At 41.3% G+C, this 57671-nt stretch carries 51 protein-coding genes and 2 tRNA genes (1 of these 53 running past the window's edge); 31 read left to right on the forward strand and 22 right to left on the reverse strand.

Annotated elements, in window-relative coordinates; all coding sequences use genetic code 11:
- Positions 1-29 precede the first annotated feature (29 nt).
- Positions 30-716 carry a fibrobacter succinogenes major paralogous domain-containing protein gene (locus Q0058_RS00355; protein ID WP_298220536.1) on the forward strand — a complete coding sequence of 229 codons (687 nt, stop codon included), beginning with the start codon at positions 30-32 and terminating at the stop codon, positions 714-716.
- Between the two features lie 161 nt (positions 717-877).
- On the opposite strand, the gene Q0058_RS00360 is transcribed toward Q0058_RS00355, so the two are convergent.
- The 9 genes from Q0058_RS00360 to porU all read right to left on the reverse strand — a co-directional run bounded on the left by Q0058_RS00360 (position 878) and on the right by porU (position 13283).
- Positions 878-1771 carry a helix-turn-helix domain-containing protein gene (locus tag Q0058_RS00360; RefSeq protein WP_298220538.1) on the reverse strand — a complete coding sequence of 298 codons (894 nt, stop codon included), beginning with the start codon at positions 1769-1771 and terminating at the stop codon, positions 878-880.
- Complete coding sequence (locus tag Q0058_RS00365) at positions 1768-2181, reverse strand: nuclear transport factor 2 family protein (protein ID WP_298220540.1); 414 nt, start codon at positions 2179-2181, stop codon at positions 1768-1770. Before Q0058_RS00365 ends, Q0058_RS00360 begins: the two co-directional genes overlap by 4 nt.
- A gap of 62 nt (positions 2182-2243) precedes the next feature.
- A complete protein-coding gene (locus tag Q0058_RS00370; RefSeq protein ID WP_298220542.1) occupies positions 2244-2783 on the reverse strand; it encodes a carboxymuconolactone decarboxylase family protein in 540 nt (179 codons plus the stop codon).
- A gap of 109 nt (positions 2784-2892) precedes the next feature.
- Positions 2893-4746 carry a hydrolase/aminopeptidase gene (locus Q0058_RS00375; RefSeq protein WP_298220544.1) on the reverse strand — a complete coding sequence of 618 codons (1854 nt, stop codon included), beginning with the start codon at positions 4744-4746 and terminating at the stop codon, positions 2893-2895.
- Positions 4747-4875: 129 nt separating this feature from the next.
- Positions 4876-6543, reverse strand: coding sequence for a pyruvate dehydrogenase complex dihydrolipoamide acetyltransferase (locus tag Q0058_RS00380; RefSeq protein ID WP_298220546.1), 1668 nt, complete (start codon positions 6541-6543; stop codon positions 4876-4878).
- Between the two features lie 5 nt (positions 6544-6548).
- Complete coding sequence (pdhA, locus tag Q0058_RS00385) at positions 6549-7547, reverse strand: pyruvate dehydrogenase (acetyl-transferring) E1 component subunit alpha (protein ID WP_298220548.1); 999 nt, start codon at positions 7545-7547, stop codon at positions 6549-6551.
- 138 nt (positions 7548-7685) lie between these two features.
- Positions 7686-8168, reverse strand: coding sequence for a cytidine deaminase (gene cdd, locus Q0058_RS00390; RefSeq protein WP_298220550.1), 483 nt, complete (start codon positions 8166-8168; stop codon positions 7686-7688).
- Positions 8169-8240: 72 nt separating this feature from the next.
- On the reverse strand, positions 8241-9425 hold the full coding sequence (porV, locus tag Q0058_RS00395) for a type IX secretion system outer membrane channel protein PorV (RefSeq protein WP_298220552.1): 1185 nt from the start codon (positions 9423-9425) through the stop codon (positions 8241-8243).
- A 36-nt stretch (positions 9426-9461) separates the two neighbouring features.
- On the reverse strand, positions 9462-13283 hold the full coding sequence (porU, locus tag Q0058_RS00400; RefSeq protein WP_298220554.1) for a type IX secretion system sortase PorU: 3822 nt from the start codon (positions 13281-13283) through the stop codon (positions 9462-9464).
- Between the two features lie 200 nt (positions 13284-13483).
- On the opposite strand from porU, the gene gldJ reads away from it, so the two are divergent.
- Both gldJ and murF read left to right on the forward strand, forming a co-directional pair.
- Entirely contained in the window at positions 13484-15202 is a 1719-nt protein-coding gene (gldJ, locus tag Q0058_RS00405; protein WP_298220556.1) for a gliding motility lipoprotein GldJ, read from the forward strand.
- 61 nt (positions 15203-15263) lie between these two features.
- Positions 15264-16547, forward strand: a complete 1284-nt coding sequence (gene murF / locus Q0058_RS00410) for a UDP-N-acetylmuramoyl-tripeptide--D-alanyl-D-alanine ligase (protein WP_298220558.1) — start codon at positions 15264-15266, stop codon at positions 16545-16547.
- Positions 16548-16558: 11 nt separating this feature from the next.
- Here the strand turns inward: murF and Q0058_RS00415 are convergent, their stop codons facing one another.
- Positions 16559-17323: a CHAP domain-containing protein gene (locus Q0058_RS00415; protein ID WP_298220560.1), complete on the reverse strand. Its 765-nt coding sequence runs from the start codon at positions 17321-17323 to the stop codon at positions 16559-16561.
- Between the two features lie 430 nt (positions 17324-17753).
- Between Q0058_RS00415 and Q0058_RS00420 the strand changes: the two genes are divergently transcribed.
- The 6 genes from Q0058_RS00420 to Q0058_RS00445 all read left to right on the forward strand — a co-directional run bounded on the left by Q0058_RS00420 (position 17754) and on the right by Q0058_RS00445 (position 21494).
- Positions 17754-18068: a hypothetical protein gene (locus Q0058_RS00420; RefSeq protein WP_298220562.1), complete on the forward strand. Its 315-nt coding sequence runs from the start codon at positions 17754-17756 to the stop codon at positions 18066-18068.
- Positions 18069-18087: 19 nt separating this feature from the next.
- Positions 18088-18723 carry a hypothetical protein gene (locus Q0058_RS00425; protein ID WP_298220564.1) on the forward strand — a complete coding sequence of 212 codons (636 nt, stop codon included), beginning with the start codon at positions 18088-18090 and terminating at the stop codon, positions 18721-18723.
- Complete coding sequence (locus Q0058_RS00430) at positions 18702-19463, forward strand: histidine kinase (protein ID WP_298220566.1); 762 nt, start codon at positions 18702-18704, stop codon at positions 19461-19463. Before Q0058_RS00425 ends, Q0058_RS00430 begins: the two co-directional genes overlap by 22 nt.
- Before the next feature lie 2 nt (positions 19464-19465).
- On the forward strand, positions 19466-20125 hold the full coding sequence (locus Q0058_RS00435; protein ID WP_298220568.1) for a response regulator transcription factor: 660 nt from the start codon (positions 19466-19468) through the stop codon (positions 20123-20125).
- A 278-nt stretch (positions 20126-20403) separates the two neighbouring features.
- Positions 20404-20772 (forward strand): hypothetical protein, encoded by a 369-nt coding sequence (locus tag Q0058_RS00440; protein ID WP_298220569.1) that lies wholly within the window; start codon positions 20404-20406, stop codon positions 20770-20772.
- Positions 20773-20819: 47 nt separating this feature from the next.
- Positions 20820-21494 (forward strand): hypothetical protein, encoded by a 675-nt coding sequence (locus Q0058_RS00445; protein ID WP_298220571.1) that lies wholly within the window; start codon positions 20820-20822, stop codon positions 21492-21494.
- 24 nt (positions 21495-21518) lie between these two features.
- Here Q0058_RS00445 and Q0058_RS00450 read toward each other — a convergent pair whose 3' ends face one another.
- A complete protein-coding gene (locus Q0058_RS00450) occupies positions 21519-22418 on the reverse strand; it encodes a phospholipase A (protein WP_298220573.1) in 900 nt (299 codons plus the stop codon).
- A 167-nt stretch (positions 22419-22585) separates the two neighbouring features.
- Between Q0058_RS00450 and Q0058_RS00455 the strand changes: the two genes are divergently transcribed.
- The 3 genes from Q0058_RS00455 to Q0058_RS00465 are packed head-to-tail and all read left to right on the forward strand — an operon-like array spanning position 22586 to position 25612.
- A complete protein-coding gene (locus tag Q0058_RS00455) occupies positions 22586-23674 on the forward strand; it encodes an efflux RND transporter periplasmic adaptor subunit (RefSeq protein ID WP_298220575.1) in 1089 nt (362 codons plus the stop codon).
- A complete protein-coding gene (locus Q0058_RS00460; RefSeq protein WP_298220577.1) occupies positions 23671-24930 on the forward strand; it encodes an FtsX-like permease family protein in 1260 nt (419 codons plus the stop codon). The genes Q0058_RS00455 and Q0058_RS00460 overlap by 4 nt, the downstream gene beginning before the upstream one ends.
- 1 nt (position 24931) lies before the next feature.
- A complete protein-coding gene (locus Q0058_RS00465) occupies positions 24932-25612 on the forward strand; it encodes an ABC transporter ATP-binding protein (protein WP_298220579.1) in 681 nt (226 codons plus the stop codon).
- An 8-nt stretch (positions 25613-25620) separates the two neighbouring features.
- Here the strand turns inward: Q0058_RS00465 and Q0058_RS00470 are convergent.
- From Q0058_RS00470 to Q0058_RS00480, 3 genes are all read right to left on the reverse strand, one after another.
- Positions 25621-25697: transfer RNA gene (locus tag Q0058_RS00470), tRNA-Val, on the reverse strand.
- 42 nt (positions 25698-25739) lie between these two features.
- Positions 25740-25814: transfer RNA gene (locus Q0058_RS00475), tRNA-Val, on the reverse strand.
- A gap of 58 nt (positions 25815-25872) precedes the next feature.
- Entirely contained in the window at positions 25873-27093 is a 1221-nt protein-coding gene (locus tag Q0058_RS00480) for a Mur ligase family protein (RefSeq protein WP_298220581.1), read from the reverse strand.
- 129 nt (positions 27094-27222) lie between these two features.
- Here Q0058_RS00480 and Q0058_RS00485 point away from each other — a divergent pair, with 129 nt between their 5' ends.
- Both Q0058_RS00485 and Q0058_RS00490 read left to right on the forward strand, forming a co-directional pair.
- Positions 27223-27936, forward strand: a complete 714-nt coding sequence (locus tag Q0058_RS00485; protein WP_298220731.1) for a MotA/TolQ/ExbB proton channel family protein — start codon at positions 27223-27225, stop codon at positions 27934-27936.
- On the forward strand, positions 27917-28312 hold the full coding sequence (locus Q0058_RS00490; protein WP_298220582.1) for a biopolymer transporter ExbD: 396 nt from the start codon (positions 27917-27919) through the stop codon (positions 28310-28312). The genes Q0058_RS00485 and Q0058_RS00490 overlap by 20 nt, the downstream gene beginning before the upstream one ends.
- A 107-nt stretch (positions 28313-28419) precedes the next feature.
- Here Q0058_RS00490 and Q0058_RS00495 read toward each other — a convergent pair whose 3' ends face one another.
- The 3 genes from Q0058_RS00495 to Q0058_RS00505 all read right to left on the reverse strand — a co-directional run bounded on the left by Q0058_RS00495 (position 28420) and on the right by Q0058_RS00505 (position 31747).
- The gene (locus Q0058_RS00495) at positions 28420-29313 is read right to left on the reverse strand and encodes an energy transducer TonB (protein WP_298220584.1); all 894 of its coding nucleotides are present in this window, start codon (positions 29311-29313) and stop codon (positions 28420-28422) included.
- An 84-nt stretch (positions 29314-29397) separates the two neighbouring features.
- Positions 29398-30624: a Glu/Leu/Phe/Val dehydrogenase dimerization domain-containing protein gene (locus Q0058_RS00500; RefSeq protein ID WP_298220586.1), complete on the reverse strand. Its 1227-nt coding sequence runs from the start codon at positions 30622-30624 to the stop codon at positions 29398-29400.
- 58 nt (positions 30625-30682) lie between these two features.
- Complete coding sequence (locus tag Q0058_RS00505; protein ID WP_298220588.1) at positions 30683-31747, reverse strand: anhydro-N-acetylmuramic acid kinase; 1065 nt, start codon at positions 31745-31747, stop codon at positions 30683-30685.
- Positions 31748-31939: 192 nt separating this feature from the next.
- On the opposite strand from Q0058_RS00505, the gene Q0058_RS00510 reads away from it, so the two are divergent.
- From Q0058_RS00510 to Q0058_RS00550, 9 genes are all read left to right on the forward strand, one after another.
- A complete protein-coding gene (locus Q0058_RS00510; protein WP_298220589.1) occupies positions 31940-32866 on the forward strand; it encodes a T9SS type A sorting domain-containing protein in 927 nt (308 codons plus the stop codon).
- A 176-nt stretch (positions 32867-33042) separates the two neighbouring features.
- On the forward strand, positions 33043-34182 hold the full coding sequence (locus tag Q0058_RS00515) for an acyl-CoA dehydrogenase family protein (protein ID WP_298220592.1): 1140 nt from the start codon (positions 33043-33045) through the stop codon (positions 34180-34182).
- A 96-nt stretch (positions 34183-34278) separates the two neighbouring features.
- Complete coding sequence (locus tag Q0058_RS00520; RefSeq protein WP_298220594.1) at positions 34279-34956, forward strand: Crp/Fnr family transcriptional regulator; 678 nt, start codon at positions 34279-34281, stop codon at positions 34954-34956.
- Positions 34957-35044: 88 nt separating this feature from the next.
- Complete coding sequence (locus tag Q0058_RS00525; protein ID WP_298220596.1) at positions 35045-35506, forward strand: YHS domain-containing (seleno)protein; 462 nt, start codon at positions 35045-35047, stop codon at positions 35504-35506.
- A gap of 34 nt (positions 35507-35540) precedes the next feature.
- Entirely contained in the window at positions 35541-35930 is a 390-nt protein-coding gene (locus Q0058_RS00530; RefSeq protein ID WP_298220598.1) for a DoxX family protein, read from the forward strand.
- A 67-nt stretch (positions 35931-35997) separates the two neighbouring features.
- Positions 35998-36486, forward strand: coding sequence for a DinB family protein (locus tag Q0058_RS00535; RefSeq protein WP_298220600.1), 489 nt, complete (start codon positions 35998-36000; stop codon positions 36484-36486).
- Positions 36474-37181 (forward strand): NRDE family protein, encoded by a 708-nt coding sequence (locus Q0058_RS00540; RefSeq protein ID WP_298220602.1) that lies wholly within the window; start codon positions 36474-36476, stop codon positions 37179-37181. The genes Q0058_RS00535 and Q0058_RS00540 overlap by 13 nt, the downstream gene beginning before the upstream one ends.
- 133 nt (positions 37182-37314) lie before the next feature.
- The gene (locus Q0058_RS00545) at positions 37315-38349 is read left to right on the forward strand and encodes a D-alanine--D-alanine ligase (protein WP_298220604.1); all 1035 of its coding nucleotides are present in this window, start codon (positions 37315-37317) and stop codon (positions 38347-38349) included.
- A complete protein-coding gene (locus Q0058_RS00550; protein ID WP_298220606.1) occupies positions 38350-39015 on the forward strand; it encodes a hypothetical protein in 666 nt (221 codons plus the stop codon).
- Here the strand turns inward: Q0058_RS00550 and Q0058_RS00555 are convergent.
- Both Q0058_RS00555 and Q0058_RS00560 read right to left on the reverse strand, forming a co-directional pair.
- Positions 38990-39736 carry a LytTR family DNA-binding domain-containing protein gene (locus Q0058_RS00555; RefSeq protein ID WP_298220608.1) on the reverse strand — a complete coding sequence of 249 codons (747 nt, stop codon included), beginning with the start codon at positions 39734-39736 and terminating at the stop codon, positions 38990-38992. The two genes, Q0058_RS00550 and Q0058_RS00555, sit on opposite strands and share 26 nt — an antisense overlap.
- Positions 39736-42627 (reverse strand): sensor histidine kinase, encoded by a 2892-nt coding sequence (locus Q0058_RS00560; protein ID WP_298220610.1) that lies wholly within the window; start codon positions 42625-42627, stop codon positions 39736-39738. The genes Q0058_RS00555 and Q0058_RS00560 overlap by 1 nt, the downstream gene beginning before the upstream one ends.
- Before the next feature lie 179 nt (positions 42628-42806).
- On the opposite strand from Q0058_RS00560, the gene Q0058_RS14505 reads away from it, so the two are divergent.
- From Q0058_RS14505 to Q0058_RS00595, 8 genes are all read left to right on the forward strand, one after another.
- Positions 42807-42896 (forward strand): T9SS type A sorting domain-containing protein, encoded by a 90-nt coding sequence (locus tag Q0058_RS14505; protein ID WP_366869538.1) that lies wholly within the window; start codon positions 42807-42809, stop codon positions 42894-42896.
- 260 nt (positions 42897-43156) lie between these two features.
- The gene (locus tag Q0058_RS00565) at positions 43157-43474 is read left to right on the forward strand and encodes a hypothetical protein (RefSeq protein ID WP_298220612.1); all 318 of its coding nucleotides are present in this window, start codon (positions 43157-43159) and stop codon (positions 43472-43474) included.
- Positions 43475-43850: 376 nt separating this feature from the next.
- Complete coding sequence (locus Q0058_RS00570; protein WP_298220614.1) at positions 43851-44549, forward strand: LipL32 family surface lipoprotein; 699 nt, start codon at positions 43851-43853, stop codon at positions 44547-44549.
- 128 nt (positions 44550-44677) lie between these two features.
- The gene (locus tag Q0058_RS00575) at positions 44678-45355 is read left to right on the forward strand and encodes an SDR family NAD(P)-dependent oxidoreductase (protein ID WP_298220616.1); all 678 of its coding nucleotides are present in this window, start codon (positions 44678-44680) and stop codon (positions 45353-45355) included.
- 51 nt (positions 45356-45406) lie between these two features.
- Complete coding sequence (locus tag Q0058_RS00580) at positions 45407-46003, forward strand: SprT-like domain-containing protein (protein WP_298220618.1); 597 nt, start codon at positions 45407-45409, stop codon at positions 46001-46003.
- A 63-nt stretch (positions 46004-46066) separates the two neighbouring features.
- Positions 46067-47125, forward strand: coding sequence for a mannose-1-phosphate guanylyltransferase (locus Q0058_RS00585; protein ID WP_298220620.1), 1059 nt, complete (start codon positions 46067-46069; stop codon positions 47123-47125).
- A 201-nt stretch (positions 47126-47326) separates the two neighbouring features.
- Positions 47327-51130 (forward strand): gliding motility-associated C-terminal domain-containing protein, encoded by a 3804-nt coding sequence (locus Q0058_RS00590; RefSeq protein WP_298220622.1) that lies wholly within the window; start codon positions 47327-47329, stop codon positions 51128-51130.
- 158 nt (positions 51131-51288) lie between these two features.
- Positions 51289-55143, forward strand: coding sequence for a gliding motility-associated C-terminal domain-containing protein (locus Q0058_RS00595; protein WP_298220624.1), 3855 nt, complete (start codon positions 51289-51291; stop codon positions 55141-55143).
- 6 nt (positions 55144-55149) lie between these two features.
- Here Q0058_RS00595 and Q0058_RS00600 read toward each other — a convergent pair whose 3' ends face one another.
- The 3 genes from Q0058_RS00600 to Q0058_RS00610 form a co-directional block, all read right to left on the reverse strand.
- A complete protein-coding gene (locus tag Q0058_RS00600; RefSeq protein WP_298220626.1) occupies positions 55150-55911 on the reverse strand; it encodes an ATP-binding cassette domain-containing protein in 762 nt (253 codons plus the stop codon).
- On the reverse strand, positions 55908-56657 hold the full coding sequence (locus Q0058_RS00605) for an ABC transporter permease (protein ID WP_298220628.1): 750 nt from the start codon (positions 56655-56657) through the stop codon (positions 55908-55910). The genes Q0058_RS00600 and Q0058_RS00605 overlap by 4 nt, the downstream gene beginning before the upstream one ends.
- A gap of 182 nt (positions 56658-56839) precedes the next feature.
- A protein-coding gene (locus tag Q0058_RS00610; protein WP_298220630.1) for a glycosyltransferase family 2 protein crosses the window boundary here: on the reverse strand, positions 56840-57671 show its 3' portion. Its footprint extends 20 nt past the window's final position; the window shows 832 of its 852 coding nt (coding positions 21-852); its start codon lies off the right edge, out of view — the gene reads right to left on this strand; it ends in the stop codon at positions 56840-56842.

Below are 57671 nucleotides of genomic sequence, written 5' to 3' on the forward strand. Positions count from 1 at the left end.
TACTTTTATAAAACCATAAAAACACTGCCATGAAAAAATACTACTTCACCATAGCGTCAATCTTAGTTTTAGCCAGTGGGATAACTTCATGTTCTAACGAAGAAACCAAAACCCAAAACCAAGTAGCATCACGACCATCAGTGCCGATTTTGGATACTGAAGTACGAATAGGAAACCAAATCTGGATGACCAGAAACTTAAACGTGAGTCGTTACAGAAATGGCGATCCGATTCCTCAAGTAACAAGTATAATTCAATGGAAAAACTTAACTACCGGAGCATGGTGTTATTACAATAATGACCCTGCCAATGGAGCCAAATATGGCAGGCTTTACAATTGGTATGCCGTGAATGACCCACGAGGATTGGCACCCATTGGATGGCATGTTGCAAGTGATAGTGAATGGACAACCTTAACAGCCTTTTTAGGAGGAGAAGCTGTAGCCGGCGAGAAAATGAAAACCACCGAAGGATGGTCCGTTCCAAATCTTGCAACCAATAGTAGTGGTCTATCAAGCCTTCCCGCTGGTGGGCGTAACTTTGAAGGGATCTTTTATAATTTAGGTAATTATTGCGATTATTGGAGCACAACAAACGAAACAGATGCCAGTTCCGAATGGGCATGGATCCGGTTTTTGATCTTCAATAATACACAAGCATATAGAAGCGCTTCTCCAAAGAAAGGTGGATTGTCTGTCCGTTGCATCAAAGATTAAAAGTTACCCGGAGATTATCCGCGTGAGGGATAGAGCATTTGTCTGAGCTCTTTTTAGCGCTGTGCAACGGCGATAAAAAAGCGAGTGCGAAAGCCCGACGGTGCCCATCAACTTCATTAATAGCTTTAACGTCAATGCGCCGGCACGCCCAAACTAAAATATTAAATCCCAGTAACCGAAGTAGCTTTAGCAAATCCGACAGTTTCTCGATACCCTTGTGGCGAAATATCAGCGTTGGTTTTGAAAAACCTACTGAAGTAATGTTCGTCATCGTATCCCAATTCGTATGCAATTTCCTTTACGGCTTTGTTGGTCAGGTAGAGTTCGCGCTTGGCTTCGATGATGATGCGCTCTGAAATCAAATCGGTGAGGGTTTTGTTGAAATGCGCCTTAGAAATTTTTGCGAGTGCTTTAGCAGAAATATTGAGCAATTCGGCATAATGACTCGGCGCGTGTTTGGTTTTGAAATGGAGCTCAATCGCATCTTTGAGGTTTTGAAGCATGAAAGGTTCTTTGGTGTTTGTTACGTCGGTTGTAGCTTCCTGCAATTGCTCTTTTTTAAGTCTGGATGCGGTAATCAGGAATATTTTGAGATATGAAATCAATAACTCGTATTGGGCCAATCCGGCGTTTTGCATTTCGGTTTTCATTTGATCGATTACCATATTGAAAGTAGTTTCGGCACTTGCGTGAATCGCGGTGAATGGCGGCTGGTAGATGTTGTTGAACAAAACGCCATTGCAAGACACTTCCTGTTGGTGCATGTGGATGCAGTAGAAATCAGGGTGAAAGTGAATCGCAACACCTTCTATCGTTTCTTGCGTACAAATCATAAAAGGCTGATAAGGAGAAAAGGCCAACAACGAATTTTCTTCAAAAACATGCTCAGCAAAATCAGCTTTGACCTTTCCTTTTCCTTTCTTGACCCAAATCAGCGAGTAGTAATTGTTGCGTTGCAAATGGTCGTAATGGTTGTTGTCGGCAAAATGAAAAAGCTTAAAAGCCAAGTTTCCATTTTGTGGATTCGTAATGGTGAAAGCGTTCGAATGATTCATAGGATTCTGCCTTTTTCTTCAATTTTCATGTCGTTGATGCTCGCAAATCGTTTTTGCATGTAGCCGTTCGGATCGAATTCCCAGAGCTCGTTGCCATAACTGCGAAACCATTGTCCGGAATCATCCTGCCATTCGTATTGAAATTGCACCGCCATCCGGTTCTCGCGAAAACCCCACAATTCTTTTTTGAGTTTGTAATGGTGTTCTTTTTTCCATTTTCGGGTTAAGAATGCTTTGACGGCTTCACGGCCATTGATGAATTCAGTTCGGTTGCGCCATTCGGTGTCAATGGTGTAAGCCAGTGCGACTTTTTCAGGATCTTTCGTGTTCCATGCGTCTTCTGCAAGCTGTACTTTTTGCTTTGCGGTTTCCAACGTAAACGGAGGCAACGGCAATCTTTGATTTTCCATAATTTGGATATAAAAGTATAAAGGTAGTTATGAAAACTGACATAACTACCTTAGTTTTTTAGTTATAGCGCTGCGACTTGAGGAAAATCAATCTCAGTATTCGCTGTGTTGTTGAAGTAATTCGTCAGAATATTGAGCGCGACATGAGCGACGGTTTCGGCTATTTCGGCTTCTGAAAGCCCTGATGCTTTTGCGGCATTAACGTCTTGATCGTTTACTAAACCGCTTTTGTTGACCAACGTTTTAGCGAATTGAAGAATCGCATTGGTTTTGCTATCATGGGCATTTCCCAAACGTGCGGCGTGGATGCTTTCGCTGTCTATTTTTACCAATTTCTCCCCGATAAAACTATGGGCGGCCAAACAGTAATCGCAAGCGTTGTTTTGGGCGACGGTCAGGGCAATCAATTCGCCAGTTTTGCCTCCTAATATTCCGTGGCTTAAGGCGCCGCTTAAGTTAAGATAGCCTTCCAATACTGCTGGTGCGTTTCCCATGGTACGCATCATGTTCGGAACCGAACCCAATTTGCTTTCTACAGCGTTGAACAATTCTTTAGTTTTTCCTGTAGCGTCTGCTGGATTTAATGCTTTTAAACGTGTCATCTTTGAATGTTTTTAAGTGATGTCTTATTGACAAGGCAAAGATGCGACGCTTGTGTTTCCAATGAAATGGAGGATTTACGCTATGTGATGGACAATTTTCCCTAACCGTTTAGTTAATTGTTTTTTGAAGATCCTGAACCGTCGTCAAATGATAACCTGATTTCGCCTTTTCGAAGATTTGTCTCGCCCAGGTTTTTCCTTCAGGCGTTTTGACCATTTCTTTGTAAAGGGTCTGCAAGGAACCTGTTCGGCTCGTAGCAATCATAAATTGTTCTATCGCAGGATAAGCAGGTTTGTATTTTTGGCGGATTGCGATCACAAACCATTGGCGCTTGATGACGAAGTTGCCACCTTGGGTGAAGTGGAATTCCTTATCGATTTCGTCCATTTCTTTTTCCGTAATCTCTTTTGGTAAATAATCAATGAAATGTTGTTTCTCATTCGTCGATTTGATTTTCTGGCTCAACCCTTTGATGCCGGTTTGTCTCCAGGTTTTCTGAATGTCATCAATCGCATTGAAATCTTCCGAAACCGGTACGATAATATTCGATGGAATTTTCGGAGTGTAAACCCATTCGTCCAATTTGATTTTTTCCGCGAGCGTTTTGTCACCTTTAATTAGGTTTTCCTTGAAATACTCCACGAAGTCTTCGGTAGTGATTGATTGAAAAGCATGGCTATTGAAGTATGCTTTGAGGAACGCATCAAACTTATCGCGACCTACGGCATATTCTACGGTTTGTAAAAAAGCATAGCCTTTTTCATAAGGAATGTCGCTAAGCCCTTCGTCAGGATTCCGGTCTTTGGTGTCTACTTTCAACTTGGTGTCGGGATTGCTATCTCCATATTCAGTCATATTATCAGCCAATAATTTCCGGCTTAAAACGTCCTGCATTTTCGCTTCTTTCAAACCAAAAACGGCTTCGCCAATTCTATGTTCTACATAAGTGGTAAATCCTTCATTGAGCCAAATGTCATCCCAGGTGGCGTTCGTAACAAGGTTTCCACTCCAGCTGTGTCCAAGTTCATGGGCCAACAAACTGGTTAATGATTTGTCGCCAGCCAATACGCCTGGAGTGAGGAAAGTCAGGTTAGGATTTTCCATACCGCCATACGGAAAACTCGGCGGCAATACCAAAACATCATATCTTCCCCAACGGTAAGGACCGAAAAGTTTTTCCGCTGCGTTCACCATTTTTCCGAGTTCGCTGAATTCGAAAGCGGCTTTATCTAAAACAGATTGCTCAGCATAAACTCCGGTGCGGTTGTCTATTGATTTGAATCCGATATCGCCCACAGCAATCGCCATCAAATACGAAGGAATCGCTTTGTCTTGTTTGAAAGTGTATATTCCGGTATCGTTTTTCTGTTGCGGATTGACCGCGCTCATCACCGCCATCAAGTCTTTAGGAACCGTAACTTTAGCGTTATAAGTGAAGCGAATGCCCGGAGAATCCTGACACGGAATCCAGGTTCTGGACCAAATGCTTTCGCCTTGGGAGAATAGAAAGGGTTGCTTCTTGTCGGCGGTTTGTTGCGGATTTAACCATTGTAAAGCCACGGCATCTTTGGTGGTGCTGTAATAAATATTGACTTTGGTCGTGTTGGCGTCGATCGTAATTTGTAATGGTTTTCCGTGAAATTTCACTTCTTCGCCAAGTTTGAATTTTGTTTCTTTTTCATCATCGCCTAAAGTCACTTTGGAGATGTTGAGCGTATTTTCGTCGAAGATGATTTCATTTCCTTTGCTGATGTTGTCAATCGTCCACGAAGCTTTTCCGGAAATGGTCTGCGTGTCAAAATCAATCTTGATGTCAAGATCAAGGTGTTTTGCAACGGCTTCCTGAGGTTTTGAAAACGAATGTTCGTCTTTGACGGTTGTAGTTTTTTCGACGGTTGCGGTTTCTTTTTTCTGGCAGCTTATCGCCATGAACAAAACTAAAAGGAAGAAGGTGTTTTTCATTTCTGTGGTTCGTTTAACAAGGTAAATTAAAACAAAATTATTTTATGAATGACGGCTTGAAGTTGAATTAACAAAAAAAATCCCGTCCTGATAGTTTCAAAACGGGATTGTTATTTTAAGATTTGAAATTTACGCCAACATCGTTACCGGATTTTCCAGATATTGTCTTAATGTTTGCAGGAATTGCGCGCCTGTAGCACCATCAACGGTTCTGTGATCGCAGGCTAAAGTCACTTTCATCGTGTTGCCTACAACAATCTGTCCGTTTCTTACGACTGGTTTTTCAACAATCGCACCTACAGATAGAATCGCTGAATTCGGTTGGTTGATGATTGAAGTGAATTCCGTGATGCCGAACATTCCAAGATTGGAAACCGTAAAAGTACTGCCTTCCATTTCGTTAGGTTGTAATTTTTTTGTTTTGGCTCTTCCGGCTACATCTTTGACGTTGTTTCCGATTTGAGTCAAACTCATTTGGTCCGCGAATCGCAACACTGGAACAACCAATCCGTCTTCAACCGCTACAGCGACGCCAATATTGACGTGGTGGTTGATGATGATCGCTTCTTCTTTCCATTGCGAATTGACTTTCGGGTGTTTTTTCAACGCCATCGCGCACGCTTTAATCACCATATCGTTGAACGAAACTTTGGTGTCGGGAATGTTGTTGATTGTTGCTCTTGATTTCATTGCCTCGTCCATTGCCACTTCAATGGTTAAGTAGAAATGCGGTGCGGTGAATATGGATTCCGACAAACGTTTCGCAATGATTTTACGCATTTGCGAATTTTTGATTTCTTCTGTATCAGTTTCGCCAGCCGGAACAAAAGGCCTTACCGCCGGAGCAGTTGCTTCTTGTGTCGGAGCCGATGAAGTTTGCGGAGCACTTGCAGTTGCAGGCGTGAAGTTTTCGATGTCGCTTTTCACGATGCGTCCGTTTTCGCCCGAGCCTTTCACTTGCGCGATATTGATGCCTTTCTCTTCAGCAATTTTCTTAGCCAAAGGAGAAATAAAAATTCTTCTTCCATCAGAAACCACTTGAATCGGTTCTTCTGATTTTTCTGTAACAGCTTCCGGTTTCGCTTCTGAAGTTTTTGAGGCTTCAGTTGCCGGAGCAGCGCCGCCTTTTTTATAGTTTTCAGCAATGCCAGTGATGTCTGTTCCTGCAGGTCCGATGATGGCTAAAACGCTATCAACAGGGGCAGTTTCTCCTTCTTTGACGCCAATCGATAATAAGGTTCCGGCTTGGAATGATTCAAATTCCATCGTGGCTTTGTCGGTTTCGATTTCCGCTAAGATATCGCCTTCTGCTACTGTATCACCGACTTTTTTGAGCCAAGTGGCTACAGTTCCGTCCGTCATCGTATCGCTCAAACGAGGCATTGTTACTACGACAACACCTTTAGGCAAACCTACAGCCGGAGCAGGAGCGGCCTCAGTTTTTTTATCTTCAGTTGGCGCTTCTGTTTTTGCTTCTTCTGTTTTTGTTTCAGCAACAGGAGCAGTTTCTGCTTTGTTGGTTGATTTCCCTAAGTGAAGTAAAGGTGTGATGTCTTCTCCTTCGCTTCCGATAATGGCCAAAAGAGAATCCACAGGAGCCGATTCGCCTTCCTGAATTCCGATATGCAATAAGGTTCCGGAATTGAAAGATTCGAATTCCATCGTGGCTTTGTCGGTTTCGATTTCTGCCAAAATATCGCCTTCGTTTATTTTGTCGCCCACTTTCTTAAGCCATTTCGCTACAACGCCTTCGGTCATAGTATCACTCAAGCGCGGCATCGTGATAATTTTTGCCATAATGATTATAGTTTGTGGGGAATAAATGGATAGTTTTCTTGTTCGTAAACCACATCGTACAATTGCTGTACTTCTGGGAATGCCGATTCTTCAGCGAAAGTGGCGCATTCCTCAACGAGATTTTTTACGCGTTCGTCAATGGCTTCGATTTCCGCATCGGTGGCATATTTCTGGTCTTTGATCACATCAAGAACTTGCGTAATCGGATCGATTTTTCTGTATTCATCAACTTCTTCCTTAGAACGATACAATTGTGCATCAGACATCGAGTGACCTCTGTAACGATACGTTTTCATTTCCAGGAATGTTGGTCCGTCACCGCGTCTTGCTCTGTCAATCGCTTCATGCATCGCTTCGGCAACTTTCACGGGATTCATTCCGTCAACGGGTCCGCAAGGCATTTCATAACCCAAACCTAGTTTCCAGATATCGGTGTGATTTGCGGTCCTTTCTACAGAAGTTCCCATCGCATAACCGTTGTTTTCTACGATGAATACTACCGGAAGTTTCCATAACATCGCCATGTTGAATGCTTCGTGAAGCGAACCCTGACGCGCTGCACCATCCCCGAAATAGGTCAAAGTAACGCCATCGCGGCCAAAGTATTTATCAGCAAACGCGATTCCGGCGCCTACTGGGATTTGCGCCCCAACGATTCCGTGACCGCCGTAAAATCCTTTTTCTTTAGAGAAGATGTGCATCGATCCGCCCATTCCTTTGGAAGTTCCGGTTACCTTTCCTAAAAGTTCCGCCATGACGGCTTTAGGGTCAACGCCCATTCCAATCGGCTGAACGTGGTTTCGGTAAGCGGTAATCATTTTGTCTTTAGACAGGTCCATAGCATGCAAAGCGCCTGCTAATACGGCTTCCTGTCCGTTGTATAAGTGAAGAAATCCTCTGACTTTCTGTTGGATGTAAAGTGCGGCTAATTTGTCTTCAAATTTTCTCCAAAGCAGCATGTCTTCATACCACTTCAAATAAACTTCTTTCGTAACTTCTTTCATCTGTTTTTGCTAACTTGAGTGTTGATGTATAATTGTTTTTTGAAAACGCAAAAGAGTAGCCTCACACAAATTTGCGAAAGGCAAAAGTAAAACATTCCCTGTAAGAAGTAAAATTTAAAAGCGTAATTTTTACGTTATCTACAAGAAGTTTTTGTCGAAGGTAAACGGTAATAAATTTTTGAGCGAATCCGATTTGTAGATGGCTCCGATTTCTCCCATAAAATAAATTTCGATAGGCTGGTCTTGCTTGAATTCATACTCGGCAATCGACTGTCGGCAAGCACCACAGGGCGGAATCGGGGATTGCGTTTGATTTGAGTCTGAAGCTGCGGTAATGGCCATTTTTACGATTCTGGCTTCGGGATAAACGGCGCCGGCCTGAAAAATAGCCACACGTTCCGCACACAAGCCCGAAGGATAAGCGGCATTTTCCTGATTGGAACCCAAAACTACCTTTCCGTTGTCTAAAAGTAGCGCCGCCCCAACCCTGAATTTAGAGTAAGGAGCATAAGCTTTCTTGCGAATCGCAACGGCTTGTTCCATTAGATTCTGGATCTCTTGCGGCAATTCCTGTAAAGTATCGAAGACGGAGAGTTGGGTGTTGATCGTAATGTTTTTCATAAGGTATCAGGGAAAAAAAATCCAAATTTCATAAAGTTGAAATTTGGATTCTTATTAATTATTATTGATTGACTAAAATTCATCATATTTATCTCCGAAGGCAAAACTAAGCGAGAAGCGTAAGGTATTTTCCAGCGGGTTCTTTTGTTTTGCTGCTGAAAACAAATAAGAGACATCGACTTTGATAATGTTGTATTTGAATCCTGCGCCTAAAGAGAAAAATCTTCTGGCTCCTTTATCGGGGCTTTCATTGAAATAACCCAAACGAAACGCAAACGAATCTTGATATAAATATTCTGCGCCGACCGAGTAAGTGAATTCTTTTAATTCTTCACTCATACCGCCAGGAGCGTCATTAAACGATTTAAAAATTCCCGAAACCCAGCCGATTTTGTCATATTCTTCGTTGGCTTGTCTTTGGGTTTTATCTCCTGGATCATTAAAATTGCCATTCCCATTCAAATCTACTGGATCAATAGGAGTTGGGACTAACAATTTATTGACTTCCACACCTACAGAAACTTTATTGTAATCGTCTAGGATGAAATCGAAGCCGGAACCCAATTTCATATTGGAAGGCAGAAAGTTTGATCCTTCGTCACCGGCCGCTTTATCGTAATTGATTTTCGGCCCTAGGTTCTGGAAATTGAATCCCCATCGCAATTTCCCGTTAAAGCTGTTGAAAGCCATTTCTTCGGATTGGTGAAAACCCGAAACATCAAAAGCAAACGAACTTGCAGGAGCGGCTGAACTGGTTCCTTCGGTAGGAATCCTTAAATTGGAACGGATGTAACGTGCGCCTACAGACATCGAAAAGTAGTCGCTAAGTTTTAGGGCGTAAGATAAGTCTAGTGCATATTCTGCAGGTTTTACTACCGTTGGTTGGTCTTCGGCGTTTTGTCTTAATTCGATTTCTCCCAAACTGAAATAACGAATGCTACCCGCAAAAGCGGCACGCTCGCTGTACTTGTTGAAATAAGTGACCTGTGATAGTGAAATATCATTAACCAATTCTACCAGATATGGCGTATATCCTACTGAAAACCCTTGTTTGTCTGACGAAAAAGCATATTTCGAAGGATTCCATTGCTGGGAAAAAACATCGGGTGAAGTAGCTACACCATTGTCAGCCATACCTGCCGCGCGGGCATCTCCGGCTACCAGAAGAAAAGGAACTCCTGTAGTAATGACTCGGGTTTGTGCTTTAGTAAATGGGACAATAAATATAAGGGCAATAACAGCAATAATCTTTTTCATTCTGATTTTTTAAAAGTTTACAAATATAGTATTTTATTAAAGTATAACAAGTTTCTCGTACTTTTCTGTTTTGGAATTGGTCAGCACTGATTTAACGGTGAGTTTGTATATATAAACCCCTTTCCCGATACGGTCGCCAAAATCATCTTTGCCGTCCCAGGTGATTTCCCTGCAGGTCGACTCAGCTGTAGTGACGGTTTGGTTTTTGGTCCAGACAATTTTTCCGGTAATCGTAAGCACTTGCACCTGAACTTCTAATGGCTCGAATGGTTTGTTGTGCGTAAACCAGAATTGGGTATAATTGACAAACGGGTTCGGGTAATTCAAAACATTGGTGATGGTAATTGATTCGTCGCCGACCACCACAAATTGGATTTCGGAAGTGACCAGATTATTATAGACATCCCAAGCTTTGAAAGTAATGGTATGCAATCCTTTGGCTAAATTTCTGAATGGAAATTTCACTTTGCCGCTTTTATAATTGTCCAGTGCCGTTTCGTAATAATCGTTTAGTTTGTATGGATTGCTTTCGTCTCCATCCAATATAGCTACGATATCATGACCGATGCCACTCGCGGTATTGATCCCGTTTTCGTCTTCAAGAAAAGCCAGAAACAAAGGCGACTGATTGGTGATACCGCCGTTGATAAAAGTTTGGTCATTCATGTATAACTTCACTTTTGGAGGGATATTATCCGCGGCAGCATTCAGATTGACACCTCCGATTTTGATGTTCGTATTAACGCCTGTTTTGTCAAAAAGCGTCTGGCCTCTTTTGGCATATAAACTAATTCTTCCGTTATCGAGCGGGATGGCGATATCTCTTGGAACTACAAAGCCAAATTCAAACTGTCCGTTGGTTACGGTGGCGTTGCCTCTGAAAATGGTTTCCCCCAAAACATTAAAATTGATCGGCGTGCTGTTGCCATCATTATTTAAGGTCGTACGGGTGATTTTTTTGTCGAATATCTGAACGGATAATTCTCCGTTGTAGGCAGGAAGCGGATTGTTGTTTTCGTCGGTTACATCGCCTGAAAGCTTAACGTAGGCTAGCGATTTGAAATCATCGATGGGCCCGGTTATAGGATTGTCATTCACTTTCGTGAGATTGATTCGCGGCTGCGGGATAGCCAATTTCAAAGCCGGATCTCCTAAATAGAACACCACATCGGTACGCGGATTGTACTCGTTTTTGGCCAGTCTCAAGGCTTCGGCTATCGAAACATATTCATTCGAACCATAGGAGAAAAGGTATTTTGCGAGCACGTCGTTAAAATCTTCTCCTGTACTTTGGTAAATTTCGCGAATCGTAGTGATCATTGAAATCGCACCGCCTTTCGGATTCCAATAAGTATATTCTCCTGCGGTGGGTCTGAACGGATTGTCGAATCTTGAAAATTCGCAAGTGATCGTAATGAACAACGGATATTTATAGCGGTTGCTTAGGTTTTGTCCGTCAGATTTTTCCCAGATGCGCTCCTGCGACAAACCATCCTCACCACCATGGCCGAGATAGTTGAACACCAAGGCTCCTTTTTCAAAATAATTGAATAAGTCTTTGCGCGCTTTTGGATAACGGGCGCCACCGGCTGTGGTTTCCTGCACGTAGGAATCCAGGAGTATTTTTTCGTAATTCAAAAAGGGTTTTTGGGCTACGATGGTCTCTGCCATACTGTTGATGTTGGATTGCAGGCTGCGGTCACTGGTGCGGTCGGCATCGTCGGCTACGACCACGATATTATTGCGCCAACTTCCGTAGGATTGGATGTCATAATAGTCAATCACCTTATTAACCAATTCGTCGGCCTGTGCGGTAGTATTGCCAATCATTCTGCCCACGGCAATATCGATAGTTCCGATACTACCAGGAGTGTCGAGGTCGCCTTCATTGTCATCCATCAAGCCGAAATAATCATCCGAAGCGAAAGAACTCGGATCGACCGAATAACTGTTTAATGCGTGAAAAATAGGGACAATATTCCCTGCGATTGAAATCCTGTTCTTGAAATCAAAAGAAGCATCGCCGAAAAGGTTGAGATATTTTACATGTTTATCAGGAGCAGAAGCATTGAAATAGACATATTTTACAAAATTCCTAATGGCGCCAATATCTTGTTTTCCTGAGCCAAACTCTTGATAGATCAGGTCGAGTGTTACCACTTTGACATTCAATTGGGAATTGTTCCTGTGGAAATTAGCCAGTTTTTCGGCTTGGTTTTTTAAAAATACCGGGCATACAATAAGATAATCGATGTCCTGAAACTGATTTTGCGCATTGAGAAAAATCGTGCCTTTAAGATTCTGGTTGGCCACTCTGGTTCTTGATTCTGTTGCAGGCGTATAATAATCTGCCGGATCCAGAGCGACATACTTCGCAACAGTTCCGAAATTGGTCTTGAACGAGAAAGTACTTTGATTGTTGTTTGTCACTTTGGTTACGTTATAAATATCGCTAACGTTCCAGACCTGTTTGATTGCTGAGGCATTGTTAATTTGAAATTCCCCAATTTGCGTGCTAGAAGCCGCCAGATCGTATTGGAAAGCAAACTGTTTTCCATAACCTATGAGATTTCTCTTCGATTTCAACCTGATGTAATCGAGGTATCCTTTTGAGTCAGGAACGCCGTTGTTGTTATACTTTATGTTGATGCTGATATTTTCAACGGCAGGAATGTCAGCGCTCAAGGTAGAAAAGTCTGCTTTTAAGGCCGCACTGACGGGAGTGAAGCTCATGTTTCCGATAGATACGCCATTGGCTTTTAAATCCATTGAAGTGCTGGTTGATGAAACAGCTGCAGCATATATGTAAGCTTTAATCGGAGTTGATGTGTTGATGTTGGGGATGTTAAAATCGAAATCCTGCTCGTCATCAAAATCAAACTGTTCTCCAAACCAACGCCTTCCGAGTCTGGCGATGTTCACTTTGTCTAATTCGTGGTATTGATAATCATCAAAAGTCGTTAGAACCACATCGCTTGCCGCTGAAGGTTGTGACATTTCCTGAATTCTCTTCCCGTCGTTGCCCTGAACATTTACATAATAATAGGACTTAGAATCGTAGAGGTTGTTGGTGGTCTCACTTTCCTTATTCCACTGGTCGACGCCTTCTGCGTAAAAAAGGACATAGTCAGAGCCGTCAAAAACACCGTCATCTTCGCCCACTACCTGTATTGCATTTTCAGCCAAATCTGCGGGATAATAAACGCTGTTTCTATGCGGAATCATGCGCCCACCGTTGCCATAAATCTTGATTTTTCTCGGATCGAGGCCGTCTACATTAACGCCTAATCCGCTGAGGAAACTTCTCGATAGGATGTATACACCTGATTTGACTACGTAAAACCTAAACCAATCACCAGTGTTTAAAACAGAATTGGAAAGCACGTTGAATTCATTGTTGCCTGAGGAAAGCCGGTTTTCATTGGATGTAAAGGAATACGAAAATGATTTTATTTTTTTGAAGCCATCGCCTTCCTTAATAATAGGAGATAAGGAGATGAAAGCAAACAAGGTTTCTACGGATTTTAAGTTTTTTGCCGTAATATTGGGTGTGCTCGGGGTTGATGCTGCGGACAAATCGCCCATTTCGGCACGTGAAATACTTTCGTAAACAATGTTGGAGATTTGTATCGAATTCTCGTTGATTTCTTGGGTTATGGGTATTTTAAAATTGAAAAATAGTTGTCTGTTGTAGTTGTCAAATTCAAAATTCGATGGGTTGAATTGAGGTAATGTGACTTTTTCCTCACCCATATTCACGGAAGTTTTTTCAGACCAATTGATAGTCATTTCGCCTTTCTGTTGTGCGAAAGTCAAGGCCGAAAACAAAAGCGTAATTAAGTAAACAATTTTTTTCATTGATGTAAGAAACGTATTTTAAAAGCAAATATTACAAAAAAGTAAAAATAAATCTTTTGGATAGCATCACGGCAATAAAAAAAATAAATTTGCGTTTCCGATTATAGACTCGTCATTAAGAGATGAAAATTTTTTAAAAAAGTGTTGCTATATAAAGGTTAATTCTTATATTGCGCCGAATTTATTACCTACTAAAAAGTATGAAAGTAAACAAAATTATGACTACCAAACTCTTACTATCTCTATTAATAGTGTTTAGTATTACTACTGGTTGTAGTAAAAAGTCAAGCTCGAAAAATTCATCAACGGCCACAGGTTGGAAGATTAATGATAAAAAAGGAGGCTTTCAGTATGCTTCCAATTTTAAAAAGCAAGAAACCGGACCTGGTTTAGTGATGGTGGAAGGCGGAACTTTTACAATGGGTAAAGTTCAGGATGATGTGATGCATGATTGGAACAATACGCCAAATCAGCAACACGTTCAGTCATTCTACATGGATGAGACGGAAGTAACCAACATGATGTATATGGAATACTTAGATTGGTTGAAACGCGTTTTTCCACCAGATCAGGAGAATTATAAAAACATTTACGAAGGAGCTTCTCCTGATACTTTGGTATGGAGAAACCGTTTGGGCTATAATGAGACCATGACCAACAACTATTTGAGACACCCGGCTTATGCGAGTTATCCTGTAGTTGGTGTTAACTGGATTCAAGCCGTGGAGTTCAGCAAATGGAGAACAGAACGTGTTAACGAAAACGTACTTGAGAGAGAAGGTTTCTTGAAAAAAGATGCTAAAGTTTTAGATGCTAAAGCGGATGCAACATTCAGTACTGAAACTTATTTAAATGCACCGACTAAAGCTTTTGGCGGAGATGAGAAAATTGTTTTGAAAGGAAGAAAAAATTCAAAAGCAAAACCTGCTAAAACAGGCGGGACCAAAGATCAGCCGGCAACGGAATCGGCGCAGAAAAATGTTTACGCTCAAAGATCTTCAGGATTGATTCTTCCGGAATACAGATTGCCAACTGAAGCAGAATGGGAATATGCCGCTGCTGCTGATGTAGGTCAAAGAGAGTACAACATCTATAAAGGTCAAAAGAAATATCCTTGGTCCGGAACATACACAAGATCAGGAAAAAGAAAAGTTAGAGGCGATCAATTGGCCAACTTTAAACAAGGAAAAGGAGATTACGGTGGTATTGCAGGATGGTCTGATGATGGTGCAGATATTACCAACGTTGTGAAATCTTACCCGCCAAACGATTTCGGATTGTATGATATGGCTGGAAACGTTGCCGAATGGGTTGCAGATGTTTACAGACCAATTGTTGATGATGAGGCTAGTGATTTCAACTACTTCAGAGGAAACGTTTACACTAAAAACAAAATTGGTGAAGACGGAAAAGCAGAATTAGTGACCACTGAGACACAAGTTTTCGATACTTTGTCTAATGGTAGAATTATGGCGCGTAACCTTCCAGGTCAATTGGCGCAAGTTCCTGTGGATGAAAAGGAAACTTACTTAAGACAAAATTTTGACAAAAGTGACGAAAGAAATTACAGAGATGGTGACAAACAATCTACACGTTATTTTGATTTCGGATCTGCTGAAGAAGAAGATGCTAAGAACAAGGAGAAACACAAGATGTATGATTCTCCAGTGCACAATGTTACCACGGATAGTTTGGGTAACATGATCAGAAAATATGATAAATCCAACAAGAGAACAACATTGGTTAATGACAATGTAAGGGTTTATAAAGGGGGTTCATGGAGAGACCGCGCTTATTGGCTGGATCCGGCTCAAAGAAGATACTTCCCACAAGATATGGCTACTGACTACATCGGATTCAGATGCGCCATGTCGAGAGTGGGTCCAAAAGCCGACAAAAAGAAAAGACCAAGAAATTAATTTCTTATGCGATAATTTAACAAAAGCCCTTTCATAGGGCTTTTGTTTTTTAAATTTCATTATGGATATTCAAGACCTTCATCAATTATTTCTGCAATGTCATTCCGTTTCGATTGATACCCGGAAAATACAGCCTCAATGTATGTTTGTGGCCATCAAAGGCGATCGTTTCGACGCCAACACTTTTGCTAAAGAAGCTATAGAGAAAGGTGCTCAGTATGTAATCATCGACAATTCGGATTACTATATAGACCAAAGGACAATATTGGTGGAGGACAGCTTGAAGGCGCTACAGCAATTGGCACGATTTCACAGGGTTTATTTAAAACTACCAATCATTGCACTTACAGGTAGTAATGGTAAGACGACTACAAAAGAATTAATCCAAGTCGTTCTCTCTCAAAAATTTAATACAAAAGCAACCATAGGCAATCTTAATAACCATATCGGTGTGCCCTTGACGTTGCTTTCCTTTAACAGTAAGACCGAAATCGGGATAGTAGAAATGGGCGCCAACCATCAAAAGGAAATTGAATTTTTATGCGATATCGCTCAGCCGGATTATGGTTACATCACCAATTTTGGCAAAGCGCATCTCGAGGGTTTTGGTGGTGTGGAAGGCGTCATTAAAGGGAAAAGTGAAATGTATACACATCTGTTGAATAGCCATAAAAAGGTTTTTGTCAATTTGGATGATGCGATTCAGGTTGAAAAAAGCCAAGGCATAGATGCTATTACTTTCGGCGTGAGAAATCCAAAGGCAGATACCAGTATCAGCGAGGTGCAAGCCAATCCTTTTGTGGAAATCGGTTTTTCAAATATTAGAGTCCATTCCCATTTGATTGGATTGTATAATGCTAATAATATCAATGCTGCGATTGCGATGGGACAATATTTCGGGGTTGATAACCATAACATCAAACAGGCTATAGAAAATTACATTCCTGAGAACAACCGTTCTCAATTGGTGAATCAAAATTCCAACGAAATTATACTCGATGCCTACAATGCCAATCCGAGTAGTATGGCGGTTGCCATTGCAAACTTTAGTCAACTCGTTAAGAAAAATAAAGTGGCGATTCTTGGCGATATGTTTGAGTTGGGAAGCGAAAGTATTGAGGAGCATAAAGCTATTGTCGATTTGCTTTTGAATGAAAATACGATTGATTGTCACTTTATAGGGAAAGACTTCTATCAAAATAAAGTCGATCATGAGCATTTCTACTTTTACGATTCCTTCGAATCCTTTGTTGCAGCTCTAAAGCAAAGTTCTTTTCACGAAAAAACAATCCTGATTAAAGGCTCACGCGGTATGGCCTTGGAACGGATTTTAGAGTTTATCTAAAGTAAATAATGTTATCCATAGATGATAAACCCTTTTTTAATGGAGTTTATTTTTCTGTTGGTGAGCTTGAATACACCATAACCTTCTCTGCTATTGTCATTGTTTGTGTTGCCTTCGATGGTAGTGATGTAGCCATTGCCGATACTCTCCACGATGCCGGTGTGGCCTTGACCTTTCCCAAAATCCATGATGAATATTGCCCCAGGTTTGATTTTTCCGGGGTTGGCTGTAGCTTCCGCAACAGGAATTTTAGTGCCCTTGGTACGGTTCCAGTGGTCTAACACACCAGCCGTTTTTATAGCCGGATTTGTCTCTCCGATTTCTTTCGCAGCCTTGTCAAAACACCAATACACAAAAGCAGCACACCACGGATAATTTCCGGCGCTCGGATTTAACCCAACTGATTTTAAGTAAGCATCCACTTCCGGACCTCTGTTGCTGTGTGGTGGTTTTTCAACAACTCCGATTTGCGAGTTTGCTATTTCTAAAACTTTTTTTAATAGTGTAGTTTGCGGAACCAAAACAACTGGTTTGGCTATTGAAAATAATATATCCCAGGTAACAGGGCCAATTCTGCCATCAGTAACCAATGGATTCCCCTTGTTGTCTGAATGTCTCGACTGAAACAACTTTACCGCCCGTAAAGTAATGTAGCCAAAATCACCATCTACTTCTATGGGGCCACATCCCTTGAAATTGAGTTGGTCTTGAATCGCTTTTACAATGTCCTTGTCGGCTTCCCCTCTTTCTATGATTCTTTTTGGATAGTTCATCATCTAAATATTTAGTATTTATAAATTATTTTGAAAACAATAAGCTCAGTATAAATGTATTAGATTCTGATGGTGTTGGCAATACCAATAAATACTAATTTAAGTTTTAAACTTTATAAGCGTAAATACTTATCTGCACAATCAAATTGAGTTTCAAAAATGGTTCAATACACCGGTTAACGGTTCGATTTAAACAAGATTATAATAGATTTATTGGATTTACCGCTTCATTTTAATCAATAAGAGCGGAATAGTATTACGTATTTCTACAGAACAAGTAATTTTTACCACTATTACGTAAGATTAATTTTAATAAATTTAGGAATGAACCGTCAGATTAAGTATTTTTACTTAACTAATGAAGTATAAATGCGTATTTTTTAATAACAGTAACCATGTTACATTTGAGTATAACTATAAAAAAATATACATTATGGCTTTAGATCAAAACACAGGTGGTGAAATTACACTCGCAGAAGCTCAGGAATATGTCAATGCCTTTAGAGCAAAATATCCGCAGGAAGTGAAAGCTTTTTTTATTGGTGCTGTTAATATTACAAAAATACTCAATCAGGAAAACTGTATTGGCATCAGAATTTACAACGGCTATAATGATAAAGAAAACCGAATGAATCAGATTATGGTGGGCGTAGATAAAGATGAGAAAGATATGACCAAAGGGGTTATTATGAATCGGATGGTCTCTTGCCCTTATAATTGTGATAATCAAAGTCCTTTAATGACTTAACAATAAATATGAATAGGTTATGTTTAAAGCGTTATTTTATTTTGCAACATTGCTAGGGGTTTTTCCAATAGTAATATTGAAAAGCAAAGCAAATAGTAATAAGCATCATCCTATTGCCCCTTTTTTGTGGTTGGTTTTGTTTGCTAGTTTTTATGAGCTGATAGGTTCAACTTGGCTTCAAATACCTACTACAATATGGTTTAAAACATATTTGTTGTTAGAGTTCTTTACTTTTGGATATTATTTTGACAATTTATTGAAGAAAAAATTTAAAAGGCTTTTTTTGGCTTTTTCGATAATCTTCGTTGTGTTGTTTTTGGCAATAATACTTTTTTGGTATGATATCAACAACCTAAGAACCGATGCTTATCTCTCCATAGTTGAAATTGTCATGGTTTACTTTTTTACAATCCTATGGTTAAGAAATATTTTTTCAAACCAGAATGAAGAAGATGCCGTTCAAACCTCAGATTTTTATTTTGTTACCGGTATTGTCATCTATTTATCAGGAACTTTTTTTCTGTCACTATTAGGAGATTTGATACTCATAAATAAAGAATTGAATTTAGAGCAATACTGGATTTTAAACATTGTTTGCAATATCATTATAAGGTCATTATTAATAGTAGGCGTTTGGAAAATACAACAGAAATAAAATTAATCTATTGGATTGGTACTTCAGTCATGTTGTGCATTGCGCTCGGAATTTTTTTTCTCGTGCTTTCCTACCGCAGCCATCTTTTTAAAATAAAGCAAAAAGAAGCGGACCTGTTGCTCAAAGCTTCGCTGGAAGGCGAACGTATGGAAAGAAACCGCATTGCTGCCGATCTTCACGACAGTGTTTCCGGAGATTTGAACGCCATTAAAAACTACCTGCTTATTATCGAAAAAACGAATTCACTCCAAGGGAATCAGGAAATTCTGGATGAAATCAAGAACAGCGTTACCGTCGCTCTTGAAAACACGAGGTTGATTTCATACAAGCTGATGCCGCCATTGCTGGAGAATCTCGGATTAATACCTACTATAGAAGATTATCTGGAGAAGTTAAGCAAAAACACCCAATTGTCATTTACTTTATCATGCATGAGTGATGACTTGGTTTTTTCAACAGCGGACGCCTACGAAATTTTTAGAATCATTCAGGAGTTTACCACGAACATGATCAAGTACGGAAGTATAAGCAATTGTAGGATCATTTTCAAAGCAAATGAGCTTGCGACATCGATCGAAATCATTGAAGATGGTACGGCATATGATTTTAATCGTTTGCTGAAAACCTCTACAGGAACCGGATTGAAGAACATCAATTCAAGAATTAAAAGTATTGAAGGAAGCATCGTACAGAAAGAAGCGGTTGTCGGAAATCATTTTCTAATCACCTTAAAAAAATAGTTATGCTGCGAATAGGAATTGTTGATGATCATAAACTTTTTAGGAAAAGTCTGGCGCTTTTGATAACTACATTTGATGGCGTGAGCGTAGTAATAGAGGCTAAAAATGGCAAAGAATTTATCGATACCTTAGAAGAAACACCTATCGATTTAGTATTGCTAGACATACAAATGCCCGAAATGGATGGTTACGAAACTTGCAAAGTGCTGCATGAGTTATATCCCAACATCAAAATACTGATCGTATCACAACTGACCACAAGAGAAAGTATCCATAAAATCATGGATTTGGGTGCGCACGGCTATTTCACCAAAAATTCAGATCCGGATCAGCTCGAATTTGCCATCAAAAGCCTTAATGATAAAGGGTTCTATTTCGGAATGGAACTCGGTGAAGTGTTGCGTGAAGCCATTTTATGGGAGAAAAAAACCACTAAAAAACCACTGGATTCTTCAGTGTCGCTGAGCAAACGCGAACTTGAAATTATAGTCATGGCTAGTAAAGAATTAAGCAGTGCCGAAATTGCCGACAAGCTTTGCATCAACATCCGAACGGTTGAAACCCATCGCAAACGCATTATGGAGAAAACCAAAGCAAAAAACTTTATCGGAGTAGTCTTATTCGCCTTAAAGCATCAATATATTGCTCTCGATGATTTATAGGTAACGTTCATTTTGTTAATGCGTATAATATTTCTAAAAAAGCTGTCTTAAGGGATGGCTTTTTTTATGAACCGAATTTTGCATTCCACCCTAAACAATGCTTAAAATTTGTATTTACCACTAATGAATTACGTATTTCCGGGTATTGCCCAATTGGGTGATATGAGTGAAATTTGAATGTAAATTCTGATAATTGATTTAGATTCGAAGGAATACGATTTAGTCAAAAGAATTTTACAAAGATTGTACAGCACAAAAATCATTAAAACGTAATCTATATGGCAACTATTTATCATGATGCACAAGACATCTACATGTTGAAATCTGAGTTGAATTCGCTCACCATTTCCGTGGAAAATGAAAATGAAAACGAAAACGAGCACAGCGGTTATTTTATATTTAATGATGCCAAATTGGTTGGGCCTAACAAACCCGGAGAAATATACAAAGGCGCCGATTGTGTCGACAACTGGATTACGGTCGTTGCTGTAATCAAAGACAGATTGGCAGAAACCAATTGGACCAGCCTGTCCATTTTTTTTAAAGAAGAAGGCGAACGATCCGTAACCTTTGGGCCTTATAGAAGGGAAGTTGAGCAACACCTCGATACCATTGTCTATACGATAAAAATCAAAATAAAAGAATAACTGAAGACCATGAAGATACCCCAGAATGTAAACGAAATACTAGCAAGATGAATGATAACAACAAGCCATTAACAATTATTGCCTGGGGATTTTCAATAGGTTTTGGGTTGATAGGATTGGGCTTTCTACTCAAATGGACACTACCGGCTTTAGGCGCCATGATAGGAATTGCCTCAGCTATAAGTTCTGGTGATATGGCGGCGAATAATTCAAATTCCTGGATACCTCTGGCCGCTGTTGGGTTAGCAGTGGCAGGAGGTTCTGGAGGCATCATGCTGCTGGCAAAGGTGGTCAAAGAAGCCGAAAAAAACCTCTATGAATGGACCTTACCCATTCTGGCCATCATTTCAGGACTTGTAATCGATACTTGCAAAGAACTCTATCAGGGAAACCAATCCGCTCAAAATGATCCTGTTGTAAGGTTGGGATATGCCGCCTCCGTTACAGGCCTTTTTTTGTTAGCGGGCATATTATGGAAACAGGAAAAAATAAAATTCAAATGGATTGATACCAAAATGATTTCCGCCTTTGTTTTTTTGATTCCTCCTTTTATGATTTATTTGAAATATTGTGAGCATGTCAGGAAAACATTGTGGAGCGGTTATCAGAATATTCCGTCACACATCTTGGGCGCGATTAGTATTCTCATGGTTTTCTCCTTACTGATTGGTTTTCTTTCCTGGGTGTTCAAGCACGACCATAAGGAAAGCAATATCAGATAAGACAAATCACTTCAAATTAAAAGATTATAGCCATTCCGTCAGTGAAATCCCTACGCCAACAGTAGTTTGCGAATGGTTGTAATCAATCAGCGTTTCCCCGTAACCTTGTGAAACCTGCAAATACGCTTTTAAGTTTCCTTTGATGGGATAAGACCATGAAAACGTCAGGTTGCCTTTGAGGTTGTTTCCGAAATTAAGGTTGTGGCTGCCCAAAAGCGAATACACTTGACCATTGTGGGTGTAAATCACATTGAAATCATAACGCCCAAGCTTATCCACAATATCAGGATTGTCATCCTCAGTATCTTTGAGTTTCAACCAAGGCCGCAGATAAATACTCCAGGAACCTTTTTCGAATCCTGCATGAAAAATGATGCGGTTCCAACTGCGTGAAAAAGGAAGACTTTTCCCATTCGACTGATGGTTGAAAGCGACGCCGGCCATGCGCGCATGAAATCCTAAAATCTTAAATTGAAGTGGGAAATTAAGGATCAGTTCTGGCTCATAATTGATTTCACGAAAAGGCCGCGACATGGAAGATTTATAAAGTTGCCAATCAGAAACCTGCGTATAAGCACCCCATAAATCGCCTTTCCCCCAGAAGATGCTTTGAAACAATTTCGTCTTAAAACTGATTTGAAATTTCGCTTCAATGTTGCTGTAATCACTGCCTTCAGGAACTATGTATTGCATTTCATCGTTGCCGGAATGCGGAGTTTCATTCGGACTGTTGGACCAACGCACAGGCAAAAGGTATATCGGTTTGTAGGGTGTAATCAAAAAAGTACCGCGGGTAGCCGTCGAGTCGAGTTCCCATCTTTGTGACATGCTTCTGGGTTTTTTGCTGTCGTGTTGCAGTGCGTCAATTTGTGAGAAAGTCGTGCATGTTGCCAAAAGCATAAGAATCACTAATATTTTTTTCATAAAAAGCGGAATGATAGGCTGTAATTTCACAATGTAGCGAATTTTGCGCACGAATATCCATTGTCCAAGCAATCCTGTAAATCTTTAATGGAATTTTATAAAACGCTATTCTTTAACTAATGATGAATATCATCCTTTGAAAGCTTTTCCCTGATTATCTTTGTGTTATGAAGCATATAAAAAAAATAATATACCCGCTCGTTGTTATTTCCTTTTTGGCCTGCAAGGATAAAGAGCAATCCGTAAAACCAGTCTGGCAGGCGGTTTCCGAATCGGTTTATGCGTCGGGCCTTGTAAAAAGCAAAAACCAATACGAAGCTTTTGCTCCGGCCAACGGAATTGTTGATTCGATTTACGTTACAGAAGGAGATATCGTAAAAAAAGGCAGTCTAATCCTTTCCATAGCCTCTAAAGTGCAACAGCTCAATCAGGAAAATGCTGAACTCACTGCGGCTTTTCAGGATTTACACGCCAATGAAGGCAAATTGAAGGAAGCCAAAATATTGATTGATGTTTCCCGCAACAAAATGCGCAATGATTCGCTGATGTATTCCAGACAGAAAAACCTTTGGCAGCAACAGATCGGCTCAAAAGTGGAAATGGAACAGAAAGAGCTGGCTTATCAAAACTCGAAGGCCAATTATTTTTCCGCAGTTGTACGCTACAACGATCTCAAACGGCAATTAAATTTTAACGCCTCGCAGTCTAAGAAAAACGTATCGATATCGAGCCATCTTGCTGACGATTTCATATTGAGAAGCGAAATGGACGGCATGGTGTACAGCCTCAACAAAGAAAAAGGAGAGATTGTCAGCGCGCAGACTCCATTGGCGGTTATTGGCGATGCCAAAAATTTTATTCTCGAAATGCAGGTCGATGAGTACGATATCATCAAGGTTCGCAAAGGACAAACAGTGTTGGTGACTTTAGACAGTTATCAGGGAAAAGTTTTCGAGGCGGTCGTCACCAAAATCAATCCGCTGATGAACCCACAAAGCAGGACTTTTCTGGTCGAAGCCACCTTTATAAAAACGCCGGCGCAGCTCTATCCGAACATTTCTTTTGAGGCCAACATCGTATTGGCATCCAAAAAGAAAGCGCTGCTGGTTCCGAGGAATTATGTGCTCAACGATTCGGTCGTTTTCAAAAGCAACGGCGACAAGGTTTTGGTGAAAACCGGACTTAAAGATTACCAAAAAATAGAAATTTTATCAGGGATTACCGAAGCCGACGAATTGATCCTACCGACACCATGAAATATAAACTGTTAGCCAGCATTTCCATTTCATTAGTGATGGCGCGATGGAAACAAACCCTCGTTGCGGCTATAGGCGTTACGTTTAGCATCACCATGTTTATAGCATTACTAAGTTTCATGTCGGGGTTAAACGATATGCTTGATGGGCTCATTCTCAACCGCACGGCGCACATCCGTTTGTATAAGGAAATCAAGCCTTCGCCAATCCAACCGATTGACCAATCAGCCCAATTTAAAGACCACCACAACTTCATCAATTCGGTCAAACCCAAAGAGGAACGTCCGGAATTGTATGATGCAGCTGGGATGATGGCTGCTTTAAAAAAGGATTCAAATGTCTTAGGTGTGGCACCAAAAATAACGGCTCAGGTGTTTTATAATGTGGGCATGCTCGACATCAACGGCGTCATTAATGGCATTGATGTCGAAGCGGAAAACCAGTTGTTTCAATTTAAAGATTACGTAGTCGCCGGCCATGATATTGATCTTAAGAATACCCCAAACAGCATCATTCTCGGCACAGGTATCGCAGCGAAAATGCTCGTGCAGCTTGGCGATGTGATTCAGGTCACGACTTCCAAAGGCGAACGCGTTTCGTTAAAAGTCGTTGGTTATTTTCAATCGGGAATCCGCGATCTCGACGATGTGCAGAGTTATTGCTCGATCAATACCACACGACGGTTGTTGGGCGTATCATCCAATTACATCACCGATTTACAGATCAAACTTAAAGATATTTCGCTCGCGCCAGCCAAGTCAAAGGAATATGCGAAGTTATTTAAGGTTGATGCGATTGATATTCAGACGGCGAATGCGCAATTTGAAACCGGCAGTTTCGTCAGAACGCTCATCTCGTATTCGGTTGGAATTACGTTGCTGATCGTGGCCGGATTCGGGATTTACAACATCCTGAACATGATGATTTATGAAAAAATGGATTCGATTGCGATACTGAAAGCCACCGGATTTTCAGGAAATGATGTCAAGGCTATTTTTATCATCATCGCTTCCACTATTGGCATTGTTGGCGGTCTGTTCGGTTTGCTTTTCGGTTTGGGTCTTTCGGTCATTATCGATCATATACCGTTCAATACCGCGTCGTTGCCGTCAATCAAAACCTATCCGATCAATTATAATCCGAGAATCTATTTCATCGGCCTCTCGTTTTCGATAGCAACTACTTATCTGGCCGGCTACTTTCCTTCCAGAAAAGCAAGCAAAATAGATCCGGTCATCATCATCAGAGGAAAATAAAATGGACAGCACGATACTTAAGGCCGATAAAATCTCAAAATACTTTCACGATCCGGTTTCTGTTCAGGTGCTGAAGGAAATCTCTTTTGAAATCCATAAAGGCGAATTTGTTTCGGTCATTGGTAAGTCTGGTTGCGGAAAATCTACTTTGCTATATATTCTGTCAACCATGGACACCGACTACGAAGGTTCCTTATGGATTGATGGCGAATTGATGCGCGACAAGAAAGAAGCGGAACTCGCCAAAGTCAGGAATGAAAAAATTGGGTTTGTGTTCCAATTCCATTATTTGCTCAATGAATTTTCCGTGTTGAAAAATGTGATGCTTCCTGGATTGAAGTTGGGCGCTCGTTCGGAAAAAGAATTGGAACATCAGGCTTATGAAAAACTTAAAATTTTAGGTATCGAAACCGAAGCGCTTAAAAATCCCAACCAACTTTCCGGAGGTCAAAAACAGCGCGTGGCGATTGCCCGGGCATTAATCAATGATCCCATTATTATTATGGCCGATGAGCCGACAGGAAATCTTGATAAAAAAAATGGGGAAACGGTCTTCGGTATTTTTCAGGAACTGAGTTCAGTTTACCAGCAATCACTGTTGATTGTAACACATGATAATGAGTTTGCCAAACGCACCAACCGGATTATTGAGATGGAAGACGGTAAGATTATCAGGATGTAAAAAATCGATGGTGGGCCATACTGGATTCGAACCAGTGACTTCTACCTTGTCGAGGTAGCACTCTGAACCGCTGAGTTAATAGCCCTGTACTTAAACGAAAAAAGCAAGTCTGATGACTTGCTTTTTGTGGGCGATGAGGGATTCGAACCCCCGACCCTCTGGGTGTAAACCAGATGCTCTGAACCAACTGAGCTAATCGCCCTGATTGCGTGTGCAAATATAAGCCAGTTTTTTATATATGCAAACAAATTTCTAATTTATTATAAAATTTCTGCAACAACGAAAGTACTGCCGCCAACATAAATAAAATCGGAAGCCGAAGTGTGTTTTAAAGCCGCTTGGTAAGCGGCTGAAACTGAGGTGTAAATCGCTCCTTCAAGTCCGTAGCCAGCTGCTTTTTCTTTTAAAATTAAAGTATCAAGCCCGCGTGGAATATTTGGTTTGCAGAAATAATAATTCGCATTTTTTGGGAATATCGGAAGAATTTCATCCAAATCTTTGTCATTCACCACGCCAAGAACGATATGCAATTGGTCATATTCTTCATGAAGCACTTGTTCCATCACTGATTGGAGTCCTGCGGCGTTGTGTGCCGTGTCGCAAATCACTTTCGGATGTTCGCCTAGCTGTTGCCACCTTCCGAGCAAGCCTGTGTTGTCAATCACATTCAAAAACCCTTTTTTGATTTGATTCTCGGTAATAGTGAATTTTCCTTGCGATTGCAAAACACGAATCGCCTGCCACACCGTTTTTTTATTGTGTTTCTGGTAATTTCCGAGTAATGCTGATGGATATTCTTCATGGATTAAATCAGAAGCATAATAAATAGGAGCATCCATTTCCGTTGCTTTAGCGTCAAATACGGGTTTAGTTTCAGCGGTATATTCCCCAATAACAATAGGGATATTCCTTTTGATAATACCCGCCTTTTCTGCTGCAATCAAAGCTAAAGTATTTCCTAAAAACGCTGTATGATCGAACCCGATATTCGTAACGACCGACAACAAAGGCGTAATGATGTTGGTGGAATCGAGTCTGCCGCCCATGCCGGTTTCAATGATGGCGATGTCAACATTTCTTTCCTTGAAATATTCAAACGCCAAACCGACGCTCATTTCAAAAAAACTGAGTTCGTGGCTTTCAAAAAAATCACGGTGTTGCTTTACAAAATCCACGACGAATGCTTCCGAAATCATTTCACTATCAATCTTAATGCGTTCGCGAAAATCTTTGAGGTGCGGCGAAGTATAAAGACCGGTTTTATAACCCGCTTCCTGGAGTATCGAAGCGAGCAAGTGCGATGTGGAACCTTTTCCATTGGTGCCTGCCACGTGAATGCATTTGAGGTTTTTTTCAGGATTCCCGAGATAATCCGTGAGTAAAATCGTATTGGTCAAATCCTTTTTATAAGCGACCGCACCCTGCATCTGATACATCGGCAATTGCTTAAACATCCAGTGAACGGTGTCGTGATAGTTCATTACTTTTTAATAAATAAATTTTTATGTAAAATATTTTCTTCTTTTTTTAGTTTAATATTGTGAAGTCGGCATAGTCGATACAAAGTTGAAATTATTTTATCAAAAAAGTCAAAAAAACAAACAAATATGATGATCCCCTTTTTGCAGATTCAAGCCGATACTTTAGCGCAAGCTACCGCTGAAGTGGCTCAAAATACACCGCTCAATACAGAAGTTTCCGTTTTGGAATTTATTTTTAAAGGCGGATTTTTCCTGATTCCGATTGTCATCCTGTTTGTTTATACGCTCTACCTAATTTTCGAAAGATTTTTATTCATCAGCAAAGCGGCAAAAATCGACAACCATTTGATTAAAGATGTCCGAAACAGCCTCAACGCCGGAAGCCTTGATATGGCGCACGCCGCAGCAGATCGAAGTGGAAATGCCCAAGGAAACGTATTAAAAGAAGGAATCCTAACTATAGGAAGGCCTATCACCGAAATCGAATCGAACATGGAACGCGCCGCGAATATCGAAATCGGCGAAATGGAAAAGAAATTAGGACAACTCGGTTTGATTGCCGGGATTGCCCCGACCTTAGGATTCGTAGGTACGATTTCAGGAGTAATCAAAATCTTTTATAGTATTTCGGTGACCGAAGACATCAGTATCGGAAACATCTCCGGAGGATTGTATGAGAAAATGATCAGCAGTGGAGCCGGTTTGATTGTTGGAATTATCGCTTATGCGGCTTACCACTTATTCAACGGGCGTATCGATGCTTTTTCGCTCGCGATTCAGAAACAAGTATTAGAATTTGTAAACATCATCCAAAGACCGAATCATGGCGATAAGACGAAATAAAAGATTCCATGCCGAAGTAGCGACTTCATCGTTGAGCGACATCATGTTTTTCCTGCTGTTGTTCTTCCTGATCATTTCGACTTTGGCCAACCCGAACGTGATTCGGATGACTTTACCCAAATCGAAAACCAACGAGAAAACAAACAAGCAACTGATTACTTTGTCGGTTACGGAAGAAAAACGTTTTTTTCTGGATAAGGATGAAGTGCCGTTTGAAAAACTCGAAGCCTCGTTGCTAGCAAAAATAGATCCGGCGAAAGACCAAACGGTGGTCGTCAGGATTCCATTCAATATGCAGGTTCAGGATTTGGTCGATGTGCTTCAGATCGGCGTTAAGAACAAACTCAAATTTGTAATTGCGACAAGTCCGAAATAAATAAGATTCTTAAAAATATTTTAGCCCTGAACTCACTAATTAATAGTTGTGAATTCAGGGCTAATTTTTTTGTGCTAGATATTAATCTTGAAAACCAGCTTTGTTTTTTAATTCAAACTGAAGCTGTAAATAATCAATCCGACTTGAGTTTCAGGAGCATTGTTATCAGCTTCCCAACGCGTGCGCATCGCAGCATTTTTGGCTTCTTCCAAAAGACATTTTGCAGCATTGGTCGTGCCTCTTACGCCAGGTTTGGCGGCCATGACATTACCTGATTTATCGACAGTAATCTGAACCGCTACTTTCCCTTCTTCGTTACAAGTATAATTCGGCACAGGTTTGCTTAAGGCTTTTCTACTGCCTAAGAAATAACCCGGACCTTTGCCGTTTCCGGAGCCACTGCCACTTCCTGAGCCGTTTCCGCTACCAGAACCGCTTCCGTTTCCAGAACCGGAACCTGTGCCAGAGCCTGAGCCCGAACCGCTTCCGCTATAACCGCTTGAGGATAAACTGCCGTCTGGTCTTCCTTTGTTGCCGCCGGTTTTGTCGTTGCCATCGCCGCCTTTGTTAGAGTTCAATAAATTGGCAAGCGCATCATTCGTGTTTTTGGACACTTTAGGTTTTTCGACGACGACTGGTTTGGTAACCACTTTTTCAACGACCGGCGTAGGTTTTTTTACTTTTTCATTTTTAGGCATCGCAATCACATCTTCTTCCGCATCGTCGGCAGTAATGATATTGTCTTCTTTGGACGCTGTAGCTGTAGGCGCTTGTTTGGCTTCGTCTTTTACGTTGAGCACTTCGCTTTTGTAATTCTCGCCTAGGCCGTAATCGCTGTCGCCAAAATTCATCTCGATGCCACCACCGCCACCGCCACCTAATAAATTAAGATTCGCTGGAGGCCAAAAACGGACAAAAAACAAGATGAGTAGGAGTAAGGCCAGAGTTAAAATGGTCAGTCCGACGGATTTTTGTTGGTCTTTATTAAGCGATATGTCCATAATGCTGTGTTTTTTTGTTGAATCCAATATCTTTAAAAACGAATAAATATACTAAAAATTGTTTTCTACAAACAGTTCAAATGCTTATACCAGTTGTTTCAGCGCAATTTCAAAAGCGGTCGCGCTGATATTGGTTTTCGACGCATTGAGTTCGTGCGCTTTTTGGATGGCGTTCTTAATGATGTTTGATGTATCGGCAAAAATCGCCTCATCGGTCATCTGCACTTTCTTTTCCATGAAATAGGCGAAGACACGCGCCATACCACAATTCGAAATGAAATCCGGAATCAAGCTGATTTTCTGATCCATCTGCTCCATAATCGAACCGAAGAAGATTTCCTTATCGGCAAACGGAACATTCGCGCCACACGAAATGACTTCCAAACCTGAAGCAATCATATCGTCAATTTGCTGCTGGTTTACCAATCTTGACGCGGCGCATGGCGTGAAAATCTCAGCGCCCAACGACCAGATTTTGGCATTGATTTCCTCAAACGGAATCATATTGAAAGCGACTAATTTGTTGCCGTCTTTATTTAAAAATAAGGTTCTGATTTGCTCGAAAGTGAATCCGTTTTCATTGATGACACCGCCATCACGGTCGATAATCCCAATGACTTTGACGCCCATTTCTGCGAGATAAAACGCTGCGGCCGAACCAACATTCCCAAAACCCTGTACAATCGCTTTTTTGCCTTTTGCGTTGCCACCGTAAATATCATAGTAATGACGCACCGCTTCGGCAACGCCATAACCGGTAATCATATCGGCAACAGTATATTTTCTGGCCACATCAGGAGAGAATTTCGGGTTCTCGATGACTTTCACCACGCCCTGGCGCAATTGCCCGATGCGGTTGATTTTATCGGCTTCGGTAGGTTTGAAATGCCCGTTGAACACGCCTTCCTGCGGATGCCAGACGCCACATTCTTCGGTCATCGGAATGACTTCATGGATTTCATCAACATTGAGGTCGCCGCCGGTGCCGTAATAGCTTTTAAGCAAAGGAGAAACAGCTTTATACCAACGCTGCAACACGCCTTTTTTGCGCGGATCATTCGGATCGAAATTGATACCTGATTTGGCGCCACCAATCGCAGGACCGGAAACAGAGAATTTGACTTCCATGGTTTTGGCGAGCGACAATACTTCGTTGACGTCTAATCCTTTTCGCATTCTGGTTCCACCGCCAGCCGCACCACCGCGTAAGGAATTGATGACGGTCCAGCCTTCAGCTTCGGTTTCGGAATCTTTCCAGTTGAATATAATTTCAGGGGTTTTATCTTCGAATTTCTTGAGTAATTCTTTCATTAAATGTTGCTTTTTGTGCTGCAAATGTAATTTTTTAAAGTAGATAATAAAGCATAGTTTAGCGATAAATTTCCCCCGAACTGTGATCGTGTTTCGCTCCGGTGACGCTACTCAAAACATTGGTTTCATGGCGCAGTTTCAAAACGCCCAGCAATCCAAAAATCAAAGCTTCTTTAAATTCTAAAATTTTAGAGTCCGGAATAATAAGCTCCATTTCCGGCAAGTGGTGTTGCATTCTTGAGATTAAAAAATCATTGTAGGCGCCGCCGCCGGTTACTAAAAGTTTACCGTTTTTTAAAGGCAGTGCTCGTGCAATCTGAAAAGCGACGTGTTCTGTAAACGTGTGCATTTTGTCTTCAATATTGATGGAATACGATTCAATCAAGGGCAAAACGGTTTCTTTTACATATTCAAAACCCAGCGATTTCGGAAACGGTTTTTGGTAGAAATCGAGTTGGTTTAAGGCATCGAATAAATTCAAATGCAATGTTCCCGATTGTGACTTCATACCTTTGTCGTCATAATCAAATCCGAGTTGGTTCGCATAAAAGTTCAACACCGTATTGACAGGTGAAATGTCGAAAGCGATGCGCGTTCCATCATGTTCAAACGAAACATTCGAAAAGCCACCCAGATTGAGGCAATACTCATATTCCGCGAACAAAATCCTGTCGCCAATCGGTACGAGCGGAGCGCCTTGCCCACCAAGTTTTACGTCCTGAACCCTAAAATCACAGACTACAGTTTGTTTGGTGTATTGGGCAATTTCCGGAAGGTTGCCTATCTGCAAAGTGACTCCGTTTTGCGGTTGGTGCAAAATCGTGTGGCCGTGAGAACAAACCGCATCAATATTGGTAAGTTTTTGTTTTTCAATAAAATCGGCAATGATGCTTCCTAATAATCTAGTGTAGTTTTGATTGAGTTCTTGCAGTTGGTTTTGGTTGTAGTTGACTGCTGTTTTGAGTTGCTGCAACCAATTCTCATCATACGCAACGGTTTCGCATTCGAGGATTTTGAAAGCCCATTTTTGATTCTGAATGTGAAACTGCAAGTGTGCCAAATCGACACCGTCAAGCGAAGTGCCGCTCATCACGCCAATGATAGTATAGTGTTCTTTTATCATGGTTTAAAAATACAAAAACCACCGAAAGGATTATTTTAATTTGTAAGTTTGTTTTGTGTTACATTTAAACTGCTGATTGTGAAATCATTCAAATTCTAACTCAAACCTGCCGAATTCTAATTCAAACGAATGATTTTAACGTGTTAATGAGTATGTTTGTTTGTCTGTATAGAATGAATTAAAAAAATCAATATGAAGAACATTACTTATTTCATCAGAAAAAAAATACTATTACTTGGTTTTTTAGTGTTTCCTTTTTTGGGATTCGCGCAACATTTTACGGTTTCTCTGGCCAATATGACAACCACTTCCCATACTTTCGAAGTAGATGTTACATTGACTATTGAAGGGACAACCGGAGTACGATTGGCATCATGTTCTACAGGAATCAATTTTAATCCGGCAATATTAAACGGTGGAACTCCGTGCACAACGATTAATTGTGGATCATGGGCGTTGGTGCCCGGAACCATTGCGCCGGAACTTACTGTTAATGGCGGTTTAAATACGATCACCACCACCACAAGATATCCTTATGGACATTTAAGGATTGTTCAAGTTACAAAAGCCAGCTCACAAGTAGATCTTCTTCCGGGAACGTACCGAATAGGCACGTTTAGATTTACGAATACGACGCCTTGGGCAAGCAATAGCGATGCGGATTTATGGTTGTCACCGACCAACAGCAATCCTAATCCGGGTTCATCGAATACTATTGTAGGTTTTGCTCCGTATGGCTCAGTAAGTCCAATACTTAATGCAACCACAACCACCAGTCCTCATTATGTGAGTGTTGGCTACACGCAAGGAGACCCGTTGCGGGGTTATGTATTGAACAGTAGCCAGCTGGCGACCGTTTCAAACGAATCAGTTTCTGAAATCGTAACGGCTTATCCGAACCCGTTTCAGGATGTTTTCAAACTGAATATGAATACAGTTTCAAGCGAAACTACGATCGTAAAAGTATACGACATGCTTGGAAAGCAAATCGAGCATTTTGATATAGCTCCTAATGAAATTAATGACTTTCAAATCGGACAAAATTACGCTTCCGGATTTTACAACCTGAAAGTGTCGCAAGGTGATAGAAGCCAATCCATACGAATGATAAAGCGGTAATTCGTTTTAATATCAATATAAAAGCATCTGTTCCGCAGGTGCTTTTTGTTTTACGCAAAGTTCGATAACACAAGCAACTTAGACAAAATCTAAAAACACGAAAACGTTTGAAATTTTAACTTTTATATTATACATTTGGAAACCATTAGAAAAACGACCACTTTATTACTTAAAACATGGATTTTAATCTTACCGAAGAACACTTAATGATTCAACAAGCCGCGCGCGATTTTGCTCAAGCAGAATTATTGCCGGGCGTGATAGAAAGAGACGAACATTCCAAATTCCCGACCGAACAGGTCAAGATGATGGCCGACTTAGGCTTTATGGGTATGATGGTCGACCCCAAATACGGAGGTTCCGGTTTGGACAGTATTTCCTATGTTTTGGCGATGACCGAAATCGCAAAAGTGGATGCTTCTGCAGCGGTGATTATGTCAGTGAACAATTCGTTGGTTTGCGCCGGTTTGGAAAAATATTGCAACGAAGAGCAAAAAATGAAATACCTAGTGCCACTGGCCAAAGGCGAAGTCATTGGTGCGTTTTGTTTGTCGGAACCTGAAGCAGGATCGGACGCCACTTCACAAAAAACGACCGCGATTGATAAAGGCGATCATTACCTATTAAACGGTACCAAAAACTGGATTACCAACGGTGCGACGGCATCGACTTATTTAGTGATTGCGCAAACCGACGTAGAGAAAAAACATAAAGGCATCAACGCATTCATCGTAGAAAAAGGCTGGCCAGGATTTGAGGTTGGCCCTAAAGAAAAGAAAATGGGAATCCGCGGTTCTGATACGCATTCTCTTATGTTCACAGATGTGAAAGTCCCTAAAGAAAATAGAATTGGCGCCGATGGTTTCGGATTCAATTTCGCAATGAATGTGTTAAACGGTGGCCGCATCGGAATTGCATCGCAAGCTTTAGGAATTGCCACTGGAGCATACGAATTGGCCTTAAAATATTCACACGAACGCAAAGCTTTCGGAAAGGAAATTTTCAACCACCAAGCAATCGCTTTTAAATTGGCTGATATGTATGTGAAAATCACGGCTGCGAGATTATTGATTATGAAATCCGCCTGCGAAAAAGATGAAGGCAAAGACATTTCCCATTCCGGTGCGATGGCCAAATTATACGCTTCTGAAATTGCTTTGGAAGTCGCCAATGAAGCCGTACAAATTCACGGTGGAAACGGTTACGTAGCCGAATACCACGTAGAACGTATGATGCGCGATTCCAAAATCACTCAAATTTATGAAGGTACTTCTGAAATCCAGAGAATTGTGATTTCCAGAGGTTTGGTTTCGTAATCGATTCCAGTTATAAACAGTAAGCCTTTCTTGCCCACCGTAAGAAAGGCTTTTTTGTATGCGATAATTAAATATATTTACACAAAGAATTACGCCATGTCGGAAGAATTAAAATACTGGTACTTGCGCGATCATAAGTTGTTTTGGACATTAAGCATGTCGCAAATCAAGCAGCTTTGCATCATCACAGGTTTTAAGAAAGCCAAAAAAGGTGAGGTCATATACTTTTCCTCGTCCGATGTGCCGCGGATTTTTCTACTCAAAAAAGGCAACATCAAAATTGTTGCGCTCGATGAAGACGGCAACGAAACCATCAAAGACATCATTCAGAAAGGCGATTTATTCGGCGAACTGACTTTAGAGAATGACAAGAATTCCAACGAATACGCGAAAGCCTTAACCGATGAAGTCGCAATTTGTAGCTTTTTGATGTCGGACTTTGAGGATTTGTTGTTGCGCAATCCGACTTTAGCATTGTCTTATACCAAGTTTGTCGGGCTCAAAATGAAGCGCATCAAAAACAGCTATTCGAACCTGATGTCTAAAGATGCCAAAACCAGATTGTTTCAATTCCTCAAAGACTGGTCCGAAAAAGAAGGAAAAAGAACCGGCAACCAAGTCACGATTGAAAATTATCTGACCCAAAACGACATCGCGCAAATCATCTGTACTTCGCGCCAAACGGCCACGCAAATGCTCAGCGAACTTGAAACTTCGGGTTTGCTGCATTATGCAAGAAAAGAAATTTTGATTCCCGATATCACCAAATTTTAACTTTTTTACCGCTTTTGTAAAACAGCCGACATTTCGATTTTTTATTCCGCTTTACTTTTGTCTCATCAAAGTTTAAAAAAGTAAAAAAATGAAAAAACAAATCTTAATCCTGTTCGTCGCATTAGTATCGGCAACGACTTTTGCACAAAGTGCGTCCAAACGACTCGAACATTTCAATCTTGAAAAAAAAGTAGCCATTCAAGGTTATGATCCCGTAGCTTATTTCAAGCAATCAAAAGCGGTTAAAGGGAAAAAAGAAATCGCCGCTTCTTATGAAGGTGTAATCTACCAATTCTCAACGACCGCCAACAAAGAAACGTTTCTCAAAAATCCGTCAGCTTACGAACCACAATATGGCGGCTGGTGCGCTTATGCGATGGGAAGCAATGCAGAAAAAGTGGAAATCAATCCCGAAACCTTCAAAATCCTCGATGGCAAACTCTATTTGTTCTACAACGCTTATTTCAACAACACCTTGAAAAGCTGGAACAAAGACGAAGGCAATCTCAAAAAGAAAGCCGACGCAAACTGGAAGAAAATCAGCAATTAATCCGTACAAGTATCACCCTCTAACATTCAGAAAAATGAAACATCCCATAGTTACCTTGCTCATCAAACTCACGGCAGTTATAATTTTAGTACAAACTTTATATTTCAAATTCACAGGAGCCGAAGAAAGCGTCTATATTTTCAGCACTTTGGGCGCGGAACCTTTCGGTAGAATTGGTTCAGGCATTGTCGAATTGATCGCCTCGATATTGATACTGATTCCGCGAACCACGTTACTTGGAGCGCTTTTAGGATTGGGAACGATGTTCGGCGCCATCGCATCGCATCTTTTTATTTTGGGCATTGAAGTCAAAAATGATGGCGGCACCTTATTCATTCTTGCCGTAATTACTTTTGTATGTTGCGCTGTTTTAGTATTTCAAAACAAAAATAAAATCCCTGACTTACTGCGTTTTAAAATTTAATTCCTAAATTCATGCCTGAAAACTGAATCCCAGACGAATCCGTATATCAGGTCAAACACCATTTATTATGTTATTCCCTTCCATACACAAAACGCTTGGCGAACTTTCTGATTTGCTCTCGAGACTTTCGCGTGAAGATTATACGAGTTCGTGTTTCGGCCTCAGTGGCGCTACGATTGGTGAACACACGCGGCACATCATCGAAATGTTCCAATGCCTTCAAAACCAATACGGTTCAGACATTGTCAATTACGATTTAAGAAAACGCGATTACACCATACAAACCGATACCGCTTCAGCACAAAACGCCATAGCAGAAGTGTTGCAACAATTAGACAAACCCAACAAAAACCTCGAATTGCAACAAACCATCGAAGGCGAGATGATCAGCCTTACGACCAATTATTACCGCGAACTCGCCTACAATCTCGAGCATTGCATCCACCATCAAGCACTGATTAAAGTAGCCTTATTACAATTGGGAACCGTTGAAGTCGATGACCATTTCGGCGTCGCGCGTTCCACCATCGAATACCGCAAACAATGTGCACAGTAAGTTTCGTCAATTCCGGCGGTAAGATCATCATCACTTCCAACCGCGACGAGCAAGTCATCCGACCGGCACTTGCTCCTCAGAATTACGCCGTCAATAACAAAAACCTCTGTTTCCCAAAAGATCCGAAAGCCGGAGGCACCTGGTTTGCCGTCGATGAAAACGCGAATGTACTCGTACTGCTCAACGGCGCCGCAGAAAAACACCACTGGAATCCGCCGTACCGCAGAAGCCGTGGTCTGATCGCACTTGATTTATTGGGTTCGAATTCCGCCATCGAGACTTGGGAAACCATCGATCTCGATAATGTAGAACCTTTCACGCTCGTCTTATACCAAGATCAAAAACTTTATCAGTTGCGCTGGAATGGCGCCGAAAAGGAAAAACAACATCTTGAGGTTAGCCGAAATTATATCTGGTCTTCGTCGCCTTTATATTCCAAACCCATCCGTGAGCAACGTGCCAAATGGTTCGCCACTTTTCTCGACACCAAGCCTGAAGTCACTGAAAACGAGATGTTTCAATTCCATCGCTATACCGAAAATGACGATTCTGAACACGGCCTGATCATCAATCGCAGCAACAGACTGCAGACACTCAGCATCACGCAAGCCGTGCTCGAACAAAATAAAGTGCGCCTGCACCACCACGACCTTATCGAACAAAGAGATTTTTATAATACCTTTATCCAAATGTGATTTTTGGGCGTGCCCACAAGGGTCAGGCTTTCCGCACTCGCTTTTTCACGCCGAACGCCGGCGCGAAAAGAGCTCAGACAAAGCTGCAATCCTTCACGCAACTCGTAACGCACCATTGACAACCGACAACAATTTGAAACTGTTTCTCCATAAACTGCTCCACTGGGAATACTGGCCGATGCACATCGTCTACATTCCGATTTACTTTTTATGGGCGTATTATGCGCTCAAAGCCCGGACGATTTTCTTTTTCAACGCGGCGAACCCAAGCATCAAAAACGGCGGCTTCATCATGGAATCCAAGCAAGCAATCTACAACCTGATTCCGCAACGCTATTATCCAAAAACCGGTCTTATTCCAGAAAACACAGCATTCGAGCAAGTACTCGAAAAAGTAAACCAACTCGGATTGCAATTTCCCATCATCGCTAAACCCGATATCGGTCTGCGTGGTTCCGCTGTCAAGAAAATCGACAATGAAAACGAACTCAAAGCCTACCACGAAAAAGCCAATTTCGATTATCTCGTGCAGGATCTGATTCCGTTTGCGAACGAAATCGGCGTGTTCTATGTGCGTTATCCGCATGAAAAAACAGGCAAGATTACAGGCATCGTCGGCAAGGAATTTCTAATCGTCACCGGCGACGGGCAATCGACCATCGAAACTTTAATCAAAAAAGATCCGCGTCACGAAATGCAACTTCAGGCGCTTCAGAAAGAATACGGAAACGCTTTGCAAACAGTGCTTCCGAAAGGCGAAAACAAAAATCTCGTGCCATACGGCAACCATATCCGCGGCGCCAAATTCCTCGATTACAGCCACTGGATTTCACCCCAACTTACCGAAGTCATCAACGAGATGTGTCTGCAGATTCCGGGGTTTTATTTCGGCAGGCTTGATTTAATGTACAACTCCATTGAAGAACTCGAACAAGGAAAAAACTTTTCTGTTGTAGAACTAAACGGAGCCGCTAGCGAACCGACACACATTTACGACCCAAAGCATTCTGTGTTTTTTGGTTGGAAAGAATTGATTCGGCACATTCGCTATATGTTCGAAATCAGTGTGGCCAATCATAAAAATGGCGCGCCGTATTTGTCGCACAAGGCTGGCATGAAAGAATATAGAATGCATTTGGAGCAAAGCTATAAAATCCTCAATTTTTAAATGAAAATCATCAAGAACATAGCCGTCGGTTTTTTGGTGAGTTTTCTTGGCTCGATTCCGTTGGGTTATCTGAACGTGATCGGATTCCATTTGTATGAATATGCCGGAATCAAAAGCCTAATCCCGTTTCTGTTTGGTGTAATGACTATAGAAGGAATCGTTATTTATGGCACGCTGATTTTCGCCGACCGTCTGATGCGAAACAAAAAACTGCTCAAATACATCGAAGCCTTTTCCGTGGTTTTTATGTTTGTCCTGGCGTTTACATTCCACAACGGCGCTTTGCATCCGAAAGCACAGCAGCAGATTCTGGAAGAATACCTCAAATATTCGCCTTATGTGATGGGCGTTTTGCTGAGTTGTTTCAACTTTATACAGTTGCCGTTCTGGACCGGTTGGAATTTGTATGTGCTCAACGGCCGTTACATTGACATTAGGAAAGGGCTTAAATTCACTTATATCGCGGGAACTTTGCTGGGCACTTTCGCCGGCATGATGGTTTTGATTTTGTCTTTGGCAAGGCTGACTTTGCAGACAGAATTTTTGAGTAAAAACGTGATGCTTTATATTATTCCCGGCGTTTTTGCTGCGCTTGGAATTTTTCAAGGGATACAGTTTTGGCGAAAATACCGAACAAAAATTAGCTCAAATTCCCCAAAGCGGTAATCAAATTCGCTTTCTTTCGTTGCGAAACCGGTAAAGTACTTTTGTCCGACAATACGACATAACCGCCATCTTTATTGACGAAACTTACCAAATGATTCAAGTTGACGATATGCGAATTGTGGATGCGCTCGAACCCACTGTTGCACAACAATTCCTCAAATTCTTTGAGCGTTTTGGAGAACAACATTTTCTTTCCGCTGGTAAAATAAAGACAAGTGTAATTGCTTTCCGAAGAGCATTTTAGGATGGTCTCAATTTCAAAGATCGAAAGTCCGTCGGAAGTCTGCAACACGATTTTTTTTCTGATTTGCGGTTCGCGTTGGTTGTAGAGAAAATTCTCGATTTTGGCCACCGAATCCTTTTGAGTGCTTTTGAGTGCTTTATCTACGGCTTCGACCAATTCTTCAGAATCTATAGGTTTCAGCAAATAATCGAGCGCGCTGAATTTGATGGCTTTGATGGCGTATTGACTGTAAGCCGTAGTGAAAATCACATGAAAACGAATGCCCTCTTTGAAATGATTTAAGATTTCAAATCCGAGCCCGTCTGACAACTGAATGTCTAAAAATACGAGCTCAGGTTCCAGCGATTTGATTTTTTCAATGCCTTCAGTGACTGATTTCGCGATACCGACGATTTCTAGCGGCTTGCAATGCGTGGCAATTTCCGACTTGAGCGCGGAAATCGATTGGTCTTCATCTTCTATAATTAAAACTTTCATCACCAGATGTTTATTAATGGGATTGTTACTATAACTTTTGTTCCTGAGGCTTTGCCACCCGAAATAAGGTCGATGATTTCGAAGGTCGATGGTCCGATGTCTTTACTGAAAAGCGCAATTCTTTCCGTAGCGATTTCAAGCGCTTTCGATTGGTATTCCTTATGTTTTTGCTTTTTTCCGGATGCTTCGCGGCCGATTCCGTTATCCTCTACATGACATTCGAGTTGGTTTTGATTGATCAGGAAAGAAATTTTCAACAACCCTTTTTTGTTCTTTGGCGCGAGTCCGTGTATGATCGCATTCTCGACAATCGGCTGCAGCAATAGGGTAGGTATCGCAACATCATTGATATTCAGGCGTTCATCAACAAAAAGTTCAAATTCGAATTTGTTTTTATAGCGGATTTTGGTCAGCTCAATATACAGGCGCAGCATTTCAATCTCACTGGCCAGCGCTATGGTTTGGTCGGCATTCTCGAGCAACATGCGCAACAGTTTTGAGAATTTGGAAATGTAAGTACTCGCATTGATCATGTCGCCTTCAGAATAATAACCTTTGATGGTGTTCAGCGCATTGAAGATGAAATGGGGATTCATCTGTTGCCGTAATGCCTTTTGTTCGAGATCGATGGTTTGCCGCTCAAGATGGGCTTTGTCACGCTCGATCTGAATCGTTACTTTTTCCATTTCAAAACGTTTTTGTTGTTGTTGCAAACGGTATTTTATGAAAAAGTAAATCAACAAGCCGAGGATTACAATACCTAAAAAAACAAACCACGGCTGCTGCCAGAAAGGCGCCAGAATTTCAAAGGAAACGGATTCAATCGGACTCTTAATCCCATAACCATTGTTGCAGTAAACACTAAAAGTATATTTTCCCGCGGCGAGCGATCGGTAGTTGATCTGTGATTCTGTAGTGGGCGACCAAGAATCGTTTTGGCCATCGAGTTTATAATAATAGGTGAGGTTGTTCTGATTGATATACGATATCCCGACAAAATTGATGCTCACATCGTTGTTGTCGTAATTGAATTGGTGTTGCGGTTTGTTCGCCATTGTTTTAGAACCGTTCCTTAAATAGGATATCCAACATTTAGGGCGGATTTTTTTGGTATTGATATTCTTGATATTAAAGCTGATCAACCCGGCATCAGTGGCTAAATAAACGATGTTGTCAAGAAAAGCAATGTCGTTGATGCGTTTGTTTTTTAAACCCAGAATGGTATTCAGGTTTTTGATTTTGTATGCGTTGTCCTGAAAAATAACGGCGTTCAAACCATTATTGGTTCCGACCAGATAGTAATCGGGCGCAATTTTTATTAAGGAATTGCATGTGATGCTATTGAGTCCGTTCTTTTTAGAAATATGCTGTACCGACTCCTTATTTTTGATGCAAAAAACACCTTTTGAAGCGGTCGCAACCCATAATGTTTTCGACTCGGAATCAAAATATAAATCCGAAATCGTAGTTTTTATGTTGCCCAATTTCGAACTCCAATCAACCACCGAATCTTTTTTATTATAGCAATATAACCCGTTGTTGGTGCCTATCCAGACGTTGTGATTCGTGTCTTGTGCAAAGACATTTGTTCTTTTTGACAGCAGGAGTTTGTCCTTTAATATTGGTGGATATTGCTTGTTGAGCAGCTTGTTGCTTATTTTAAAAGTGACGTTATATCCAATAAAAAAGTCATCGCCATCAATCAGAATGTCATTGGAGCCAAAACCGTAATTGATGGTGTTCTTTTTAGCGTCAATTTTGAGCACCATTTTTTTTCCGGCGATATACTTGTTCGAACCAAAAAAGCGGATGTTCCTAATCTGATCCGTTTGATGATCCGTAAGAAGGGTGTTTTTTACTAAAGATTTTCCGGGTGATTTGTAATAGTAATTGTTGTTATCACCGCCCAGCCAGATTTCTTTTTGGGCATTGATGCTGATGCAGTTGAGTTTTAACGGATTGGCCTCGTTCATATTATCGACAAAAACCTCAAACGAAGGCACGTAGTAAGCGCCATTTTTTAAAGTGGAAATCCAATAACTGCCTTCAAAATCTTTGGCGATATTGGACACGACTTCATTTTTAAAAAAATGGTTTTTTAGGGTTTGGTTTTCATAAAGGAACAAACCTTTGCGTGTGCAAATCCAGATTTTGTAAGGGTTTTCTACAAACAGCTGTAGGATTTCAATGTCTTCAGCAAGTGTGAGTACGGTACTGATATGATTGTTGTCGTTAACATGGTAGAGGTGGTTTTGCTCGCTAAAATATTGTTCTTTCCCGATGTGAAACATCCGATAGTAATTCGAACAATGAAAATCGGGATTCAGGCTTTTATTTTTCTGATCAAATACGCCTAAAGTGCACAAATAAAAGAGCTTGTTTTTGTTGCCCCAAACCCCAAATAACGAAAAACCGGGATTGCTTTTTTGGATGACTTCGTCTTTTTCGTTGACGATCATAATCGTGCCGTCTTTATAAACGAAATAGCAGTTGTTTTGATTGTCTTCATAGAAATCAATGATTAAGCTCGAGCCTGAAATCTTTTTTACCAATGCCGAATTGAATTCGTTGTAAAGTTTGTTCCGGTAAAGAAAACAGGTTTTTCCGTTGAGCGTCAGAAGCCAGGTGCGGCCTTTGTGGTCTTTTTTCATCTGAAAAATCTCATTGTCCGGCAAACCATTGTCGGTGGTATAACTCGTAAAAGTATGGCTGTCGTATTTGGCTATTCCGGCATCGGTGGTAAACCATAGAAACCCTTTTTCATCGGGATGAATCGAGTAGATCGTTGACGAAGGCAAGCCGTCATTGGTGTTGTAATTAATATAATAAGGATCTTGTGCCACAATAAGATGGCAATACAGAAAAGAAAAAAGTACGAGGAGTTTCTTCACATCAAACATTTGATCAAGTAAATGTAAACAATCTATAAAATATAGACTACAAAACCGGCGTCACTTACAGGGCCATGAAAATCGTTTACCGGTCAAAAAGTGTCAAAAACTAAAGAAATCCTGTCAATTAAATAATAAAAAAAACGCTGACTTTGGATCGAGGTAAATTTCTGGTCTATTTGAATATTGCAGATTTATCGCGTGGCATTTATTTGATGAAAATTACTTCGGATGGAAAAACAACCGTCAAAAAGTTTGTTAAGGACTAGAAAATGAAACCGGTTGAAGCCTTGGTAAAATCGATTATCGCTCCAAAGGCAACAGTTATACATCGATAGCCGACACTTACTCATTTTCTGGCCCAGCCATTTCATTATTTTCTAATTTGGTTGGTGAAAATAAAAGATTAAAACAAAAACGTAACTCGAAATGCACTCTGACTGACATCAATTATTGGTTTATTGTAGTTTTTGAAAGTAATAGTTGGCCCATATTGATGTCGGTAAGTGTATTTTAATTTCAGATTCTGATGAAGCTAAAGCAACGCCTTACTATCGCTGTTTTCTTTCTGGCCTGCCTGCTGCTGTTGAGCCTGGTGTTTGTGTTTTCACTCAATAATTTTCTGGAAATAGCTTCCGCAAAAGGGTTGAGCAAGGAAACGCTAGTACAGTTGCCTGAATGGATGCGCCCTTTATATGAAGGACTTCCAAGTTTTACGACCTTGATTTGTTATTGTTTATTTACGTTCTCTGCCTTTTTATTCCTAAAAGAAAAACGCCCAAAATATAAGGTCATCAGTGTCATTTCATTCGTATTGTTGTTTGTTGTGTTCCTTTTATTCTTTTAATCTTTCCCATGAAATTCTATGGAAAAGCTAAAGTCATTTTTGCACGAATACAACCTCGAAATCTTGCTTTTCGTCATTTATCTTTTAATAGGGATTTTCATATTGTATTGTTTGTTTTAAGTTGGAATGAACTCCGTCTTTAATCGATTTCCGGAGATTATTGTTGGTTTTAGGCAAAATGTTGGTGAAGTATTTTTTGATTATGATTTTAGCGCGGCATACATAGAAGAAGTTAAAATTTTGAAACGGGAGTGTTATATCTTTTGTTTTCTTGATGTTATATCTTTTGTTTTTCTTTTAAAAATTTTATATTTGAACCATATGGCGTAACCGAAAAGCCTTACGAGTAGGAAATCACAAAAAAACTAAAACGACAATGAAAAAAAATGTATTCGCGGGGCTACTATGTCTTGCATTAGGAATGACCATGACCGCTCAGAAATTAGATAAATTTGGAGCTGATCTAGGAAAAAAGAGTTTAATGGGTAAAGAAATCAGAGCTCCTTACACGGATATGTCAAGTTATTTTGGCTATATCAAACCAGGCGCTGCTCCAGATGAAGTAAAAGACGGAAAAAAAATGTATTATGTGTATGTTTGGATTCCTTTAGCGGCACCAGAAATTGGGGTTCGAATGATTTCACCGGTGCCAGATAGCGTAAAACCAGCCGATGGAGATTATCAAACATTAGATTATAAAGCCAATGCTTCGGATACCAAAAACTTTTTTGATACTTGGATTACTTTAGAAAGAGCAGAAGGCGTTCTTAAAATTGAAGATGCAGCAGCCAAAGCAAAATCTGCAAAATGGACTAAAATTGATTCTAACGATGATTCTGGTGAAATGCCCGCTCAGCCTTCAGGAAGCAAATACAATTCTTTAATGCGTATTACCAGCGATACTTCTAATCCGATGAAATCTCTAACGATGGGATTGTACAGAATTGGATTTACCACCTACAAACACGGGGAAGTTCAGGGAAGTTTCTTAGCCCAAATTGGAGCGCCAATCAAATTACCTGGAGTTGCTATAGCGGCAAGCGCTGATCAATTAGCAGCTTCGGTAAAAAAATAATTTTAGATTTTTATTTCGTTTTACGACGTTAAAAATTGTTGATTCTCAAAGTTTTTGCAGTTTTTAATGAAGTTGAAAAAAGCATCTCACTCGAGATGCTTTTTTTTGTTATTTTTACAAAAAAAACTTTGAAGAATATTATTGTCACAGGCACTTCTAGAGGAATCGGTTATGCGTTAGCATTGCAATTTGGGAATGCCGGCCATCAGGTTTTAGCGATTTCGAGAAAGACGCCAAAAGAACTCTTAGAGCATCCAAATATCACTTGCCTTTCCGTAGATTTATCGCAAGAAAATGAGATGATTCCCATTGAAAAGTTTCTTTCTTCCACTTGGGAAAAAGTAGATGCCATCATTCACAATGCCGGAGCCTTACTCTTAAAACCATTCGAAAACACTTCACGGCAGGATTTTGAAAATATTTACAACGTCAATGTTTTTGCAGTGGCTAATCTCACGCAAATCGCATTGCCTTATATGTCAAAAGGAAGTCATGTGGTCACAATCAGTTCCATGGGTGGCATTCAGGGAAGCATGAAATTTGCCGGACTTGCGGCCTATTCCTCAAGCAAAGGCGCGGTGATTACTTTATCGGAATTGCTCGCCGAAGAATATAAAGAACGCGGAATTGCTTTCAATGTGTTGGCTTTAGGTTCTGTACAGACCGAAATGTTGGCGGAAGCTTTTCCGGGCTACGAGGCGCCGCTTACCGCTATTGAAATGGCAGCATACATTTATAATTTTGCCTTAACCGGACATCAGTTTTATAATGGGAAAGTATTACAGGTTTCTTCCACAACGCCTTAAATTTGTCAATAAGTTGCGGTTTTAATCAAAGCTGACAACCGGAATACATTCATGAACGAAACATTAGCCAAATACCTTCCCGAGCACGCTGTAAAACCAGTGTTTGAGCTTATTGTTGCCCACGAAGTGCATCTCAAAATCGTCAACGAGCGCGTCACCCGTCATGGCGATTACCGTAAAGCGTTGAATGGTAAACACGAAATTACGGTCAATGCGAATCTCAACAAGTATAAATTCCTGATCACTTTAATCCATGAGATTTCGCACCTTGTCGCATTTGAAAAGTTCGGTAGGAACATCAAACCCCACGGCAGTGAGTGGAAGTATACGTTTCAAAGGTTGATGATTCCGTTCATACGCCCAGAGATTTTCCCGGGGCAATTGCTGCCTTTGCTCGCCAGACATTTCAAAAACCCGACGGCAAGCAGCGATGTCGATGCGACTTTATCGTTAGCCTTAAAACAGTTTGACCAACGCAATGATAAAAATTATATCTTTGAAATTCCTTACGGAAGCCGATTCCGGATTCATAACGGGAAGGTTTTTCAAAAAGGAGCTTTGCGCACCAAACGGTATGAATGTGTGGAGTTGAGCTCCGGAAGAATGTACCTTTTCAATCCGAATGCGGAAGTGGAATTGCTTGATTAATAAAAAGAATAGATTCGAATTAAAAAATCTCAGCGACATAGTATCTCAGCAACTTAAATACAAATGAACAAAAATTATTACGCCATATTGATGGCTGGCGGTGTAGGATCAAGATTCTGGCCAGTCAGTACTGCCGAATTCCCGAAACAGTTTCACGATATGTTGGGCGCAGGTGAAACCTTGATTCAGAAAACCTTCAGCCGGTTGTCGAAATTGATTCCGGTGGAAAACATTCTGATCCTGACCAACGAAAAATACAACCACATCGTGTTAGAGCAGTTGCCTTTGGTAAAACAGGAGCAAGTGTTACTCGAACCGGCCATGCGCAATACGGCGCCCTGCATTTTATACGCTTCGATGAAAATCAAAAAGCAAAATCCCGATGCAGTGATGGTCGTAGCGCCTAGTGATCACTGGATTGAAGACGAATTGCTTTTTGCCAGTAATCTGCAGCAGTGTTTCGATTTTTGCAGCAGTGAAAATGCTTTGATGACCTTAGGAATCCAGCCGACTTTCCCGAACACAGGTTTTGGTTACATCGAATTTGATAAAACCGACAATAACGCCATCAAAAAAGTAAACCAATTCCGTGAAAAACCGGATTACGAAACGGCAAAATCATTTTTAGAAAGTGGCAATTTTCTCTGGAATGGCGGTATTTTTATCTGGAGCGTCAAAGCGATTTCGGAGTCTTTTGAAAAATTTCAACCGCAGATGAACGCCTTGTTTTTAAAAGGTTGGGAAGCATACAATACAGAAGCTGAAAAAGAATTCATTGCCCAAAACTATGGTTTGGCTGAGAACATCTCAATCGATTATGCCGTGATGGAAAAGGCCAAAAATGTATACGTGCTTCCTGCGACTTTCGACTGGAATGATCTTGGCACTTGGGGTTCGCTGCACGAGAAACTCGATAAAGACGAAAATAATAATGCAGTGGTCAATGCGATGGTTTTCCTCGAGAATGCTTCGGACAACATCATTCGCTCGGATGCCAACAAACTTATTGTGATTGACGGGCTCACCGATTATATTATTGTCGATAATAAAGATACGCTGCTGATTTACCCTAAAAGTAAGGAACAGGAAATCAAAGGCATCGTGAGCCAATTGAAAAAATAAGCAGACAAGGCGGGGAGAAATCTCCGCTTTTTTTTCGAATACTCAGTCAAACCCGAGGAATACTAATTGGCAGTTTGTTCTTTCGACCAAACCCATTACTTTTAGTATGGCTTTTGGGAAATTGTGAGTCCATCGGTCATCATGTTGTTTTATTGATTAATTTAGGGAAATGTTTGTGTTTAATTTTAAGTCGGTCTAGCTATGATAAGAAAAATGCTTCAGGAAAAATTTTCTACAATTTTTATTTTTATAGCTTTCTTTTTGAGTCAGTCCGCTTTTTCGCAATTAAACAATTTTACGCTCACCGTCACTAAAACCAATGAAAGTTGCTCGGGCAATGGTAGCTTATCTTTTGTGGTCGGCAATCCTACGCCGGGCGCTACCTTCGTGTATTCCGTTTATTTGTTGCCCAACACAACCAACCCGATAGGCGTTACTTCCGCAAGCTCTATTACTGGCTTGGTCGCAGGCAATTATCGTGTCGTGGCTTTGCAATCTTTAGGGAATCTCTTTAATACACAACAACAGGATATCCTGATTTCAAATGTGATCAATCCTCTGGTTTTCCAGGTCAGCGGGCAACCCATTGATTGTGTGCATGGCACCATTACAGTCAATGTGACGCAAGGAAATCCCGCAACCTATGAAATTATTTCAGGACCGGTCATTGTGCCGCCTCAAACTTCAAGCACTTTTGTTGACTTGAGTGTAGGGCAGTATGTCGTGCGTGTTAATGATGTATGTGGCGACGGAATTGTCCAGACTTATAATCTTAGCGGCGTCAGTAACTTGAATATTTCCGGAATCTCACAATCGTGTGCTCCGGTAAGTTGTGGTTCTACTGGCGGCAGGATTACGATTTCAACAGCTGTGGGTTCTGCGATATATTATCCACTCGAAGTCGTGACGACCATTATTCCGCCCAACGGAGGTACGCCAACGATCGATACGCAAATCGTTACTTCGGGAACTACTAATCCTCCGCGTGCGTTTGTAGATTTAAATTTGCCGATTTTGAACGGATTGACTTATTCCTATACCGTTAAAGTCACCGATGCATGTCAAAATACGTTTCTATACAACGGGAGTAGCCTCATCAGAGAAAGCAGTATCGAGTTTCTCGTGACTCCTGAAGGTGATGGTTTATTGAGCCAATTGAATATCGATGCCTGCAATTTTGTACCGCCAATCACGGTTCATTTTATTGATGCACCCGTAGGTTTTGACCCTGCCTTGTTCAATCCACAGCACCCTGGACCTTTTTCAACAGTGCCTATTGTCTACAGTTCAACACCGGAACATCAGCTTCCTTTTGGCCATTATGAAGTGGAAGTAACCGACGCTTGTGGTATACCTGACACGGGAGAAGGAACATTGGCAGCGTGTCGTCCGGATATTTCTGCGACCCCAATCTGTTCGACTTTTGGGTTGGTGAAAATAAAAGTGATCAATACCGTTATTATTACTGCGGCACCTGCGGGATTTCCTTTTCCGTTGCCCTATGACGCCACTTCTCAGGTGGTAAACCATCAATTTTCGATTCAACTTGCTTTAGGAACCTATACTTTTGAAGGCATTGATGCATGTAACCAGCCTTACACAATTACTAGAACCTTAGATTTGGCTACATACACGATTACGGCTGATAACGAAGGTGGTTGTGAAGCAAACACAGGAAGCATAAGTATTAAATATGCCAATATAGGCCTTGAGCTTGCGATTGTCGGAGTAAGTATTATCGGAGCGCCACCGGCATTTGCGTATCCTTTGCCTTTTGATGCCTCATCCTATATCTTGCCTACTGCAGAAATCAAAGTGCTGATTAACGGATTGCCTGCCGGAGATTACGTCCTTCAGATTACCGATGTTTGTGGCAATCTGTATCCGTTATCGGTAACGGTGCCACAGATCATTTCTACAGCAATACCTACGGTAGGTTTTCTCAAAGGCTGTACTGATGGTTTCGGTTCGATGTTTATAGACACCCCAAACCGGAGGTTTTCACAAGTGATTATTACCAATGCGCCAACGGGCTTTAACCATACACTTCCTTATGATGTTTCGTTTAATATTAGCCCTCAAGGTAAGTTCTACATGAACAATTTGCCCGAAGGAACTTATAGTTTCCATACGCTTGATGTTTGTGGTATTGCCAATGATTTTCAAACATTCGTCCCGGGTTATCACGTTATTCAAAGCACAGCCACTATTGTGGAGAACTGCGGTTCTTTTAATCTGATATTGAATCACGTCATGGATCAGCCTTATTCTCAAAGTTTCTGGTTGCAACGGTGGGATCCCGTCACAAGCCAGTGGAAGCACCCTTTCACAGGAGTGCCTTTTTTAAATGGTGCTGTACCCAATGCGACCAATTCTTATCAGGTGTATAATTTTGCGACCAATTTCAATATCGCTTTGTATGGGAAATTTCGCGTCGTGAAAATAAACTCCATATACAGCAATGGCGATTCGGCGCTGACGACTTGTGCTACAGAAGTCATCAAGGAATTCGAATTTACCGGAGAGCTCAGGGTACTCAATGCAACAGGCGTGCTCTGCAACGATAGCAGTTACAATACATTTATTACCGTGGCTGGGGTTCCGCCTTTTACCTTTAAGATTACGACCAGAGACGGCAATCCTTTTTTGGTTGATAATGGGAACTCTAATTATTTTTCAAACTTAACCGCAGGGCTTTATAATTTCCAGATTGAAGACCATTGTGGCAATATCGTGAATCGGGTCTACGACATCGCGACCTTGCTTGAACCCGCTATATCACAAAGCAATTTATGCGACGGACAAAATGGCAAACTGATTGCACCCGCCGTTTCGTTTTTAAATTACCAATGGTGGAATGCCAATGCGCCGAGCGTGATTCTGAGTACGACCAGTACCTTAAATTTCACTCCATTTTATAGTAGTGTAAATTCAGGAACTTATTTCGTGAGGATATATTCGACTTCTACGTTGTCTTGCCTTGATAAAACCTTATCCTATGCGATTCCGACCACCAGTAACCCGCGTGCCGGAAATGATAATACTGTGACGTTGTGCGGGAATTCGACGTCCGTGAATCTGTTTACACTTTTGGCCGGAGTTTATGACACCACCGGATCTTGGGAGGAAATCACCAATAGCGGCATGCTTACCGGAGCCAACTGGAACCCGATGAGCATTCCATACGGTATTTACCGGTTTAAATACTTGGTCAATGGTTTTTGCAATGATTCCGATGAAGCCCTCATTACGATTGATCTGAAAGATATTCCGGACACACCTGTCATTACCTCTGATTCCTTTTTCTGTCTTAACCAGCCGCTTGAATTCCAAGTCAATCCGATTTTCAATGCGAGTTATCAGTGGTCGGGTCCGAATAATTTCGTGTCTAATGAACAGAATCCAACGATAGAGAATCCCACTTTGTCAGACTCGGGGTTATACACTGTTAAAGCTATAGTTAATGGCTGCGAATCGAGTAATTCGGTGACCGTCACGGGCCAGTCCGTACCAGATTTCAGTCTTAAAGGAGAATGTGCGGGAGCCATTTATACTATAACGGTAACTCCAACGAACAATTCCTTTGATGCGGGCAATGTCAGTTATTCCTGGACTGGGCCGAACAATTTTACAGCTTCAGTGAATCCCGTTGATGTTACGGGTCTCACGGCAGGGGACTATACTGTGAGCGTGACCAATACAGAAGGATGCTCGACGTCAAAAAGTATTCCGGTGGCCAATACTTTCTGTGGACAGGTGCAGCTCGGCATTTCGCCGAACGATGATGGTTATAACGAATCGTTCGATTTGACGGGTCTGGGAAAAGACATCAAGTTTGAAATTTTCAACCGCTATGGCACCATGGTTTACAAACAGGACGGTTATACCAACCAATGGCACGGACAGGATTATAAGAACCGCCAATTGCCCGATGCGACTTATTATTACTATATCAAATTAGGTTCAGGTGAAGAAAAAACGGGTTGGGTGTATGTGACGCGATAACATGTTTTCGTTTGAGATAAACCTCTCGTACTTTTTGAATCAATTCGAAAAATACACATAATCAACCAGCGTTTTATTGGAGGTTTATCAAAATCCCGCATTCGCTTTAATAATTGGATTCCTTAAGAGAATTGTTTTGCCAAAAAGTAACAGCCGCTATGAGAAAAGATTTGCATCAAAAATACTATTCCTTTATTGCAGTTTTAGTTTTTTTTCTCTTGACTCAAATTGCTTTTGCTCAATTACCCAATTTTACCCTTACCGTTACCAAAACTGACGAAAGTTGTACGGCCAATGGAACGTTGAATTTTTCCGTCACCAATACAGCAGACGGAGCCACGGTAGTTTATCAGATATTTCGATTGCCCGATGTGACCAATCCTATAACAGAAACCAATGCCAATTCGTTTGGCGGGCTTACAGCAGGGACCTATAAAGTGCTGGCAACCCAGTTTTTAGGCAATTTAAGTGCTTCGCAGCAGCAGACTGTTACTTTATTCAATACCATAGTGCCGCTAGATTATGATATCATCGGGCAGCCCGTTTCATGTGGTACTCTGGGCAGTATAACGGTGCATGTCACACAAGGGAATCCCGTCGCTTATGAAATCATTTCAGGACCCGTCATCATTCCGCCGCAATCGTCCCCAATTTTGTCTGGATTGCCGCTCGGGGAATATGACGTTCGCGTGATTGACAACTGTGGGGAAGGCGTGGTGCAAACTTATCGGATTTTGGAAGCGGCGTCAACATTGTATTTAAACATCGTTCATGAAGATCCAAACGGGTTCTGCAATTTGACGAGCTGTAACACGCGTATGGCCCACTTTGTCATAACACCACCATTAACGGGAGCTATTGTTTATCCGATTTTGGTTGAAATCACGGTATTTCCTCCCGATGGCAGCGCGCCATTTATAGCGAATCAGACCATTACAAGTGGAAATTCCCAGTATCTTGATGCCGTATTCGAAATTCCATATTTTGACGTGGATAATTATTTTGCGACCATTAAAGTTACGGATCAATGCGGGAATACTGCTATAGCGGATCATCTCCCAATATCAAATATTCGCAGAGCATTCATCTACGGACAGGACCCGAGGTCATGTTTAAATGAAATCAATGTCAGCGCTTGTGGTTTCTTACCGCCCTTCATGGTGGAGTTTTTAGAGGCTCCGGCAGGGTTTAATCCGATAACTTACAATCCGCTTCATCCGGGCCCCATGGATTTGATACATTATATTGCTACACCCAATAGTCAAATCCCTGAGGGTGATTATCTGATTAAAGTAACAGACCAATGTGGCCTAGTGTTGCAGGAGGTTTTTACTGTCGAAGATTCTAAAACCAGATACTTGCGTTTTCCAGGATATGAGGGTTGTGAATTTAACACTATTGTAGAAATCGGGCCTGGGGTTTTGCCAGCCACCGTAATTATTACGGGAGCACCTTCAGGATATCTTCATGACTTGCCCTATGATGTTTCGTTTAATATCTCACCGATAACTGGCGTTTTTTCTATGACTTTTAATGTGCCTGGAATTTATACGGTCACAGGAGTGAATGTTTGTGGTGATGTGTACACTTTAGAAATTGAAATTCCGGAATCTGATCTTTATCTCAAATGGGATGTCAACGTAAGTTATAATGGTTGTGCCAATAATGGGAATGCTATTTTTCTTGCCCTTAGAGATGATCAGGTTGAAAATCGGCCTCCTGCACCAGAATTATTGTCGGTATTTATCACACAAGCGCCACCAAATTTCGAACAACCTTTGCCTTATGATGTGTCTTTCACCATCAATGATACCACCCATTTATCAGCCAATATAGAACACTTGGTTCCCGGCGATTATACGATTCAGGTTACGGATGTATGCGGGCAAATATATATTCAGACAATCAATATTCCACCAACGCTTCCGCCGCCTCCTTCGGTCAGAAAATTAAACGGTTGTGATCTTGGCATGGGTTCGATAGCCATCAATTCTAGTTTTGACAGCACTTTGGTTTCGGTCATCATGCAGACGGCACCCTCGAATTTTACGCATAATATGCCCTATGATGTGGCTTTTAATATAGATCCGGTGGGTGGTTTTTCGATGAATACCTTACCCGCAGGAACCTATACTTTTTTTACACGAGACAGTTGCGGGAATGAAGCGTTGAGCGAGGTCATCATTGTTGGTTTGGCGATAGAGCTTGATTTATTTTCACTCAACGGTAACTGCGGTTCTTTTGACGTGAGTGTCTACCATCGCACCAACGATACTTTTCAGTTGGCTTTGTGGCTTCAGAAATTTAACCCCGTCACACAACAGTGGGGACATCCATACACGGGTTCCGCTTATGCTAATGGTTCAACACCTAATGCTACGAATTCGCTTTTGCTTCAAAATTACAGTACCAATTTTAATATAGCCGCGTTGGGCAGGTTTAGGATCATGAGAAGCAATTTAATATTTCCGAACGCAGCATCTTACACCTTTTTCGCCTGTAGAGAGGTCATCAGAGAGTTCGAATATACCGGAGAATTGAAGATTACCAATGCCAATACGATTCCTTGTAGTAATGGCAGTTATGGGGTTTTTGTGGAAGCTGAAGGCGTCGCTCCATTGGCCTATTCGATTACGAGTAAAGACGGACAGTCCTTTTTTATCGACAACGGCACCTCGAATACTTTCTCCGGACTGCAATCGGGAATTTACAATTTTCAAGTGCGCGACTGGTGTGGTAATATTGTCAACAGGCTTTTTGATATTACAACATTATCAGAACCCGCGGTTATTCCAAACCATCTGTGTGATGGGCAAAACGGCTACTTGTCTGTGGTAGCTTTTTCATTCTTTAATTACCAATGGTGGAAAGCCGATAACCCGAATCTGATATTGAGCAACACCAATACGTTGGCTTTTTCGCCTTTTTCCAATGCACTGTCGCCGGGAACTTATCACGTTAGGATTTATTCTACTTCCGGACTTACCTGCATTGATCGTGTGCTTACTTATATCGTCACAGTTCCATTGCTGCCTAATGCTGGGTTGGATGGTGAAAAAGATTTTTGTGGTGTTGTTGAGAATTTTGATTTGTTTACGCTATTAGGACAGCCTTACGATCTGAACGGCACTTGGAATCAGACCACTGCAGGCGGAGTATTGAATCAGAATTTATGGTCATCTTCCGGGGTTTCGACTGGCGATTACAGCTTCAATTATGTCGTTCATGATCTTTGCGGCAATACCGATACGGCCACAGTAGAATTGCATCTCAAAGAAATTCCGTCAAATCCCGTTGTACAGGCAGATTCCGGATTCTGCAATCTCGAAAGTATATCGTTTCAAGTAGATCCGATTCCGAATGCAACCTATTCCTGGACCGGTCCGAACGGATTTTTATCGCAGGAACAAAATCCAACAATAGAAAACAGCACGGCAGCCAATAGTGGAGAGTATACGGTTAAGGCTATTGTCGACGGCTGCGAATCAGCTTCTTCCGTTGAGGTTGTGTTACAGCCTTCGCCAGAATATATTATGGAACCTTCGTGCGTGAATGGTCAGTATACGATTACCGTCAGACCCAGCAACGGTACTTTTGAGGTGGATACAGCCACTTATTCCTGGACAGGTCCGGATCACTATACCAATAACCAAAACCCCATTCAGATCACGGATTTGCCTACAGGTTTTTATGAAGTTACCGTAACCAATGCCGAGGGTTGTCAAACCCACCAAGCACTTCAGGTTCCCGGCACAAAATGCATCATCCCTAATGTTATTTCGTCCAATAATGATTTGACCAACGATAGTTTTAACTTGACGGGATTGAACGTAAAAAGATTGGAAGTTTACAGCCGTTGGGGAAGATTGGTGTATGATCAGAATAACTATACCGACCAATGGCATGGGCAAAACAATAAGAATCAGCAATTGCCCGATTCTACGTATTATTATATCGCCTATATGTCTTCGGGTGAGGAAAAGCAGGGATGGGTATTTGTGACGTCGAGGTAGATTGGATTAACCTTTCAGGTAAGCCTCACGTACTTTTTTGAACAGGTTCGAAGAATACACAAAATCAACCACCGCTTTGTTGTCGGTTTTGAAGATTTCTTCTTTGGTGCCTTGCCAGGCTTTGAGTCCGTTTTTTAGGAAGACGATGTTTTCACCGATTTCCATCACGGAATTCATATCATGCGAATTGATGACGGTCGTGATGTTATATTCTTCGGTGATTTCCATTATTAGGTTGTCAATCAGAATCGATGTATTAGGATCGAGGCCCGAATTGGGTTCGTCACAAAACAAATACTTAGGATTGTTGACAATCGCGCGGGCAATCGCCACTCGTTTCTGCATGCCGCCTGAAATTTCTGAAGGCAGTTTTTTATTGGCATCGACAAGGTTGACGCGTTTGAGTACAAAATCAACACGATCCTGAATTTCTGATTTAGAATTGCTCGTGAACATCTTCAAAGGAAAGCCTACATTTTCTTCAACAGTCATCGAATCAAAAAGCGCGCTGCCCTGAAAAACCATTCCGATTTCGGTACGCAATTCTCTTTTTTCATCGGCCGACAGATCAGAATAAATCCTGCCATCGAAAGAAATCGTTCCTGCATCAGGCGTGTGAATTCCGAGCAAGCTTTTGAGCAATACCGTTTTACCGGAACCACTCTGACCGATGATGAGGTTGGTCTTGCCGGTTTCAAAAACCGTCGAAACACCTTTTAAGACTTTCGTGCCGCCAAATGATTTTTCAAGGTTCTTAACTTCTATCATGAGGTCAACAGTAATTGGGTTAGGATATAATTCATGGTGATGATCATCACGGAAGTCCAGACAAACGAAACAGTACTGGCTTTACCGACTTCGAGCGCGCCGCCTTTCATATAATAACCGTGAAAAGACGGAATCGTGGCTAGTAGCAAAGCAAACACAAATGTCTTGATGAAAGCATACGCAATATGAAACGGAATAAACTCTTTTTGCAATCCTCCAATAAATTCTTCACTTGACCCAAATCCGCCATAAACCGCAGCAATCCAACCGCCAAGAATACCCAGAAACATGCTAATTCCGATGACAAAAGGGTAGAGTTGGAGCGCGATCAGTTTTGGGAAAACCAGATAATTCAACGAATTGACACCCATGACTTCAAGCGCATCGATTTGCTCGGTAACGCGCATCGTTCCTATACTTGAGGTGATGAACGAACCCATTTTTCCCGCCATAATGATCGAGATGAACGTTGGCGCAAATTCCAAAATGACAGACTGACGCGTCGCAAAACCAATAAGGTATTTCGGAATCAAAGGATTGGTGAGGTTTAAGGCCGTTTGAATCGCCACAACGCCACCCACAAAAAACGAGATAAAAGCCACGATGCCCAGAGAACCAATAATCAAATCATCAATTTCTTTGAAGATCAGGCTGCGCATCACCGACCATTTGGTAGGTTTGTTGAAAATCTCTTTCCACATCAGAAAGTACTTCCCGATCTGCGACAAATAACGGACTAACATCATAGTTTTGAAATATGCGCTAAAATAAGAAAAGTTATCGGTTGTCTGTTGTCGGTTTGGAGTTTTTTTAGGAGTTTGTTGGGCGTGACCACAAGGGTCGTGCTGTCCGCTAAAAGTCCTCGCCAAATTTCGTTGGCACTGCATTTGGCTGTGGGCTACCGCTGCCATCACTCACGCAGTATCGGTTACCGGAAAACTTTGTTTTTCATTTTCGCCAATCTATACGAGCGGATAAATTTTGCCTGTTCTTCCGTTACCAAAAGTGGTTTTTTCGCCGATTTCGCTTTCCAGAATCCGCGAATGTAGTCTAGGAACAATAATGGTTTTTTCTTCATCATCGCTAATTTTGCCGACGCTATGGTAGTGATCCAGAAACCGTAACCCAAACTATAAAAAGCTTCGCCTTGCTTGAACCTCGCGGTTTTGTTATAGCTGGCACCCGTAGGTTTGAGGTGTTTTACTTTTAAAGTTTCGTCGGTCACGACTTTCCAACCATAAAATTTCGCAAGCAATTCATCTACAGTATCCCAACCCATAGCAGGCTTCAGTCCGCCGATTTGTTCGAAACACGCCTTGCGATAAGCTTTGAAGGCGCCGCGGATGTGGTCTTTATCCGTGAGGTTTTCGAGAATCCATTGGTCATTTTTTTGGATGTACGCAAAACCGCCAACCATACCAATTTTAGAATCCGATTGAAAATGTGCAGCGATGGTTTCGAAATAATTCGCAGGCAAAATCAAGTCAGCGTCTAACTTTACGATGAAGTCATAATCGCCATCTAAAGTATCCAGACCTTTTTGGAAGGCGCGAATCACCTTGCTTCCAGGCTGATGTTCTGCCTCGGAAATGTTATTGACCAAACTCAGATTAGGATTTCTTTGTATGAACGAATTAACAATTTCTTCTGTTTCATCCGTAGAATGGTCATTGACCACAACAATTTTTCTGGCCGGTAATGTTTGCGCTTCGATGGATTGTAAAGTCAATGCAATATATTGTGCTTCGTTATGAGCCGGA

It is taken from the genome of Flavobacterium sp. (assembly GCF_027484705.1).
Lineage (GTDB): Bacteria > Bacteroidota > Bacteroidia > Flavobacteriales > Flavobacteriaceae > Flavobacterium.

Excerpts from the sequence above, each read along its gene's own strand:
- Q0058_RS00355 (WP_298220536.1), top strand. The coding sequence starts at position 30 with ATGAAAAAATACTACTTCACCATAGCGTCAATCTTAGTTTTAGCCAGT.
- Q0058_RS00360 (WP_298220538.1), bottom strand. The coding sequence starts at position 1,771 with ATGAATCATTCGAACGCTTTCACCATTACGAATCCACAAAATGGAAAC.
- Q0058_RS00365 (WP_298220540.1), bottom strand. The coding sequence starts at position 2,181 with ATGGAAAATCAAAGATTGCCGTTGCCTCCGTTTACGTTGGAAACCGCA.
- Q0058_RS00370 (WP_298220542.1), bottom strand. The coding sequence starts at position 2,783 with ATGACACGTTTAAAAGCATTAAATCCAGCAGACGCTACAGGAAAAACT.
- Q0058_RS00375 (WP_298220544.1), bottom strand. The coding sequence starts at position 4,746 with ATGAAAAACACCTTCTTCCTTTTAGTTTTGTTCATGGCGATAAGCTGC.
- Q0058_RS00380 (WP_298220546.1), bottom strand. The coding sequence starts at position 6,543 with ATGGCAAAAATTATCACGATGCCGCGCTTGAGTGATACTATGACCGAA.
- pdhA (WP_298220548.1), bottom strand. The coding sequence starts at position 7,547 with ATGAAAGAAGTTACGAAAGAAGTTTATTTGAAGTGGTATGAAGACATG.
- cdd (WP_298220550.1), bottom strand. The coding sequence starts at position 8,168 with ATGAAAAACATTACGATCAACACCCAACTCTCCGTCTTCGATACTTTA.
- porV (WP_298220552.1), bottom strand. The coding sequence starts at position 9,425 with ATGAAAAAGATTATTGCTGTTATTGCCCTTATATTTATTGTCCCATTT.
- porU (WP_298220554.1), bottom strand. The coding sequence starts at position 13,283 with ATGAAAAAAATTGTTTACTTAATTACGCTTTTGTTTTCGGCCTTGACT.
- gldJ (WP_298220556.1), top strand. The coding sequence starts at position 13,484 with ATGAAAGTAAACAAAATTATGACTACCAAACTCTTACTATCTCTATTA.
- murF (WP_298220558.1), top strand. The coding sequence starts at position 15,264 with ATGGATATTCAAGACCTTCATCAATTATTTCTGCAATGTCATTCCGTT.
- Q0058_RS00415 (WP_298220560.1), bottom strand. The coding sequence starts at position 17,323 with ATGATGAACTATCCAAAAAGAATCATAGAAAGAGGGGAAGCCGACAAG.
- Q0058_RS00420 (WP_298220562.1), top strand. The coding sequence starts at position 17,754 with ATGGCTTTAGATCAAAACACAGGTGGTGAAATTACACTCGCAGAAGCT.
- Q0058_RS00425 (WP_298220564.1), top strand. The coding sequence starts at position 18,088 with ATGTTTAAAGCGTTATTTTATTTTGCAACATTGCTAGGGGTTTTTCCA.
- Q0058_RS00435 (WP_298220568.1), top strand. The coding sequence starts at position 19,466 with ATGCTGCGAATAGGAATTGTTGATGATCATAAACTTTTTAGGAAAAGT.
- Q0058_RS00440 (WP_298220569.1), top strand. The coding sequence starts at position 20,404 with ATGGCAACTATTTATCATGATGCACAAGACATCTACATGTTGAAATCT.
- Q0058_RS00445 (WP_298220571.1), top strand. The coding sequence starts at position 20,820 with ATGAATGATAACAACAAGCCATTAACAATTATTGCCTGGGGATTTTCA.
- Q0058_RS00450 (WP_298220573.1), bottom strand. The coding sequence starts at position 22,418 with ATGAAAAAAATATTAGTGATTCTTATGCTTTTGGCAACATGCACGACT.
- Q0058_RS00455 (WP_298220575.1), top strand. The coding sequence starts at position 22,586 with ATGAAGCATATAAAAAAAATAATATACCCGCTCGTTGTTATTTCCTTT.
- Q0058_RS00460 (WP_298220577.1), top strand. The coding sequence starts at position 23,671 with ATGAAATATAAACTGTTAGCCAGCATTTCCATTTCATTAGTGATGGCG.
- Q0058_RS00465 (WP_298220579.1), top strand. The coding sequence starts at position 24,932 with ATGGACAGCACGATACTTAAGGCCGATAAAATCTCAAAATACTTTCAC.
- Q0058_RS00480 (WP_298220581.1), bottom strand. The coding sequence starts at position 27,093 with ATGAACTATCACGACACCGTTCACTGGATGTTTAAGCAATTGCCGATG.
- Q0058_RS00485 (WP_298220731.1), top strand. The coding sequence starts at position 27,223 with ATGATCCCCTTTTTGCAGATTCAAGCCGATACTTTAGCGCAAGCTACC.
- Q0058_RS00490 (WP_298220582.1), top strand. The coding sequence starts at position 27,917 with ATGGCGATAAGACGAAATAAAAGATTCCATGCCGAAGTAGCGACTTCA.
- Q0058_RS00495 (WP_298220584.1), bottom strand. The coding sequence starts at position 29,313 with ATGGACATATCGCTTAATAAAGACCAACAAAAATCCGTCGGACTGACC.
- Q0058_RS00500 (WP_298220586.1), bottom strand. The coding sequence starts at position 30,624 with ATGAAAGAATTACTCAAGAAATTCGAAGATAAAACCCCTGAAATTATA.
- Q0058_RS00505 (WP_298220588.1), bottom strand. The coding sequence starts at position 31,747 with ATGATAAAAGAACACTATACTATCATTGGCGTGATGAGCGGCACTTCG.
- Q0058_RS00510 (WP_298220589.1), top strand. The coding sequence starts at position 31,940 with ATGAAGAACATTACTTATTTCATCAGAAAAAAAATACTATTACTTGGT.
- Q0058_RS00515 (WP_298220592.1), top strand. The coding sequence starts at position 33,043 with ATGGATTTTAATCTTACCGAAGAACACTTAATGATTCAACAAGCCGCG.
- Q0058_RS00520 (WP_298220594.1), top strand. The coding sequence starts at position 34,279 with ATGTCGGAAGAATTAAAATACTGGTACTTGCGCGATCATAAGTTGTTT.
- Q0058_RS00525 (WP_298220596.1), top strand. The coding sequence starts at position 35,045 with ATGAAAAAACAAATCTTAATCCTGTTCGTCGCATTAGTATCGGCAACG.
- Q0058_RS00530 (WP_298220598.1), top strand. The coding sequence starts at position 35,541 with ATGAAACATCCCATAGTTACCTTGCTCATCAAACTCACGGCAGTTATA.
- Q0058_RS00535 (WP_298220600.1), top strand. The coding sequence starts at position 35,998 with ATGTTATTCCCTTCCATACACAAAACGCTTGGCGAACTTTCTGATTTG.
- Q0058_RS00540 (WP_298220602.1), top strand. The coding sequence starts at position 36,474 with ATGTGCACAGTAAGTTTCGTCAATTCCGGCGGTAAGATCATCATCACT.
- Q0058_RS00550 (WP_298220606.1), top strand. The coding sequence starts at position 38,350 with ATGAAAATCATCAAGAACATAGCCGTCGGTTTTTTGGTGAGTTTTCTT.
- Q0058_RS00555 (WP_298220608.1), bottom strand. The coding sequence starts at position 39,736 with ATGAAAGTTTTAATTATAGAAGATGAAGACCAATCGATTTCCGCGCTC.
- Q0058_RS00565 (WP_298220612.1), top strand. The coding sequence starts at position 43,157 with ATGAAGCTAAAGCAACGCCTTACTATCGCTGTTTTCTTTCTGGCCTGC.
- Q0058_RS00570 (WP_298220614.1), top strand. The coding sequence starts at position 43,851 with ATGAAAAAAAATGTATTCGCGGGGCTACTATGTCTTGCATTAGGAATG.
- Q0058_RS00580 (WP_298220618.1), top strand. The coding sequence starts at position 45,407 with ATGAACGAAACATTAGCCAAATACCTTCCCGAGCACGCTGTAAAACCA.
- Q0058_RS00585 (WP_298220620.1), top strand. The coding sequence starts at position 46,067 with ATGAACAAAAATTATTACGCCATATTGATGGCTGGCGGTGTAGGATCA.
- Q0058_RS00590 (WP_298220622.1), top strand. The coding sequence starts at position 47,327 with ATGATAAGAAAAATGCTTCAGGAAAAATTTTCTACAATTTTTATTTTT.
- Q0058_RS00595 (WP_298220624.1), top strand. The coding sequence starts at position 51,289 with ATGAGAAAAGATTTGCATCAAAAATACTATTCCTTTATTGCAGTTTTA.
- Q0058_RS00600 (WP_298220626.1), bottom strand. The coding sequence starts at position 55,911 with ATGATAGAAGTTAAGAACCTTGAAAAATCATTTGGCGGCACGAAAGTC.
- Q0058_RS00605 (WP_298220628.1), bottom strand. The coding sequence starts at position 56,657 with ATGATGTTAGTCCGTTATTTGTCGCAGATCGGGAAGTACTTTCTGATG.